Source organism: Winogradskyella marincola, assembly GCF_029624125.1.
In the GTDB taxonomy this organism is placed as follows: Bacteria; Bacteroidota; Bacteroidia; order Flavobacteriales; family Flavobacteriaceae; genus Winogradskyella; species Winogradskyella marincola.
Genome location: NZ_JARSBN010000003.1, coordinates 437,466 through 495,136 on the forward strand (window position 1 = coordinate 437,466; position 57,671 = coordinate 495,136).

Annotated in this window: 49 protein-coding genes and 1 other RNA gene (1 of these 50 only partly in view); 28 read left to right on the forward strand and 22 right to left on the reverse strand. The window is 33.1% G+C overall.

From position 1 onward, the window contains the following. From P7122_RS07605 to P7122_RS07625, 5 genes are all read left to right on the forward strand, one after another. Positions 1-1,174: cell envelope integrity TolA family protein (locus P7122_RS07605; RefSeq protein ID WP_496196796.1), on the forward strand; the 1,174-nt coding region annotated here is incomplete at its 5' end. Between the two features lie 66 nt (positions 1,175-1,240). Further along, positions 1,241-9,463, forward strand: a complete 8,223-nt coding sequence (locus P7122_RS07610; RefSeq protein ID WP_278005183.1) for a T9SS type B sorting domain-containing protein — start codon at positions 1,241-1,243, stop codon at positions 9,461-9,463. Between the two features lie 32 nt (positions 9,464-9,495). Beyond that, positions 9,496-10,485: a PorP/SprF family type IX secretion system membrane protein gene (locus P7122_RS07615; RefSeq protein ID WP_278005184.1), complete on the forward strand. Its 990-nt coding sequence runs from the start codon at positions 9,496-9,498 to the stop codon at positions 10,483-10,485. A gap of 145 nt (positions 10,486-10,630) precedes the next feature. Beyond that, positions 10,631-11,446, forward strand: coding sequence for a DUF1853 family protein (locus P7122_RS07620; protein WP_278005185.1), 816 nt, complete (start codon positions 10,631-10,633; stop codon positions 11,444-11,446). Continuing rightward, positions 11,447-12,007 carry a pseudouridine synthase gene (locus P7122_RS07625; RefSeq protein ID WP_278005186.1) on the forward strand — a complete coding sequence of 187 codons (561 nt, stop codon included), beginning with the start codon at positions 11,447-11,449 and terminating at the stop codon, positions 12,005-12,007. It begins immediately after the preceding gene. Here the strand turns inward: P7122_RS07625 and P7122_RS07630 are convergent. Together P7122_RS07630 and P7122_RS07635 are read right to left on the reverse strand one after the other, a co-directional pair. After that, complete coding sequence (locus tag P7122_RS07630) at positions 11,997-12,737, reverse strand: hypothetical protein (protein ID WP_278005187.1); 741 nt, start codon at positions 12,735-12,737, stop codon at positions 11,997-11,999. The two genes, P7122_RS07625 and P7122_RS07630, sit on opposite strands and share 11 nt — an antisense overlap. A gap of 97 nt (positions 12,738-12,834) precedes the next feature. Beyond that, positions 12,835-14,343 (reverse strand): DEAD/DEAH box helicase, encoded by a 1,509-nt coding sequence (locus P7122_RS07635; protein ID WP_278005188.1) that lies wholly within the window; start codon positions 14,341-14,343, stop codon positions 12,835-12,837. Between the two features lie 146 nt (positions 14,344-14,489). Here P7122_RS07635 and P7122_RS07640 point away from each other — a divergent pair, with 146 nt between their 5' ends. After that, complete coding sequence (locus P7122_RS07640; RefSeq protein WP_278005189.1) at positions 14,490-15,056, forward strand: ExbD/TolR family protein; 567 nt, start codon at positions 14,490-14,492, stop codon at positions 15,054-15,056. Here P7122_RS07640 and P7122_RS07645 read toward each other — a convergent pair. From P7122_RS07645 to P7122_RS07655, 3 genes are all read right to left on the reverse strand, one after another. Beyond that, positions 15,053-15,403, reverse strand: coding sequence for a 3D domain-containing protein (locus P7122_RS07645; protein ID WP_278005243.1), 351 nt, complete (start codon positions 15,401-15,403; stop codon positions 15,053-15,055). The genes P7122_RS07640 and P7122_RS07645 overlap by 4 nt on opposite strands. 460 nt (positions 15,404-15,863) lie before the next feature. Further along, entirely contained in the window at positions 15,864-18,173 is a 2,310-nt protein-coding gene (locus tag P7122_RS07650; RefSeq protein WP_278005190.1) for a T9SS type A sorting domain-containing protein, read from the reverse strand. Between the two features lie 164 nt (positions 18,174-18,337). Beyond that, positions 18,338-20,338, reverse strand: a complete 2,001-nt coding sequence (locus tag P7122_RS07655; RefSeq protein WP_278005191.1) for an alpha-ketoacid dehydrogenase subunit alpha/beta — start codon at positions 20,336-20,338, stop codon at positions 18,338-18,340. Between the two features lie 146 nt (positions 20,339-20,484). On the opposite strand from P7122_RS07655, the gene P7122_RS07660 reads away from it, so the two are divergent. The 5 genes from P7122_RS07660 to P7122_RS07680 all read left to right on the forward strand — a co-directional run bounded on the left by P7122_RS07660 (position 20,485) and on the right by P7122_RS07680 (position 24,542). Continuing rightward, positions 20,485-21,435 carry an isopenicillin N synthase family dioxygenase gene (locus P7122_RS07660; protein ID WP_278005192.1) on the forward strand — a complete coding sequence of 317 codons (951 nt, stop codon included), beginning with the start codon at positions 20,485-20,487 and terminating at the stop codon, positions 21,433-21,435. Then, positions 21,435-21,767, forward strand: coding sequence for a translation initiation factor (locus P7122_RS07665; RefSeq protein WP_278005193.1), 333 nt, complete (start codon positions 21,435-21,437; stop codon positions 21,765-21,767). The genes P7122_RS07660 and P7122_RS07665 overlap by 1 nt, the downstream gene beginning before the upstream one ends. Before the next feature lie 4 nt (positions 21,768-21,771). Next, positions 21,772-22,713, forward strand: coding sequence for a DUF1835 domain-containing protein (locus tag P7122_RS07670; RefSeq protein WP_278005194.1), 942 nt, complete (start codon positions 21,772-21,774; stop codon positions 22,711-22,713). Next, complete coding sequence (locus P7122_RS07675) at positions 22,703-23,575, forward strand: nucleoside phosphorylase (RefSeq protein WP_278005195.1); 873 nt, start codon at positions 22,703-22,705, stop codon at positions 23,573-23,575. The genes P7122_RS07670 and P7122_RS07675 overlap by 11 nt, the downstream gene beginning before the upstream one ends. Before the next feature lie 112 nt (positions 23,576-23,687). Then, positions 23,688-24,542 (forward strand): substrate-binding domain-containing protein, encoded by an 855-nt coding sequence (locus P7122_RS07680; RefSeq protein WP_278005196.1) that lies wholly within the window; start codon positions 23,688-23,690, stop codon positions 24,540-24,542. Positions 24,543-24,882: 340 nt separating this feature from the next. On the opposite strand, the gene P7122_RS07685 is transcribed toward P7122_RS07680, so the two are convergent. Then, a complete protein-coding gene (locus tag P7122_RS07685; protein WP_278005197.1) occupies positions 24,883-25,557 on the reverse strand; it encodes a uracil-DNA glycosylase in 675 nt (224 codons plus the stop codon). Between the two features lie 101 nt (positions 25,558-25,658). Between P7122_RS07685 and P7122_RS07690 the strand changes: the two genes are divergently transcribed. Both P7122_RS07690 and P7122_RS07695 read left to right on the forward strand, forming a co-directional pair. Then, the gene (locus P7122_RS07690) at positions 25,659-27,824 is read left to right on the forward strand and encodes an endonuclease MutS2 (RefSeq protein ID WP_278005198.1); all 2,166 of its coding nucleotides are present in this window, start codon (positions 25,659-25,661) and stop codon (positions 27,822-27,824) included. 59 nt (positions 27,825-27,883) lie between these two features. Next, entirely contained in the window at positions 27,884-28,306 is a 423-nt protein-coding gene (locus P7122_RS07695) for a thiol-disulfide oxidoreductase DCC family protein (RefSeq protein WP_278005199.1), read from the forward strand. Positions 28,307-28,815: 509 nt separating this feature from the next. Here the strand turns inward: P7122_RS07695 and P7122_RS07700 are convergent. The 7 genes from P7122_RS07700 to aroC form a co-directional block, all read right to left on the reverse strand. Further along, positions 28,816-29,976 carry a peptidase MATCAP family protein gene (locus P7122_RS07700; RefSeq protein ID WP_278005200.1) on the reverse strand — a complete coding sequence of 387 codons (1,161 nt, stop codon included), beginning with the start codon at positions 29,974-29,976 and terminating at the stop codon, positions 28,816-28,818. Beyond that, complete coding sequence (locus P7122_RS07705; RefSeq protein ID WP_278005201.1) at positions 29,976-30,806, reverse strand: N-formylglutamate amidohydrolase; 831 nt, start codon at positions 30,804-30,806, stop codon at positions 29,976-29,978. The genes P7122_RS07700 and P7122_RS07705 overlap by 1 nt, the downstream gene beginning before the upstream one ends. Continuing rightward, entirely contained in the window at positions 30,806-31,141 is a 336-nt protein-coding gene (locus tag P7122_RS07710; protein WP_278005202.1) for a hypothetical protein, read from the reverse strand. The genes P7122_RS07705 and P7122_RS07710 overlap by 1 nt, the downstream gene beginning before the upstream one ends. Positions 31,142-31,198: 57 nt before the next feature. Further along, complete coding sequence (locus tag P7122_RS07715; protein WP_278005203.1) at positions 31,199-32,047, reverse strand: sulfurtransferase; 849 nt, start codon at positions 32,045-32,047, stop codon at positions 31,199-31,201. After that, positions 32,004-33,041, reverse strand: a complete 1,038-nt coding sequence (gene gshB / locus P7122_RS07720; protein WP_278005204.1) for a glutathione synthase — start codon at positions 33,039-33,041, stop codon at positions 32,004-32,006. The genes P7122_RS07715 and gshB overlap by 44 nt, the downstream gene beginning before the upstream one ends. 61 nt (positions 33,042-33,102) lie before the next feature. Then, positions 33,103-34,410 carry a dicarboxylate/amino acid:cation symporter gene (locus P7122_RS07725; RefSeq protein ID WP_278005205.1) on the reverse strand — a complete coding sequence of 436 codons (1,308 nt, stop codon included), beginning with the start codon at positions 34,408-34,410 and terminating at the stop codon, positions 33,103-33,105. Positions 34,411-34,452: 42 nt separating this feature from the next. Next, positions 34,453-35,526 (reverse strand): chorismate synthase, encoded by a 1,074-nt coding sequence (gene aroC, locus P7122_RS07730; RefSeq protein ID WP_278005206.1) that lies wholly within the window; start codon positions 35,524-35,526, stop codon positions 34,453-34,455. A 208-nt stretch (positions 35,527-35,734) separates the two neighbouring features. Between aroC and P7122_RS07735 the strand changes: the two genes are divergently transcribed. After that, the gene (locus tag P7122_RS07735) at positions 35,735-36,586 is read left to right on the forward strand and encodes a UDP-2,3-diacylglucosamine diphosphatase (protein WP_278005207.1); all 852 of its coding nucleotides are present in this window, start codon (positions 35,735-35,737) and stop codon (positions 36,584-36,586) included. Here the strand turns inward: P7122_RS07735 and P7122_RS07740 are convergent. Next, complete coding sequence (locus tag P7122_RS07740) at positions 36,578-39,490, reverse strand: FAD-binding and (Fe-S)-binding domain-containing protein (RefSeq protein WP_278005208.1); 2,913 nt, start codon at positions 39,488-39,490, stop codon at positions 36,578-36,580. The two genes, P7122_RS07735 and P7122_RS07740, sit on opposite strands and share 9 nt — an antisense overlap. Positions 39,491-39,637: 147 nt before the next feature. Here P7122_RS07740 and P7122_RS07745 point away from each other — a divergent pair, with 147 nt between their 5' ends. The 6 genes from P7122_RS07745 (at position 39,638) to P7122_RS07770 (ending at position 44,575) form a co-directional block, all read left to right on the forward strand. Next, complete coding sequence (locus tag P7122_RS07745; protein WP_278005209.1) at positions 39,638-40,114, forward strand: hypothetical protein; 477 nt, start codon at positions 39,638-39,640, stop codon at positions 40,112-40,114. A 140-nt stretch (positions 40,115-40,254) separates the two neighbouring features. Then, positions 40,255-41,337: a glycine cleavage system aminomethyltransferase GcvT gene (gene gcvT / locus P7122_RS07750; RefSeq protein WP_278005210.1), complete on the forward strand. Its 1,083-nt coding sequence runs from the start codon at positions 40,255-40,257 to the stop codon at positions 41,335-41,337. Between the two features lie 32 nt (positions 41,338-41,369). Beyond that, complete coding sequence (locus tag P7122_RS07755; protein WP_278005211.1) at positions 41,370-42,200, forward strand: sugar nucleotide-binding protein; 831 nt, start codon at positions 41,370-41,372, stop codon at positions 42,198-42,200. Positions 42,201-42,253: 53 nt separating this feature from the next. Continuing rightward, entirely contained in the window at positions 42,254-42,541 is a 288-nt protein-coding gene (locus P7122_RS07760) for a 4a-hydroxytetrahydrobiopterin dehydratase (protein WP_278005212.1), read from the forward strand. Positions 42,542-42,595: 54 nt separating this feature from the next. Next, on the forward strand, positions 42,596-43,342 hold the full coding sequence (locus P7122_RS07765; protein ID WP_278005213.1) for a YebC/PmpR family DNA-binding transcriptional regulator: 747 nt from the start codon (positions 42,596-42,598) through the stop codon (positions 43,340-43,342). A gap of 123 nt (positions 43,343-43,465) precedes the next feature. Next, on the forward strand, positions 43,466-44,575 hold the full coding sequence (locus P7122_RS07770) for a heparan-alpha-glucosaminide N-acetyltransferase domain-containing protein (RefSeq protein WP_278005214.1): 1,110 nt from the start codon (positions 43,466-43,468) through the stop codon (positions 44,573-44,575). A 67-nt stretch (positions 44,576-44,642) separates the two neighbouring features. On the opposite strand, the gene P7122_RS07775 is transcribed toward P7122_RS07770, so the two are convergent. Further along, on the reverse strand, positions 44,643-45,674 hold the full coding sequence (locus tag P7122_RS07775; RefSeq protein ID WP_278005215.1) for a hypothetical protein: 1,032 nt from the start codon (positions 45,672-45,674) through the stop codon (positions 44,643-44,645). 119 nt (positions 45,675-45,793) lie between these two features. Here P7122_RS07775 and P7122_RS07780 point away from each other — a divergent pair, with 119 nt between their 5' ends. After that, positions 45,794-46,264 (forward strand): nuclear transport factor 2 family protein, encoded by a 471-nt coding sequence (locus P7122_RS07780; RefSeq protein ID WP_278005216.1) that lies wholly within the window; start codon positions 45,794-45,796, stop codon positions 46,262-46,264. A 92-nt stretch (positions 46,265-46,356) separates the two neighbouring features. On the opposite strand, the gene P7122_RS07785 is transcribed toward P7122_RS07780, so the two are convergent. From P7122_RS07785 to P7122_RS07810, 6 genes are read right to left on the reverse strand one after another with little or no spacing between them, the layout of a single operon-like run. Next, positions 46,357-46,905 carry a 1-acyl-sn-glycerol-3-phosphate acyltransferase gene (locus tag P7122_RS07785; RefSeq protein WP_278005217.1) on the reverse strand — a complete coding sequence of 183 codons (549 nt, stop codon included), beginning with the start codon at positions 46,903-46,905 and terminating at the stop codon, positions 46,357-46,359. A 1-nt stretch (position 46,906) separates the two neighbouring features. Then, entirely contained in the window at positions 46,907-47,989 is a 1,083-nt protein-coding gene (locus tag P7122_RS07790) for an iron-containing alcohol dehydrogenase family protein (protein WP_278005218.1), read from the reverse strand. Between the two features lie 44 nt (positions 47,990-48,033). Next, the gene (locus P7122_RS07795) at positions 48,034-48,651 is read right to left on the reverse strand and encodes a CatA-like O-acetyltransferase (protein ID WP_278005219.1); all 618 of its coding nucleotides are present in this window, start codon (positions 48,649-48,651) and stop codon (positions 48,034-48,036) included. Continuing rightward, positions 48,648-49,352, reverse strand: coding sequence for an HAD family hydrolase (locus tag P7122_RS07800; RefSeq protein ID WP_278005220.1), 705 nt, complete (start codon positions 49,350-49,352; stop codon positions 48,648-48,650). The genes P7122_RS07795 and P7122_RS07800 overlap by 4 nt, the downstream gene beginning before the upstream one ends. Then, positions 49,343-50,071: a 3-deoxy-manno-octulosonate cytidylyltransferase gene (gene kdsB / locus P7122_RS07805; RefSeq protein ID WP_278005221.1), complete on the reverse strand. Its 729-nt coding sequence runs from the start codon at positions 50,069-50,071 to the stop codon at positions 49,343-49,345. The genes P7122_RS07800 and kdsB overlap by 10 nt, the downstream gene beginning before the upstream one ends. 40 nt (positions 50,072-50,111) lie before the next feature. Then, entirely contained in the window at positions 50,112-51,554 is a 1,443-nt protein-coding gene (locus P7122_RS07810; RefSeq protein WP_278005222.1) for an ATP-dependent DNA helicase, read from the reverse strand. Positions 51,555-51,704: 150 nt separating this feature from the next. Between P7122_RS07810 and P7122_RS07815 the strand changes: the two genes are divergently transcribed. Genes P7122_RS07815 through P7122_RS07825 form a run of 3 tightly spaced genes read left to right on the forward strand, consistent with a single transcriptional unit; the run spans position 51,705 to position 53,777 of the window. Further along, positions 51,705-52,427: a hypothetical protein gene (locus tag P7122_RS07815; RefSeq protein WP_278005223.1), complete on the forward strand. Its 723-nt coding sequence runs from the start codon at positions 51,705-51,707 to the stop codon at positions 52,425-52,427. A gap of 4 nt (positions 52,428-52,431) precedes the next feature. After that, the gene (locus tag P7122_RS07820) at positions 52,432-53,238 is read left to right on the forward strand and encodes a DUF3822 family protein (protein WP_278005224.1); all 807 of its coding nucleotides are present in this window, start codon (positions 52,432-52,434) and stop codon (positions 53,236-53,238) included. Continuing rightward, a complete protein-coding gene (locus P7122_RS07825) occupies positions 53,238-53,777 on the forward strand; it encodes an RsmD family RNA methyltransferase (protein ID WP_278005225.1) in 540 nt (179 codons plus the stop codon). Before P7122_RS07820 ends, P7122_RS07825 begins: the two co-directional genes overlap by 1 nt. A 36-nt stretch (positions 53,778-53,813) precedes the next feature. Here P7122_RS07825 and rnpB read toward each other — a convergent pair. Further along, positions 53,814-54,130: RNase P RNA component class A (rnpB, locus tag P7122_RS07830), an RNA gene on the reverse strand. A gap of 146 nt (positions 54,131-54,276) precedes the next feature. On the opposite strand from rnpB, the gene P7122_RS07835 reads away from it, so the two are divergent. The 4 genes in view from P7122_RS07835 to P7122_RS07850 are tightly spaced (at most 38 nt apart) and all read left to right on the forward strand, a layout consistent with a single transcriptional unit that may run on beyond the window. Next, positions 54,277-56,001 (forward strand): DNA polymerase III subunit gamma/tau, encoded by a 1,725-nt coding sequence (locus P7122_RS07835; RefSeq protein WP_278005226.1) that lies wholly within the window; start codon positions 54,277-54,279, stop codon positions 55,999-56,001. A gap of 4 nt (positions 56,002-56,005) precedes the next feature. Beyond that, the gene (locus P7122_RS07840; RefSeq protein ID WP_278005227.1) at positions 56,006-56,590 is read left to right on the forward strand and encodes a hypothetical protein; all 585 of its coding nucleotides are present in this window, start codon (positions 56,006-56,008) and stop codon (positions 56,588-56,590) included. A 6-nt stretch (positions 56,591-56,596) separates the two neighbouring features. After that, the gene (locus P7122_RS07845) at positions 56,597-57,178 is read left to right on the forward strand and encodes a MiaE family protein (protein WP_278005228.1); all 582 of its coding nucleotides are present in this window, start codon (positions 56,597-56,599) and stop codon (positions 57,176-57,178) included. Between the two features lie 38 nt (positions 57,179-57,216). After that, positions 57,217-57,671, forward strand: the 5' end (the start) of a protein-coding gene (locus tag P7122_RS07850; RefSeq protein ID WP_278005229.1) for a T9SS type A sorting domain-containing protein. 664 nt of this gene lie beyond the right edge of the window; only the first 455 of its 1,119 coding nucleotides appear in the window; its start codon is at positions 57,217-57,219; its stop codon lies beyond the right edge, outside the window.

Here is a 57,671-nt window from a genome sequence, read left to right on the forward strand (position 1 = left end):
TAGACTATTGGCCGAACAACAAGCTAAAGAAGAGGCAGAAAGAAAAGCGCAACAAGAAGCTGAAGCTAGAGCTAAACAATTGGCTGAGCAAAAAGCTAAAGAAGAAGCTGAAGCTAAAGCCAAGGAGCAACAATTAGCAGAACAAAAGGCTCGTGAAGAAGCAGCTGAAAAAGCTAGACTGTTGGCCGAACAAAAAGCTAAAGAAGAGGCAGAAAGAAAAGCGCAACAAGAAGTTGAAGCTAAACAATTGGCAGAGCAAAAAGCCAAAGAGGAAGCCGATGCTAAAGACGAGTTAATAGAAAATCCTAAAGATGAAATAGGAAAAACTATAGCTTCACTTACTAAAGATGCAGAATCAACTAACGCTCAACAAAATAAACTTTTAGAAGAGTTTGAAAAAATTGTTGACATAAAAGATGAGGATTTAAAAGATTTAAAAGAAGAAAACGATTTAAGTGATCAAGGTATTACTGTACAGCCAAAACCATTTAAAAGTGTCACTGCAGAAAATAACAAACTTAATGCTATAAAGTCTGATTTAGATGAAGTCATTAAATCACAAACAGAGAAAATAGATTCTTTAAATTCACTTTATGAAGAACGCTACAAGACTACAAAACTTGATGAAGTTAACTTGTTCTATAGAAAGAAAATAGAAAATTTAAAACTCAAGCAAGCTGAAGCAAAAACATTAAGATTACAGCTTAACAATAGATTAGAATTAATTAAGGAAGCAACAGAGTTTGAAAAGCGAAGACGAATTAAGCGTGCTGCTTTTGATAATGAACAAGATAGATATGCTCAAGATAGAGCAATGCTTCAAAATATAAAACGAACAACTAAACCAACAGAGACTGCTTACACATCAGATGATTTTGATTTTGGTCAACAACAGAGTGAAAACATTCAAATTTTGAAGAATGTTCGTCATACCGAAAGCGGTTACTATCTTATTATTGCTGTACACAGCGATATAAAAAAGAGAAATGAATTTATAACTAAAGTCATAGCTTCAGGACGTACTAATGTAGATTTCTTCTACGATGTTAACACTAGTAAATATTACATTTACTATAATAAATTTGATAGTATTAGTACAGCCAATAAAGCTATGGAAGATAAAGGAAATAGACCTTATAATGTAAAAATGTCCCTCGTAAAAATAGAAAATTAAATAAGTTAAGCCGTTCTTCTTACAGACTTTGCCCCAAGAATGTAAGAGGAAGTAAAACCTACTATCATGAAAAAACCTACTTTTTCAAGAGCATTAATAGTCGTACTGGCACTTTGCTTTGGCATGGTCAGTTATGCACAAAATTACGTGCCATTCACACCAAGATTTAATGAAGATTTAAAAGGAGACATTGTATTAATTGGGAATAATATTCTGGGTCCAAATAATGACGCATTTAACAATGGTAGTGTCTACAATCACAATGTTAATATGCAATATATAGACATTGATGGAGATGCTTCTACATTTAGCTCATCGAGTGCAGATTTAGAAATTCCAAACCCTAATTGTTACCGAATTATATATGCAGGCTTATATTGGGGAGCCGTAAATCCTGGTAGCGAACCCATAACCGAAGTTAAAATAAAAGGACCAACAGGTGCATATAATGATGTTACTGGTACTGTTATTTTTGAAGCAAACGGCTCATCAATTGATGGTGGAGATAGTTTTTCTTACGCTTGTTTTGCAGATGTTACAAATTTTGTAACCAGTTTTGGGTCTGGTGCCGATTTAGGTACATATACAGTAGCAAACGTATCATCTGGTGTTGGAGAAACTGCAAATTTCAACCCATACAACGGAACAGGTCAATCCGCAGGTTGGTCTCTTTTTATAGTTTATGAAGATCCAACACTTCCTGGAAAATCTATCACTAGTTTTGATGGTTTTAGCGCCATTAGTGTTCCTGGTGGAAATCCTAACTTAGATATTCCTGTTAATGGTTTTAGAACCGTTCCTGCTCCTGCTCCAGTAAGAGCTAATTTTGCTTTTGCTACGTTAGAAGGAGACAGTCCAATATTAGGAGATAGACTACGATTAAATGGTGTTAGTTTATCTACTACAGACCGTCCTGTGTCTAATTTTTTCAATAGTTCTGTAACACGATTGGATGCAACTCCGGTTACAAACCGAGTGCCTAATAGTACAAATACACTTGGTTTTGACACTGGTACAATTGCGATTCCTAATCCTGGAAACTCAGTAATAGCCAATGACGCAACGTCTGGTACAATTCGGTTAGAAACAAGTGGAGATACTTATTTTCCTTATTTCTTTGCTTTTGCTGTAGAAATCATTGAACCAGATATAGTACTTACTAAAATTGTTGAAGATGATGCTGGCAACGATATTGGTGGTCAATTGGTAGATCTTGGCGCTCAATTAAATTATGTCATAGGGTTTCAAAATGTCGGAAATGATAATGCTACTAATTTTCAGATTAGAGACATTTTACCAATCAATATTATTTACAACCATCCTACAGATTTAATTCTTCCTCCTGGTGTCACAGTTGCTAGTTACAATCCTGTAACTAGAGAGCTGGTTTTTGATATAGACAACTCTCTTGTTGAAGAAAATGATCCACAATATGAAATTCGAATTGAAGTACAAGTAGTAAATAGCTGTGGTGATCTGGCTGATGCGTGTTCAAATATTATCAACAACCAGGCTTATGCAACTTATAATGGATTTTATAATCCAACATTTCAGATTACAGATGATCCAAGTTTAAATAGCAATACAGGCTGTTTATTAACACCACAAGCAACTAACTTCTTAGCAGATTTAGATTGTGAATTTGTTGAAGAAATCATTCTTTGTGGTGATACTGTAGAGCTTACTGCTGCCAATGGTTATGATTCTTATGCTTGGTCTACAAGTCCAACAGGAACACCTGTTATTGGTAATACTCAAACTATTACAGTTGATGCAACTGGAACTTATTATTCATTCAATACTGCTGTTGCGCCTTGTCAATCTATAGAGCAAATTTATGAAGTTGAACTTTTTGGTGGTGATATTGAAAACCCAGTAATTCCTTATGCTGATGAAGTTGTAACTTGTCCTAATGATGGTAAATTATTACCTAACATTTTTCTTTGTGGTGCTGATGATTCAAGATTTATAGAAACAAATATATCTGATTCTATTTCTATAATCTGGGAACAATTAGACGAGTCTAGCTGTGCTGCTGTATCAGATCCAGATTGTGCTAACGAAGATGCTGCTTGTACTTGGAATGAAGTCGCTACAGGTGCAGATTTTCTAGCAAATGCTGCTGGTCAGTTTAGACTAACTATTAATTATCCTGGAGGTTGTTTCAACAGATTCTATTTTAATGTTTATCAAAACTTATTAGTACCAACTGTTGTTTCTACTGATATCATTTGTACAACTCAAGGTAGTATTACAGTTAACGATGTGCCTTCTGGATACGAGTTTAGTATCGATGGCACCAACTTTCAATCGAGTAATGTATTTACAGTAACAACACCTGGAACTTATCAAGTTTATGTAAGACAGATTGGTGTACCAACTAATCCTTGTATTTTCTCTGTTCCAGATGTTTTAATTAGAGAACGTGATTTTACAGTAACTTCTACAGTGTTTCAACCGCTTTGTTTTGGTGATAAAGGAAGCATACAACTCGCTGCTAATGATGTAGATCCACAATACACTTTTACATTAAGTGAAAACGGAACTGTGGTAAACACTGTTGGCCCAATAATAGAAAACACTTATGAGTTTGAAAACTTAAATCCAGGAACTTACACAGCAACAGTAGAAACTGAAAATGGATGTTTATACACCGAAGATGTTACTATTGTTGAGCCACCTTTATTAATGGTAACTGCTGCTGTAACAGTACCGTTAACCTGTACTGAAGGTGAAATTACTATTTATCCTGAAGGAGGAACACCCCCTTACTTCTACTTTATTAATGGTTATACAGATTTTCAAACTGTACCAGAAATTGTAGTGACTTCAGGAGGAACGTTTGATATACTTGTAGTTGACTCTAACAACTGTACTGCAACAACCACAATTTCTGTGGATGAAATTCCTGCACCAGAATTTAACGTAACATCAACAGATATTCTATGTGGTGGTACAGGAGATACTGGTACCATTACGATAAATGTTACCAATCCAAATGGAAATGCTATTGAGTATAGTATTGATGGCGGAACTACATTCTCTAACGCATCATTATTTACAGGTTTAGTTGCAGGAAATTACGACGTAGTTTTACAATACACGTCAGGTCCTTCGGTTTGTACAACAGATCCTCAAACTATAACTATAATTGAAAATGCAGCCATTTCTGGAACAGCAGAATTGTCAGCACCTTTTACTTGTAATGGCACTGGTGAGATAACTGTAACAAGCGTATCTGGTGGAAATCCTCCTTATGAATACAGTATAGATGGTGTTAATTTTCAAACCAGTAATGTATTCACAGGCTTAACACAAGGTACATATACCATTACTATTAGCGATACTAATATTTGTACAGCTGTTACAAACACTATTACTATAGATGCTTTAAATCCTCCAACAGACATGGATTTTACTAGTACTCCTGTAACCTGTCCTGCATTAACTAGCGATGTTACAATATCTAATGTTGTTGGCGGAAATGGTACTTTAGAATATCAAATTATAGCTCCAGCCTCTGCTGCAACAGCATATCAAACTTCAAATGTGTTTACTGGTCTTGCACCAGATACGTATACGTTTCAGGTAAGAGATGAAAATGATTGTACCTATAACGAATCTTATACTATAGATCCTATCCCAAGTCCAACTATAAATGTTGTACTTACTGAAACTTTAGACTGTACTGCAACTCCTGATGCTGAATTAACAGGAACCATTACAGGTACTGCTCCTTACACTTATGAAGTTTCTATTAATGGAGCAGCTTATAGTGCTTTAGGAAGTACTCCTTCAACATTTACTTATAATACTGCTACAGCAGGTACATATCAATTCCAAGTGACGGATGCGAATGGTTGTACTGCTGAATCTGGTATTATAACGGTAAACCCAATTTCACCACCTGCTTTTAGTGCAGTTGTTGAAAGTCAACCTATACTTTGTAATGGAGATGCAAATGGTTCTATAGACATTACTATAGATACTACTGTTGGTACTCCGCCATTTACTATAAATGTGAATAATGATACCACAGGAACGGATTACGGTACACAAACATCTGGTTTAACTGCTGGTACATATACCATCACAATAACTGATGCCAATTCATGTTCTACAACTGAAACTATAACTCTTTCTGAGCCAGATGCCATCACTTTCGATTTAAGTAAAGTAGATATTACATGTAATAATCCTGGAGGTTCTTCTTTAGGTTCTATTACCGTTGAAAATGTTGCTGGTGGTACTGCGCCATTTACCTATTTTATTTCTAACAATTTTGGTGATGTTATTCCTGGCAACCCATATAATGCGACTTCAAATGAAGATCATACATTCAATATTATTAACTATGGAAATTATACTGTTAATGTAGTAGATGCTAATGGTTGTAGTTTGTCTCAACAAATAACGATGGCTTCACCTCCATCAGATTTAATTATTAATGTTAATATTTCTGTACCAGATTGTACAACAGGTGGTACTGCTGAAGTTACTGCTGTATCAGCTGTAGGTAGTGGTAGTTATGAGTTCGGAATTTTAGAATTCAATACAATTCCATATACAACAAGTTATTTACCACCAGATACACCAGGTGGAGATACTAGAACGTTTACCAACTTGATTCCAGGTGTGGTTTATACCTTTGTTGTTCATGATTTAGTGACAGATTGTTACTTTGTAAAATCTGCAGATGCAGCTATAGATCCTGCTTCTACCCTAACTTCTACTGTAGCTCCAAACAATGTTACATGTCTTGGTGCAGCTGATGGAAGTGTGACCTTTACAATAGATAATTTTGATAGCACAACAACCTCTGTTGATTACACCATCTATTCAGCTTATGATAATCAATTGGTAGATGGACCAAACACTATTGCGGTAACATTTGGTACTCCTGAAACGGTTACAACTCCAAACCCAGGAACATTATCACCTGGTCAATATTACTTAGTGTTTACAGAAAATGGTTCTGGTTCTTTTAATGGTTGTGAAACTGCTTCACAAATATTCGAAATTCTTGAATCTCCTGTAGCTTTGGATTTAACAGTTTCTGTTGATCAAAACGCTAATTGTAATCCAAACTCTGGTGTTATTAGTGCCATAGGACAAAATGGAACGGCACCATATCAATATCAAATTACAACTACTGCTACTGCTCCACTAGCTACTGATGCTGGTTGGGATGTTTCAAGTGTATTTAATGTCGATGCTGGTACTTACTACATTCATGTTTTAGATGCTTATGGATGTATTGTAACAAGTCCTGCTAGCATTGTTGATATGGATGACTCACCTCAAATATCAGCTTCAGTAACTAATGCTTGTGAGCTACAAGATGGTGATTATGAAATTGTAGTAAACTTAGACACACCAAGTACTGCACCATATAGTTTTAGTATAGATGGAGGTGCTTTTCAAACACAGTCTGCACCTTTCACAATCTCTAATGTATTTGCAGGTACACATACTATAGAAATTCAAGATGCTAATGGTTGTTCTGATTTGGTAACTATTGATGTTGCTGAACCAATCGATGTTGTTGCAGATGTTACTGCAATGCCGTCTTGTAATAATGATGATGGTGAAATTACAGTAACAGGTTCTGGTGGTTCTGGTACTTATGCTTATAGTATTTCTCCTAGTCCTGCTTCAGTAAGTTTATCTGGTAACATCTTTACTGGTGTACCTTCAGGTATTTATACAATTACAATTACGGATACGGTATTGTCTTGTACTTCTGAAACTACAATTTCAGTAAGCGAGCCAACTTCACCGCAATTTACATTAACATCTGATAGTGTGACGTGTTTTGGTGATAATACTGGGACATTCGAGATTAACATCACAAACTTTACAGGTGCTTATACCTATGAAGTATTTGATAGTGTTGGTACATCTGTTACAGGTATTGTAAATGCTAACACAGCTACAAATCCATTGACGGTAACAGGTATGGAAGCTGGTAGTTTTGATGTTGTAATCACTCAAACAGATTTCCCATATTGTTCTAATTCAGGAAGTGTGGTTATAAGTTCTCCGCAAGAGGCTTTGACTTTAAATCTAGTTGAATCTTCAAACGTAACATGTACTGATAGTGAAGGTACAATAACAGCTATTGCAGATGGTGGTTGGGGCAATTACGAATATGAATTAACAGGTGATGCTACAGTTGCTTTTTCTTCAAATAATGTATTCGAAAATTTATCAGCTGGTACATACACAGTAAATGTTAGAGATGCTGAAGGTTGTTTTGCTTCAGAAACAATAATCCTTAGTTTACCTGATCCAATTACAGCAACATTTACGCCAAGTACCACTGTTTTAGATTGTTTTGGCGATCAGAATGCAAGTATAACTGTAGATATGGTTTCTGGTGGACAAGGCAGCAACTATGTATATACTTTAAATACTATTGCACCTGTTGCAAGTTCTTCTGGTCCACAAACGTCTAACGTGTTTAACGATTTAGGAGCAGGAACTTACACAGTAACTATAACTGATGGTTTTGACTGTGAAATGACGTCTCTTGAAATTGAAATAGAAAACCCTACTCCACTTGATGTTAATTTAGTAAGAACAACAACACAAACGTGTTTAACTGAATCTACATTAACGCTTAGTGCCTCTGGTGGCACAGGACCATACGAGTATAGTAGCACTGTTGATTTTACAACAGTTATAGGAAGTTTTGCGTCTTCAACAACGTTCTCAGTTCCTGAAGGTACTTATAACTACTACGTGAGAGATGCTAACGGTTGTATTTCTAACGTATCTAACGATATTACAGTTGATCCATTACCTGAGTTAGTAATAAATCTAGAATCTTCTAATCCTACTATTAATTGTGCTGGTGACAATACTGGATCAATTTTAGCCACAGCTCAAGGTGGATTAGGAGATTATAGTTACACGCTTCAAGATACATCAGGTGCAACTATAAATGCGACTCAAAATACACCTGGATATTTTACAGAATTAGTAGCAGGTGATTATTTGGTCCTGGTAGAAAGTGGAGATTGTGAAGTAACTTCTGCACCAATATCAATTACTGAGCCTACAACAGCATTAGACGCAACTATTGACGTTAATAACATTACATGTGCTGGAAGCAATAATGGCTCTGTAATCGTTTCTGCTACTGGTGGAACAGGTACAATTCAATATGCAATTTCACCACAATTAAATCAGTTTTTTGAAACCAATACTTTTGAAAACCTTTCTGCTGGTGAGTACACTTTAATTGTTCAAGATCAATTGGGTTGTTATTTAACGTTCGATTTTACAATTGTAGATCCAGAGCCAGTAATTATTACAATATTACCAGATGCTTTCTTCCCAGAATTGTGTGCTGGTGATGGTGATGGAGAATTTAGTATTGAAATAGATGGTGGAAATCTACCATACAGTGTAAGTCTTGATAGTTATGAAGGTCCTTATACAACAGGAAGTGCAACACAAACGGTATTCGATTTTACCAATCTTGAAGGAGGTGATCATATCGTTTATGTTAGAGATGCTCAAGGTTGTGAATCTGAATGGAACATCACGTTCCCTGAGCCTATAGTCTTTAATCCTGAAATTACTTTAGAATATACCTGTGAGAATAATGCGCAAAGTAATATGGTAACTGTAATACTTGATGTATCTGATGAAGAATTATCAGAGTTTGATTATTCTTTGGATGGTGGAGACTATCAATTAAGTAATCTGTTTGAAAATGTGCCTGTAGGAACAGGACATTATATAGACGTAAGACATACTAATGGATGTATCCAAAGAACAGAATTGTTTGATATTGAAGGTTATGAGCCTATTGGTTTAACCTTGGCTGAAGGTGAGCTTAATGAAATCATAGCAAGTGCTACTGGTGGAACTGGAGATTACACCTTTACCATGAATGATGAAAACTATGGAAGCACAAACACATATAATATTACTGAAACTGGTGTCTATGTTGTAACGGTTACAGATAGCGCTGGATGTACTGCTGAAGCAGAAATTGAACTAGAATTTGTTGGACCATGTATACCTAATTGGTTTACACCAAATGGTGATGGCGAATATGATACTTGGGCTCCTGGTTGTGTGGACAACTACCCTAACTTAACCTTCGATATTTTTGACCGTTATGGTCGTAAAATAGCAACCTACAGAGTTGGTGAAGTTTGGGATGGCAGATACAATGGTCACGAATTACCTACTGGTGACTACTGGTTTGTTGTACAAACTAACGACCCAAATGTGAATAAAGAATTTGTTGGCCACTTTACGCTATACAGATAAGCCCCTTAATCTAATGAACTAAACCTAATAAGATGAAAAGAATTTTAACATATATAGTTTTCCTTACTATAGCGCAAGGCTTTAGTCAAGAGCTCAACTTACCAGTTTGGACACAATACTTGGCTGATAATGATTTTGTAATTTCACCAACCTATGCTGGTATTGGAGACAATTTAAAAATTAGAGCAAACGGATTAACGCAATGGGTTGGAATTAAAGATGCTCCAGATAATCAATCGATTTATGCAGATTTTAGAATATCTAATCGTTCAGGAATTGGAGTATCTGCATACAATGATAAAAATGGTAACACACGCCAAAAAGGTCTTAAGTTATCTTTTGCGCATCACTTAATTTTAGATTGGAAATCTAAACAGTACTTATCCCTTGGTTTATCATATAACATCAATAATTTTAGAATTGATATTGAAAACTTTAATACTACGTATGAAATTCCAATTTTAGATCCTGCTATTAATGGAGATAGAGCTGTTAGCAATAACAACTTTGATGCTGGTTTGCTTTACCGATGGAAAGATTTCTATCTAAGCTTTAACGCAAACAATATTATCTCAAAAGACATTGAAGATTTTACAGGAGGTATTGAGCCACGTTTATTATTAAACTATCAAGTTTATTCTGGTTATGTATATACACCTAAGCACAATAAATATGTGGAGTTTGAACCATCTGTTTTCTTTCAGTTTTTTGATAGTGATAATCGTTCTGCAACAGACCTTAATTTTAAGTACAGAAAGTTTAACAGAAATGGAGACTACTATTGGATTGGTGCTTCGTATCGTTTCTTAAACGATCAGTTTTTAGATCCTTTAAACCTTGGCCCTATGGCTGGTATACTTCATAACAAGCTATATTTTGCATACTCATACCAATTAACATTCAACGATTTATCTGGTTACAATTCAGGTACACATGTTGTAACGATTGGTCTTAACTTAATGCAAAGTGCCAGTAATTGTCCATGTACAAAAGGTAGTAGTCAGAGTTACTACAGATTATAAAGTTCATTATTTTCTTATATAAAAAGCCACGACTACATATCGTGGCTTTTATTTTTTTAAATCTAAAAATAGAATTCAATCTAAGTCAGTTTTAACGATGGTTTCTATAATTTTGTACCTCTTTTAAAGATATAAATAACATTTTTTGGCTGAAAGTTTAGATTTTAAAGATAGATTTATTGGTTTTCAAAACACAGCTCTTTTATGGAATATTAATTCTGTAAAATCACTGGTTCAGTTTTCTATTTTATCTACTCAACAAGAATTCTGTAACAATACAATTCAAAAGAAATTAAGATTAGGAAAGTGGATTGAAGTATTTACTCTATTTCAGTTACAACAAATGGATACTGTTGAAATTCTGGCAGAAAACCTTCAGATTAAAAACAACAAACAAACTATTGGAGAAATTGATTTACTATTGCTTCAGAATGAATTACCTATTCATTTAGAAATCGCATATAAATTTTACTTGTTTGATGATTCACAAACGTATTTAAATCCTTTAGATTACTGGATTGGTCCAAACCGAAATGATAGTTTATCGCTTAAACTACAAAAATTAAAGGACAAACAATTGCCTTTACTGCACAAACCAGAAACGAAAACGGTATTAAAAACATTGGGTTATGAAAGTCATCAATTTGAACAGTTTGTTAATTTTAAAGCTCAATTATTTTTGCCGTACCATAATCAAAACATAGCTTTCGACACATTAAACAAAGCCTGTATTAAAGGGTTTTATATACATTTTAATGAGATAAAATTATTCAGAAGTTATCAATTTTATATTCCAAATAAACTAGACTGGTTGGTAGAACCAAAACTTGATGTAAATTGGCTAAGCTATAACGAAGCTGTTAATGTCATTGAAAGGTTTATGACAAAAAAACAATCACCTCTTTGCTGGTTAAAGGACAAAAATAATCAGCTTTCAAAATGCTTTATAACTTGGTGGTAAATGGAGAACGCATATTACAAAATATACAAGCCTTATGGTTATTTGAGTCAGTTTGTGAACAACCAAAACAGACGAAAAAACAAAAAACTATTATCTGAAATTTATAACCTTTCTGAGAGTATCATGGCCGTTGGAAGATTGGATGAAAAATCTGAAGGTTTATTATTGCTTACAACAGATGGTAAATTTAGTAATCATATAACCAGCTCTAAAATTGAAAAGGAATACCATGTTATGGTTGATGGGTTAATTACTAATGAGCAGATTGAAATTTTAAAAGGAGGTGTAGAAATTTCTGTAAACGGAAAACCTTACCATACAAAACCTTGTATTGCAGAATTACTAAAAGATACATCGCACATTGTTGAGCGCTTTGTTCGTGATGAAAAACACGGTCCTACATCTTGGTTAAAAATTACTTTGAAAGAAGGCAAGTTTAGACAAGTACGAAAAATGACTGCTAAAATAGGATTTCCTACACTGAGATTGGTACGTGTAAGAATTGGAAATTATTACTTAGAGAATATGAAACCTAAAGACATTAAAACCATTAGTTATTAGAAGCAGTTTCTTCTTTTTCTGATGCTTTTTCTTCTTCTGTTTTAGGTTTTATAACCGTTTTTTCATTGTTGAATACAATGATGGCCTTAACACCTGTTAACAAATTCCATTCTTTAGAAGAAATTTCTTTGCCTTGATCGTCATATACGATAAACTCAGCTGTATTAGGACCTGATTCTCCTTGATTTAAAGCTGTTATTTCAACAGTGTTTTTACCTTGAATTAAGTCTACTTCTACCCTTCTGTAGCTACTGGTTAAAACCAAGTTTTGATTAACAACTAATCCATTTATAGAAATACTTACACGATCTCCATCAGGATATTCGTGGTCTCTGCAAATTATATTTACAAATTTGGTATCTACACGATGTTCTCCTAAGAACTGGTCGGACATGGTTTTAACCACACCTCCTTTTTCCAGATCTTTTGACCATCGCTTTTCATATATTTCAGCAGGACTTTTAAGGCCGTCTTGCTCTGTCATAGAAAACGGCTTGTCAGACTTTTTAATGATAAACTTCTTTTTTTCATCATCCTTACCGCTTGTTTTATCTTCTTCTTTATCAAGCTTTGGCGCTACTTTTATCTTTGTAGGTAAAGAGTCTTTTTTGGTTTTAGCAGGTTCTGCAGGAATACGTATAGTTTTATTCTCCTTATCTGTTACTTGAGAAAATGCAACAGAAAAAGTGAGAAAGCTAAATAAGAGTAATATGTGTCTAAAAATTTTCACTAAAATTTAGATGAGTTACTGGTTATAAACTTGTGGTACAAAAACCATACCTACTTCAAAATAAACGTATAAAAATGTAATTCCTTACAAAAAAACGTTAAAACTTACCATTAAAGCTAATGCGTAATTTACGGTTATACTCTTCAAACAACCAATCTTTATAATTATCTGTACTATTCATTATACAGTAACAATATTGTTTTATACGGTAAGCAATTTCATCTTGAAGTAACTTAACAAGGTCTCTTGCGTCGTACACATCTTCACTATTTTCTATACAAATTTGCGAATGTTGCGCTATAGATCTTTCGATAACCGCAAAAGACTTTTTTCCTGAATTTATTACATCTTTATATTCCGTTTTTACATCAAATTCTAGATTGTCAGAATTTTTAAGCTTTGTTTTTAAAGTGTCTGGCATAACATATACAAAATCTCGCTCTAAGGCTTCATCGTCTATTATGTTTTCAAGATATAAATCTGGATATTTAAAAATGTGTTGCCAATCTACAGGCTGACTCCATGGTCCAAAACGAGAGATATTGTTTCCTAAATCTATAACCTGAAACGTTTTTCTGTCTTTGTATATACGACTACCACGACCAATCATCTGAAAATATAATGTTAACGACCTTGTAGCTCTATTAAGAATTATAGACTCTACAGAAGGCTCATCAAAACCTGTAGTTAGTATACTTACAGAAGACAACACAGCATCTGGTGTGTTCTTAAACCACTTAAGAATATCTTTTCGTTCTTGCTTACTGGCTGTATTATCTAAATGCTGAACGTTATAACCCGCTTTTTTAAACGTATAATATACTTCCTTTGAAGTATAGATACCATTGTTAAAGATTAAGGTTTTTTTGCCTTTTGCCAACTCTTCATAAGCTGTAAGCAATTTGGTTTGCATTAAAGAATTAGTGTATAAAGCCTCAGAAGATTTTACAGTATAATCTCCATTAATACCAATTTTTAATGAGGTTAAACCAACATCGTAATGGTATACATCTGCACTTGCCAAAAATCCATTACTTATTAAAGTAGATATATCATCGCCAACTATAAGTTTATCATAGTTGTCTTTCATAGGCAGCTTAATGTTACTACTTAACGGAGTTGCTGTAACACCAAGAATGAAGCAATGTTCAAAGAATTTAAAGAGTTTCCGAAAAGAGTTATAGTGAGCTTCATCTATAATAACTAATCCTACATTTTTTAGTTGAAAATCGTTATCAGACAAACGGTTATTTAAAGTCTCAACCATGGCTACAAAACACTGATATTCATCTTGGTCAGGTAGTGTTTTAACCTTACTGTTTATGACCTTATTTTTTACATTAAAACCAGAAAGTACATTAGACGTTTGCTTACACAACTCAATTCTGTGGGTAAGAATTACTACTTTTTTTTGGTGTTTTTCTACATAACGTCTAACGATTTCAGAAAAGATAACCGTTTTACCACCACCTGTAGGTAATTGATATAGCAGATTAAAATTATTTGCTTCTTCTGCCATAACATCAAAAATGCGATACAAATCTTTGACTTGATAATCGTATAACCTCTTTTCTGATGTAGTATCCTTAATGATGTTTGTAGACATATAGCAAATTCGCTCAAACGTTAATTTTGCAAAAATAACATATTGTAAGTGTTTTTGTTATGAATTGTTAATAACCTTTAACAAGAATGGTATTGTTCTTGTGATTAAGAAAATATTAACATTTTAAATAAATAAATAAATAAATTATGAAATCATTTCGAAGACATTCTGCGACGGTCAACGCAGGATCTATGGCAGACATTGCCTTTCTGTTACTCATTTTCTTTTTAGTAACAACGACCATTTCTGCAGACAAAGGGATATTACGACAATTGCCAAGCGATTGTCCCAATATTGAAGAGTGTATAAAAGACATCAATGAACGAAATCTGTTAAGAATAGAATTAAACCATAAACAAGAAATCTTTATTGAAGGAGACGTTGTAACCCTCAACGAAGTTAAAAACATCGTTAAAGCTTTTGTTGACAACAATGGTGCATCGGATTGTGATTATTGCACAGGCGAACAACTAGCGGAATCATCTGATCATCCCAGAGAGGCTGTGGTTTCATTAAGCCATGATGCTTTAACAAAGTATGAGTTGTTTATTTCTGTACAAGATGAAATTACAAAGGCTTATTATGACTTAAGAGCAAGATATATTGAAAATGAATTCAATAAAACTCCAAACCAAATTACAGATAATGAGTTTAAAATTGTAAAGGAAGTATATCCTTTTATAGTATCTGAAGTTATGGTTAAAAGAGACTAATGCAATGAGTCTTTAGCTTGAATGCAGTATTCAATGTTTAGCTTTTTTTTGCCCCATTTCTTTGCTTTATGTACATCTTTACCCATGTAAATATCAATGCGCTTTCGCCAACGTCTATTCATTTTATCTTTTACTGTAAAAAGGCTATCAAAGCCTTCAATTTTTACTTGGGTATTATGTACTAAACCAGAATCTATTAAATCTCTAGATACAGCAATATATCTTAATCCAGGTACTAAGCTATCTCCAAAAGCTGTAATATTAGGATGGGAATTGGTTTGGTATGCAAGAGAATTGTAAGCTGTAGCAGTAACCTCAAAAGATTTTGAAGTACACTTTTCTTCTATCGTCTTAGAACAAGATAAAAATACAAGACAACCAATTAGTATAACTGCTTTTTTGCTCACAAAATAAAGATACACATAAAGTTAAAAACTGTTAAACTGTAACCTGTTAATTATTAAGGGTGTAACATTTTTATTTTTTGGTCGTCTATTAAGTGTAATCAATTAAAAAACAAAAATCATGAGAACTTTAAACAACAATCAATTAACAAGTACAACTACAGAATCAAGAAGCTATACTTGGAACAGCAAGAGACGTTATAGATAACAACGCTATCATCATCAATCATTAAAAATCAAACAATTATGAAAACACTGTCTAAAATCGTCAATACATCTAATAGTTTAGATGATGACTTAGAAAACATTAAATTATGAATTGGATTCATCACCCAAAAGCATTGAAATAAAAAAACCAACACTTCAATTGTGTTGGTTTTTTTTATCTTATAAATTGTAGTGATTAATCCTTTACAATTTTTTGAGTTAAACTTCTAGAACCAGAAGTAAGCTTTATAAAGTAAACACCACTTTGATACTGAGACATATTTACAGAATGCGAAGTTGTATTAGCATTAAAAGTTCCTTTAGACATCTGTTGACCTAAAGCATTAAACATTTCATAACGTACATCTTCGTTTATAGTATTAAATATAACATTAAGATTATTATTTACAGGATTAGGATAAAAATCTACGACATTCTCCAAACTATAATCATCTATACTTAAAGCATCTTTAGCTGTAAAAGTAACAGACTCAGAGTTACCAAAGTTACCACCAGATATAATAACATTTCCATTTTCATCTTCTAAGCTATAAGATCCATTTCCCCAACTACAGCATATTCCGTCTCCATAAGCATCAAAAATTGAAAAACTATAACACTCATCTAGAGTTGGTATTGGGATGATTTCTTGGTAAGTAGAATTATTAGCATAATCAGTTGCAGGACCATTAGCAATTATAGTATTATTGCTATCTAATAATTGCCAAGTTGTTTCATTTCCATAGTTATCTGTTGTTACGTTAAGTACCACTTCGGTAGTAGTGTATGACGGAGCTATATCAAAATCTAAAGTAAATACATCGTTAGCTGTGTTTTCATCAGCAACACCATTAGGGTTAGATACAGAAACATTAAATGTATGGGTACCAACGGCTAAATCTGTGTAAGATGGTGCAGCTACAACAACCTGTGAATCGTTAGATAAAGAACCTGTCCAGTTAACAACTGTCTCTGGTCCACCATCCAAAGAATAAGTTATTGTTGCAGAATTAATAGCTAAACTTCCTCTATTAACTAATGCTACCTCTGGTGTAAAATCAGTATAGCAAGCATTATTACCTCCTGAAGCTAAAACTACAGATGCATCGTTATTATAAATTGGGAAATAGTTTATACTAACAGCTCCTGTATTAGTTGGGTCTAACCAGTCACTTAACCTGCTAGACGCAGAACTACCATATCCCCAAGCAACACCAAATCGTCCATAAAAATCAGGTTGACCATTATTGCTCGTACCATTACAAGCTGCTGCACCACCCGAAAGCACACCAATTAAGCGCCCATCTTGATTAAATAAACCAGATCCTGAAGACCCTTGTTCTGTAACACCCAATTCCCACTCAGAAATAAACCACATTTGAGTATTAGCATTTCCATTGAAAGATATTGCTTGTCTAGTAGCACCATCATCATCTCTACAAACTTTTTGTATATCTCCACTTGGATGATGAATACCAAAGTTAAGAGCTGGTACTTGTGTTGTAGATCTATTCCATCCAACCCAAACCACATCTGGGTTGTTATTAAAAAAACTTGCATCAGTAATTTCAACCAACTCCATATCAGACTGAGAACTATTAGCTCTTAATATAGAGCCACTCACCGTTTGGTTAAAAGAGCCATTTGGGCTACTTGTAACTGTAGAACACGAAGGGTTTGGACTTCTCCAGTTAAACCTAAAGGCCCAACCTGCTTCTCCACCACCACAGTGATTAGCTGTCATAAAATAAGGTGTACCATCATTGCTAGTGTTGTTTATAAGAGTTCCAGAACAAAATCCTGTACTTCCTGTAACTAACATAGCAGATGCTCTTTTTATTTTTTCTTTTACATTGTCTAAATCATAAGGATCTGCACCAGGAGGTGTAATGTCGCAGTCTACGTCTTGATTACAAGATCCTGAATCATTAAGTGCTTTTTGATACATCGCTGCTGTTCTGTATCCATGCACAACAGAACCTACAGTTAATTTTGCTTCACCAACAGCATTTGCAGGCTCATAATACTCTATCCAGGCTTTATCACCAGTTACCAACCAGGTTCCTAGCACCTCTTCTGGATTATTATTGTTATGAGTAAAAGGTCTTAATAAATCATCCTTTTCATCATTGTAAACATAAAGTTTTGCGCCTTCAGGTAATTTAAATACATCAAACATAAAATTAATAGATGTCGCATTTTCTGAATAATAAGACATTCTCCAAATTTTATCTCCATTGCTTAAAGTTGTCCATACTCCAACTTCATTAAAATCATGGTCTACATAAATATCATGGCCAAATCTCCAAGGCTTAGACTTATTCTTATCATTAATTATATCTTCCTCATGTAGCTTTTTTAAATCAAACGAAGCTAGTTTATGAGCTTTAACATTGGGTAAGTTGGTCATATTCCAACTTGGTGGCTTTACATCTTCAGGAATAATTTGTGCAAAAGAAATCACTGAAGTCATAAGAAGTGTAACTAGAAGTAGTTTTGTTTTCATGTGAAAAATTTTATTTAGAATATGTAAAAATAAGGTTCTATTTTTATCTAGCGAGCAATATAATTATCAATTAATATCCAATCGACCAAAAGCAATTTTAATCGACAACAAGATATTTCAATGTAAAAAATAATGACAACAGATGTAGCGAACTGGTTATGTAACTAGTAATTTAAAAGTTCTTTTAAAGCACTTTCAAATTTTCCTTTAGCTAAATACTGTTGTTCTAATTGTGGTGCAAACGGAATTGGTGTTTCCATACTCGCTACACGCTTTACAGGCGCATCTAAATACTCAAAGCACTCTTCCATTAGCATTGCAGAAATATCACTCGCAATACCACCAAACATACTATCTTCTTGTAGAATAATAGCTTTTCCTGTCTTTTTTACAGAGTTTAAAATTGCTTCTTTATCTAAGGGTTGAAGTGTTCTTAGATCTAATAAATCAGCGGAAATATTTGAGTTATTTTCTAAAGTCTCTAAAGCCCAATGTACGCCAGATCCATATGTAATAATTGTAACTGCTTCACCTTCTTTTAGTAGTGCCGCTTTACCAAAAGGCAAAGTGTAATAATCTGTTGGTACATCTTGTCTTATACTTCTATATAAAGCTTTATGCTCAAAGAACAAAACTGGGTTTGGATCATTAATAGCATTAGCTAACAGACCTTTAGCATCATAAGGAAATGCAGGATAAACTACCTTAAGTCCTGGAGTCTTGGTAAACCAAGCTTCATTGGTTTGCGAATGAAAAGGACCTGCTGCAACACCTGCACCACAAGGCATTCTAACCACAACATCTGCTTGCTGCTCCCAGCGATAGTGCGATTTTGCTAAATAATTTACTATAGGATTAAAACCTGATGTTACAAAATCAGAAAATTGCATTTCTACAACAGCTTTCATACCTGCTATAGATAAACCCATACCAGCTTCAACTATTGCAGATTCGCATATTGGTGTATTTCTTACTCTATCTTTACCAAATTGTTCTACAAAACCTTCTGTAATTTTAAATACACCTCCGTACTCAGCAATATCTTGACCCATAATTACTAAGTCATCATGCTTTTCCATTGACTGCTTTAAACCTTCAGAAATGGCATCAACTAGACGTAGCTCTTTCACTTCAGGACCAGGCTTACAACCCTTATAATCAAATGATTTGTATATGTCATTTAACTCGTTAGTTTCACTTGGTATAATTTCAGATTCTGCATAAGCAGACTCAAGCGAAGCATCAATATCAGCTTTTATTTCAGCAACATATTTATCATCAATTTCAGCTGATAATATTTTTTTACTAAACAAGTAGCTTCTAAAATTTTCTATTGGGTCTTTAGCTTCCCATTCTTCCATTAATTCTTGTGGTACATATTTAGTACCACTAGCTTCTTCATGGCCACGACGTCTAAATGTTTTAAACTCAATTAATATAGGCCTTGGACGTTTTCTAATACTTTCTGCTAGTTTTTTTACTTTAGAATACGTTTCAATAATATTATTTCCATCTATAATAAAAGACTCAATACCGTAACCTTTGCCTCTATCTGCTAAATGTTTACAGAAATACTGCTCATTTGTAGGAGTAGACAAACCATAACCATTATTTTCTATACAGAAAATTACTGGCAATTGCCATACAGAAGCTACATTTAGCGCTTCATGAAAGTCTCCTTCACTTGTTCCACCTTCACCTGTAAAAACTGCTGTAACTTCTTCTTTGTTTTTTAAAAGATTTGCTAAAGCAATACCATCGGCCACACCTAGTTGTGGTCCTAAATGAGAAATCATACCTACAATATTGTATTCTTGTGTTCCAAAATGAAACGAACGATCTCTACCTTTTGTAAAACCACTAGATTTTCCTTGCCATTGGCAAAATAAGCGATGAAGCGGAATTTCTCTAGTTGTAAAAACACCAAGATTTCTATGCATTGGCAAAATATATTCGCTTGGTTTTAAAGCCATTGTTACACCAACCGAGATTGCCTCTTGCCCAATACCAGAAAACCACTTAGATATTTTGCCTTGTCTAAGCAGTATTAACATTTTTTCCTCTATTAGTCGAGGTCTCAACATGTTATAATAAAGTTTTAATAATACTTTATCACTTAAATTGCGCTTATCGTACTCTATGATGCTTTTGGTTATGGTTGGCATATGTTATAAATTCTAATGCTTCAAATGTAAATAAAATGCATCAAAATTATATAATCTACTTTGTAAATGTATTTACATCATAATTATAATTTACTACTATTTCGTTACTTTTGTATATTGACTTAATTTTTTAAAATAAAATTCCTATGGATAGAATACCTAGCGTAGATTTAAAGGATTTCCTTTCAGAAGACCCAAATAGAAAACAAAAATTTATTGATGAAATTGGTAAAGCATATCAAGACATAGGTTTTGTAGCTTTAAAAGGACATTTTTTAGATGATGAATTAGTAGATAGACTTTATGCTGAAGTAAAAAACTTTTTTGAATTACCGCTTGAGGTTAAAGAAAGTTATGAAATACCTGGTATTGGCGGTCAAAGAGGTTATGTGTCTTTTGGAAAAGAAAGTGCTAAAGGAAAAAAAGAAGGTGACTTAAAAGAGTTTTGGCATTTTGGACAATATGTTGAAGATGATGAAGAGCGTAAAAAAGAATATCCTGCAAATGTTGAAGTAAAAGAGCTTCCAGAATTTAATAAAGTAGGAAAAGAAACCTATCAAATGCTAGAGAAGACAGCTAAATATGTGTTACGCGCACTAGCATTACATCTAGATTTAGAAGAAACTTATTTTGATAATTACATACACAATGGTAATTCTATTTTAAGACCAATTCATTACCCTCCAATTACTCAAGAACCTAAAAATGCTGTAAGAGCTGCTGCTCATGGAGACATTAATCTTATTACACTTTTAATGGGAGCTCAAGGTAGAGGTTTACAAGTGCAAAGACATGATGGCGAATGGTTAGATGCTATAGCAGAACCAGACGAATTAATGATAAATGTTGGAGATATGCTATCCAGACACTCTAATAACAAATTAAAATCTACAATACACCGTGTTGTAAATCCACCTAGAGAACTTTGGGGAACATCGCGCTACTCTATTCCTTTCTTTATGCATCCAATTAGCGAAATGAAACTGGATGTATTAGACAGTTGTGTTGACGAAGACAACCCTAAATTATATGAAGACATCTCAGCTGGCGAATTTTTAAATGAGCGTTTAATTGAACTTGGATTGATTAAAAAATAATGGACCTGCAAGATCAATTAAAAAATCTATTTCCAGATCACGTTCCGGAACCTTCTAATGATGATAATAGTGAAACAAAAAGTAACATTTGGTTACAGGATGATCCTATTATTTGCAAGTACGAAAAACGAAAAGGAAAACCAATAACCATTCTCGAAGGTTATACTGGTGCAACTGAAGACTTTAAAAAGCTTGCAAAAGAGCTAAAAACCAAACTAAGTGTTGGTGGCAGTTTTAAGGATGATAAAATTATTATTCAGGGAGATTATAGAGACAAAATAATGACCCTTCTCAAAGAAAAAGGTTTTAATGTAAAACGCGTTGGAGGCTAATCTTATGACCAAACAAATTCTTCATATTACCAATGGTAGTGTGCTTACCGAATATTTAAGAGATCTAGATTTTAATGACGATATTTTAACTTGGCAAGAAATGCTTTGCGAAGGTCCTACCATTCCAAAGATAGACTCTGATGAGTTTTTTGAAATACGAGGTCAGTTCTTAAAAGAATATTATGATATCGAAGTTGATGAACATGAACTTAAAAAAGAGCTATCTAAGCTAGATAACGTAGATAAATATGATGAAATTCATCTTTGGTTTGAATATGATTTGTTTTGCCATATTAATCTTTTAGGAGTCTTAAATTTATTGCACCAAAGAGAAATAAAAAAGCCTCTATACCTTATTTGTAGTGGACGTGTGGAAGGCGAAAAAAGCCTAAAAGGTCTTGGTGAACTTTCTCGTTCTCAATTATTAGACCATTACAATAAACGTGTAAGGTTAACAAATGAAGATAAAGAATTAGCAATTACTCTGTGGCGAACGTATTGTGGTAAAGATCATAATATCCTAAAACCATACATTGTAAAAGAGTCTAGCTTTAAATACATGAGTAATTGTTTAAAAGCTCATTTAAAACGTTTTCCTCATCAAAAAAGTGGACTTAGTGTATTAGAAGACAATATACTTCGTATTGTTAGAGATAATGAAATAAGATCTAAGCATCATTTGCTAGGCTACAGTCTCAACTACCAAGGCTATTATGGTTTTGGAGACTCACAACATAGTCGTTTAATAGAAAAACTTAGTATCTTTTTTGATGAAGATGATACAAGTCTTAAACTCAACAGAAAAGGGCACGAAGCATTATTAAGACAACACAATTTCGCTACAGAAGTTAATAACGATATTACCTACGGAGGTGTTAATCGATTAGAATTTCAGTTTAGCGTAGACCAAAACAAACTTGTAAAGACCATATTACATGTCAATTAAAGATTCAGAACTTATATTAAATCCAGATGGAAGTGTTTATCATTTGAATTTAAAACCAGAAAACATCTCAGACACCATCATTTTTGTTGGTGACCAAGATCGTGTAGAGAAAATCACAAAACATTTTGACAGTATAGAATTCAGTACTCAAAAGCGAGAATTCAAAACGCAAACAGGTTATTATAAAGACCGTAGAATAACTGTTTTGTCTACTGGTATTGGTCCAGATAATATAGATATTGTTCTTAATGAATTAGATGCATTAGTAAACATCGATCTAAAAACACGAAAGCCAAAAACGCAGCTAACCAGCCTTAACATTATAAGAATCGGTACATCTGGCTCATTACAAGCCGATATACCTGTAGATGCGTTTTTAATAAGCTCTCACGGACTAGATATCAATGGTATGCTTCACTTCTACCAAATAAAAGGTATTAGCAATCCTGAAATTGAAGACGCATTTATAGAACATACTAATTGGGATAAAAATAAAGCAAGACCAATAATTATTAATAACAGTAAATACCTTGAAAAATATTTTGAAAGTGATATTATGTTCAAAGGTATGACAGGTACTGCTGGCGGATTTTACGGACCACAAGGAAGGGTTTTAAGACTGCCATTGCATGATGCTAGTTTAAATTCTAAATTAGATAATTTCAATCACAAAGAATTTAGAATCACAAATTTTGAAATGGAAACCTCCGTTATCTATGGGTTATCAAAATTACTTGGCCATGAAGCTTTATCTTTAAATGCTATAATAGCTAACAGAGCTACCGGAGATTTTAGTAAAGATCCTAAAGGCACAGTAGAAAAATTAATTTTATATGCTTTAGAGCGAATAGTAAATATCTAAAACTGTGTTGCAATGAGACACACATATCGCTGTAGCTTTAGCACCAGAACAGTCAAAGTGTCTAATAAGAAAAGTATAATTAAATGAGACACCCATTTTGATGGGTATTAGTATGAAGAAAGTAAATATAGGAGGAGTTCCAGAACATTTTAATTTAGCTTGGTATTTAACCCTTAAAAATGGCGAATACAAAGCAGAAGGTATTAATCTTCGTTGGCACGATTATTATGGTGGCACAGGTGCTATGTGCAAAGCTTTACGTTCTGGAGACATTGATATTGCTGTAATTTTAACCGAAGGTATAATTAAAGATATTATAGATGGCAATCCATCGAGTATAGTACAAACCTTTGTAGAGACTCCTTTAATTTGGGGAATTCATGTTGCTGAGAACTCTAAATTTAAAACCATAGAAGATATCAAAGGCACCAGAGCTGCTATTAGCCGTTATGGATCTGGCTCTCATTTAATGGCTTATATTAACGCTAAAAACAACAACTGGAATCTCGACACTGATCTTAATTTCGAAGTCATAAAAAACCTAAATGGCGCTGTTGAAGGCCTAACAAATGGTGATGCCGACTATTTTATGTGGGAAAAATTTACCACAAAACCTTTGGTAGACGATGGTACTTTTAGACGTGTTGGTGTCTGCCCTTCTCCTTGGCCATGTTTTGTTATTGCTGTAAGAGACGAGTATATAAAAAATAATGAAGACGATCTAAAAACTATACTAGATATCATTAATACAACCACATCAGACTTTAAGTCTATTCCTAGTATAGATAGAACAATTTCTAACCGTTACGATCAAGAAATTGAAGATGTACAAGAGTGGCTGTCTTTAACCGAATGGTCTCAAGATGTCATGGACAAAAAGACTATAAATAATGTGCAAGAACAACTATTTAATTTAGACATCATTCCTAAAAAAGTAGATTATTCAGAGCTGGTATATAAGATTTAGAGCTCATTTCGAAGTATTTAACTAAAGTCATATTTAAAACTAAAAACCTGCCAAAACACTAGAAAACACAGGTAAAAAGGATAGATACTTATAAAGCATTTTAAAGTTAAATCTTACAGATTTAACTCATAACTTTCAGTATTTCAATTTTTTAGTTACATTTGTTTAACCAAGTCTAAGCTATTAATCCAGAAAAAGACTAATATGATTTTAACAATTACTCTGATTCTATCCTTTTTAGTCGCTGTTAACTTTTTATTATTAATATTCAGTTGCAACAAAACTTCTAAGAAAGTTGAAACAAAAAAACAACGTGTTATACGTGTTCAAAAGCCTACTCCTACTCTAGTTTCCAATCAATTATCGACTGGTCAACTTGCTGCAACAGGGAGTTAGTTTTACTAAAATGTTTATTCCCAAACCAATAACCTCTGTTAGCACTCAATGGAGATGGATGTCCTGTTTCTAATATTGAATGAGAAGACATATCAATTAACTTCTTCTTCTTTTTAGCAAAACCTCCCCAAAGTAAGAATACTACATTTTGTTTTTTCTCACTTATAAGTTTTATAACCGCATCTGTAAATTGCTCCCACCCTTTTTTTTGATGGCTTCCAGCTTGGTGAGCTCTAACCGTTAATGTGGCATTTAGCAAAAGAACTCCTTGGTCTGCCCAATGAACTAGATTACCATTTTTTGGATACGGAATACCTAAATCAGTTTCTATTTCTTTAAAAATGTTAATTAATGAAGGAGGATGCGGAATACCATCGTTAACAGAAAAACACAAACCATTAGCCTGGCCAACACCATGATAAGGATCTTGACCAATTATAACCACTTTAACATCATCAAACGAACAATGATTAAAAGCATTAAATATCTCTGAACCATCAGGAAAACACAGATGATTATTGTATTCTGTTTTCACAAAATCTGTTAAACTTTTAAAATAAGGCTTATTAAATTCTGTTTGCAAATAGGGTTTCCAACTTGGATGAATATCAACATTCATAAATATTAATTTTCTCAAAAATAAGAAATAGCACTTTATATAGTGTTAGGCATATCACAACATTTACCCTAAATTTGCAACTCTAAAAAATTAAATACCTCATGATACGTATTCATGAAAAAACCTTGAAAGATCTCGAATTTTTTACGGTTTTAGAACAAATTTCTGAACACACAATAACAGCTTTGGGCAAAGAAGCTGTACTAAATGTACGACCTATTGAGGTAGAGACTCAACTTATTAGAGAACTAGATTATGTAAATGAATACTTATCATCTTTTGAAAATGATAACCGCATTCCTAACCATGGATTTGAGACAATTTCAAAAGAAATAAAACTTCTTAATATAGAAAACACCTATTTAGAAGTTGCCAGTCTGCAAAAGTTGGTTAGCATGTCTTTGACATCAAACAGCATTGTAAAGTTTTTAGAAAAATTTAAAGAATACTATCCAAAATTAAATCAATACAGTAGTCATATAGAAATTAATACAGCTATCATAGAGCAAGTTGATGCTGTAGTAGATCGTTTTGGAGACATAAAGGACGAAGCTTCGCCTCAATTATCGGAGTTAAGACAAGAAATTACGAAGTTAAAAGGAAAAATAAACAGTAGTTTTTCTTCAGCATTAACAAGATACCATGGTCTAGATTATTTAGACGACATAAGAGAATCTGTAGTAGATAACAGACGTGTACTTGCTGTAAAAGCCATGTACAGACGCAAGGTAAAAGGTGCTATAATGGGAGGAAGCAAAACTGGTAGCATTGTTTACATAGAGCCAGAAACTACATTACAACACACCAGAGAACTTAATAATCTAGAATATGAAGAAAAAGAAGAAGTCATTAAAATTCTTAAAGAATTAACCAATTATATAAGGCTTTTTCTTCCTCTTCTTAATGATTATCAAACGTTTTTAACCAAGGTAGATGTTATTTCTGCAAAGGCCAAATACGCCAGAAGCATGGATGCCATTTTACCAAAAATCACCAACGAACGCACGCTCTTTTTAAAAGATGCATACCATCCGCTTCTTTATTTAACTAACAAAGAAAAAGGTGAAAAAACATTTCCGCAGTCTGTAGAGCTAAGTAGCAACAACCGAATTATCGTTATTTCTGGGCCAAATGCTGGTGGAAAAAGTATAACACTAAAAACAGTTGGGCTTTTACAAGCCATGTTACAAAGCGGAGTACTTATACCTGTGCACGAACGAAGTACTGCTTGCCTTTTTGATCGTGTGGTGAGTGATATTGGCGATAATCAATCCATAGAAAATCATTTAAGCACATATAGTTACCGATTAAAGCAAATGAATTACTTCTTAAAAAAAGTCAATAAAAAAACGCTTTTTTTAATAGATGAATTTGGTACTGGTAGTGATCCGGAACTTGGTGGAGCTTTAGCAGAAACATTCTTAGAAGTATTTTACGAACGTGAAGCCTTTGGTATTATAACAACCCACTACTCTAATTTAAAGTTGTTAGCTAACGAGTTGCCAAACATGCAAAATGCTAATATGCTTTTTAACGAAAAGAGTTTAGAACCAATGTACAAATTGGTAACTGGCCAGGCAGGAAGTTCTTTTACGTTTGAAGTTGCTCAGAAGAACGGCATACCATACAGTTTAATCAACAAATCTAAAAAGAAGATTGAACGTGGTAAAGTGAGATTCGATGCTACAATTGCTAAACTACAAAAAGAGCGAAGCAAGCTAGAACGTACCGAACGTTCACTAAAAGAAAACGAAAAGAAAAAACTTTCTGAAGCTGAAAAATTAGAAGAAACTAATGAGAAGATTCAGAAAAAATTAGAAAGCTTTCAAGAGTTGTACGATAGTAACCAACGCTTAATTTATCTTGGTCAAAAGGTAAATGACTTGGCTGAAAAATTTCAGAACAACAAGAAAAAGCGTGAATTAATGGCTGAGCTATTTCGTTTAGTTCAGATTGAAAATTCTAAACGAAAAAAAGTATCAGCAAAACAAAAACGTGCAGAAAAAGCTAAGAAAAAGCAGATAAAACAAGAAGCTGAGAAAAAGGTTGAAGCTATCCGAAAAAAGAAAAAGGAAGCTAAAAAGAAAGAAGTTGTTGTAGAAAAACCTAAACCTATCCTTAAGGTTGGTGATCGTGTACGCATGCATGATGGCAAAGCTGTAGGAAGTATAGATGATATAGAAAAAGGTAAAGCAACAGTAAACTATGGTTTGTTTATAACTAATGTTAGTGTAGATCTGCTAGAATTGGTAGAAGCTAAAAAATAATAGGCTTAAGACTCTATTATTTAAAATTTAAATACTTTTCTAAATCTTATCTTTGTTACATGGCCAATGATGTCCTTAAAAATAAGCAACTAATCCTTTTTGATGGTGTGTGCAATCTCTGCAACAGCAGTGTATTATATGTGATAAAGCGAGATTATGAGAATAAGTTTTTATTTGCACCATTACAAAGCAACATTGCAAAATCAATAACTACTGAGTATAAAATAGACACCAACAAAGTAGACTCTATTCTTCTTTACAATCCTAAAAAGCAAAAAGTGTATTCTAAATCTACTGCTGCTTTACAAGTTGCCAAACAATTAAATTTTCCTACAAAATTAATGGCTATATTTCTTGTTATACCTGCTTTTGTTAGAAATTGGGTGTATGATTATGTTGCAAAAAATCGTTATAAATGGTATGGTAAAAAGGAAGCTTGTATGATACCTACTCCAGAATTGAAAGCTAAATTCTTAATGTAAAAAAGCCTTCTAAAAATCGATTCTAAAAGGCCTTCTTTAAATTAACAACTTACTTAAAACTAATTTAACTCAAACAAAATTCAATTCGGTTTGAGGGAAATTTCGAATTGGTTAATAGCACAATTTTGTTTCTTCAAATGTATAACAATCGATTGTCTAAGATTAAAAAACTCGACATAAACCCATTATTATTGTTAAAGTATGTTAATGCTCATAAAATAGCATAAGCTACATTTTTACTAATTAATAAAGCCACTTCCCTACTCTAAATAGTAGTATTACTCATTCTTGATTTAAAAAATACTGATTATCAAATAGTTTTGAACATGAGCTTTTTTTTAAAGTTAATTAGTTTTTAAGCTTAGTAATTTTTAAATCTCAAAGCAATAAAATTTTCAGTTTAACCCTAACTTCTGTTAGTTAGGAACGAGTTAAATTCTTAAAAGAAACATGTCTAACTTCTTTAGGTGTCTTAAAATAAAGATAGAAAGTATTTGGCTTTGAGGTTTTTATTTCAAACTCTTCAAAATAAAATCTAAGTTAGGATTGGTATTATCATTAACCACATAAGCATCTGTATAATACTTTGGTCGTATTGCTAAACCTAAATCTATCAATTTATTCATTGTAGGTATATATTCCTGACTAACTTTACCTGTTAAAAGAATACCTAAATCATTTCCGGATTTAGCATATTTGTAAATGTTTCTAATGCCTTTAAGGTATAAATGGTCTTTTGTAAAACCACCTCCTCTGTGTACTCTAAGCGTTATTGCATAAGCCTTATCTCGGTTTAGCTTGTGCTGATTGTGTAGCAAATGAAATGTGTCAGAAAAATTATAGCCTTTATTGAGACTATCTACAGCAATTACTCTAAAAGCCAACTCTTTTAAACGCTCAATTGTTAAGCAACCACTCATAAATTCTGAAAACACAGCTAATCCTTCCTGAGTTTCTACATTATTAGGTAAACCATTAGAAAACACCTTTAAAGGTTGTATTAAACCATTAAATGTAGTTACCATGTGTACTCCAATCTCATGGTTAGACAGAACTTTAAGTTGATTTAGACTGTACTTATGGCTTTTTCTCAACACTAAGGTTTGTGTATTGTTGAGCACCATTGCAGCTGCAGAAAGATTGTTTGAAATCTTTATGTTGTACTTAAAGTCATAACGCTTAGAAAACGTGTCAAAATAATCTTTCGCTTCACTTGCGTTATACATCGGAAGCATTTCTTCGTCAAACTCAGAATCATCAAAACGAAGAATAAATTTTGCGTTTTCTATATCTTTCTCTGTTGGTGTGCCATAGCTTTTAAGACTGTTGTAGTAAAATTTACGACCCTGACCAATAGTCTCTATACATTCTATTAACCCAGAATATTCGTAAATAATATCTTCATACAATTGTCTAATATCATCATCTTCTATTCGCTCTAAACGTTGCGAAAAAAATAAGCGATGTAATTTATAGCCATTAAATCGCATTTTAGGATAATTAAACTCTGGCTCATAATTGTACTTTGCTGAAAAAAACTTTTTCTTTTCAGCAGCAATATTCTGAGGATTTATATAGTTGAGTAATTCAATATTCTTTACCAATCGATTAAGATTGGCATCAATATCAAACAAATCTTGAAATTCTTGTGTCGTTTTTATTTGAGACATTAGGCCTTAAACTTTCTGTAAAATTCGTCTGCGTGCTTAGGTATTAAAACTTTTAATTGTTGTTCAACTGCAGCAACAACTTCAGGATAAATAACCTGTTTATACTCATCGCAGTAAACCTTAGCTATTTCGGTTGCCAAAACTAAAGTATTTTCAAAAGTATTGGTAATGAATTTTAAGAAATATCCATTTCCCTGAAAGGTGTCATTAACCTTTGCTGTTTGTTTTATATCATGAGGCAACTCAATACTTGCCAGCATTTGTCTCCAAGATTCTACCTGCTCTCCAAAACGAGTATTATCTATATTAGAGGTTCCTAAATTCCAAGTTGGCACTTCCCTATCCCAACGCTGCCAATTATAGCTATGCATGTCGTAGACTATGCATACACCAAATTTTTCTTCAATCTTAGAAATTAAAGCTTTTACGACTTGGTAAAAATTAGCATGCTTTTGTAGGCTTTTGGTTTTATCTGTTTTAGGTAAAGGGCTTTTCCAAAGTTGTTTTCCCCAAGCTGTATCAAAAACAGCATTACTGGGATCTCTATTAAGATCATATTCAAACCTAGAATCGCAACCAGAAATTAAGATTGGGTGAGAAATAATCATGTTTTTAGTTTCAGGATCTTCCTCGTACCATCTATCATATTCGGTGTGCAGGCAATTATCCCAAAGCTCTTGTCTAAATTGGTGTCCATCATGCACAGCTCCACATACATAAGGCACGTATTTATCTACCTTTAAAGTGAAAGAATAATCATCAGAAACAGCATGAAAGGTCTCTTCTGCCTCAATTTTAGCTATAATTTCATGTATTGAAAGTCGATCCATTACAAAGTTTTAAAGAGTCGTTCTAATGATTTAAGCATATTACGCTCATTGATATTAAATTCGCCATCTGAAAAGAATAGTATTTTTATATCTTCTAGTAAAATCTCAACATCTTCTCTATCGTAATTATGTTGACGCAGACTGGTCATAATTTTCTGAATACCTTGATAATCGTTGTCTTTATCAAACTCATCATGTATGTCTTGAAACGTATTCATATCTACTTTAGAGATAATGACATTGCGTTCATGATTATCTTCTTTAAAATCTGAATGTGCAGCAAAAAGTAAAATATATGCTACAAGTTCGTCTCTGGTCCAGTCAATTGTTTTCATAATATTATCTGCAATAGCAGGCTTCTTTTTTTAGTTATATTATTTAAGTATTAAACATTACGGTTTCAATGTTCCATATTCCGTCCAAGAACCATCATAGACAACAAGATTTTTATAACCACATTGTGTTGCTGCTAAAGCTAAAATACATGCTGTAATTCCTGAGCCACAGCTAAACACTATTCTTGTTGTTTGCTCTACTAAGTTATCAAAGATTTTTAAAAGTTGGACTTTAGATTTTAAAATATTACCATCAAATAGTTCGGTGTAAGGCAGATTTTTTGAATTTGGAATAGTACCTCGTCTTAAGCCTTCTCTTGGTTCATCTACCAAACATTGAAACCTAAGTGAAGAGCGTGCATCTAAAATTTGAGTTTTATCGTCCTTAGAAAACTGATTAACACCTTTAAAATCTGTCATTAATTCTGGTTGAAAACTAGAGGTAAAATTTCCTTTATCAATAGATTCTTCTTTGTATGTTTCTATTGGAAAATTTTGCTTTTTCCATTCTGGCAAACCTCCATCTAAAACAGCAACGTTATTAAAACCAAAAGTTTTGAATAACCACCAGGCTCTGGCAGAAGAATAAATACCCTTATCGTCATAAACAACAATGAAAGAATCGTTATTTATACCTAAAGTTCTTGCCTCAGTTTCAAATTGTAGAGCACTAGGCAAAGTACTTGGAAAGGTCGCTTCTATATCACTAAACTTCTGTTTTATATCAAAAAAACGAGCGTCGGGAATTCTTTCAGAATCCTCATCTATCTGTTTGTTAATTGTAGCATCTAATAGTACTAGACCAGACAATTGAAGATTAGAATGTAACCATTCTACTGAAACCAAAGCGGATTGCATAATACTACGCTTCATCCACAGTTTTACGTAGTCTAGTACGTCTATCAAAAGCTTGAAGTTTATCGAGCACCTTACTCTCTAAGAAGTCTATCACTTTTTCTTCAACCTTCGTTTTATTTTTATAAACTTTATTGATATATGTGATTCCTCCAGGTGACATTACATTAACCTCAACCAATTTACCACCTATAACATCGATGCCTACAAAATAAAGACCGTCTTTAACCAATTTTGGTCCTATTTGTTTACAAAGTGCTTTCTCTGCTTTAGTAAGTGAGTGTTTTTGTACTGAGCCTCCTGCAGTAACATTAGACCTATGATCGTCTGAACCAGGAACACGTTTCATGGCACCTACAGGTTCTCCATTTAGCATTAAGATTCTTACATCGCCTTGGTCTGCACCTTCTATATAATCTTGTAATATCACATAATTAGAAGTACCATCAGAATTAGATATATAAAAATCTAACAATGAATTAATGTTGCTCATTGCTGACTTTTCAATCAAAATAACACCAGAACCACCAAAACCGTTTAGTGGTTTAATGATCATTTTATCTGCTTTAGATTCTTTTATCTGACGTACTAGATACCTCTTATTTTTAGACACATGTGTGTTAGGAATAATATTACTATGTGCATCACCAAATGCTGCTGTGTATAACTTATTGTTTGCTTCTCTCATGCCTTGCAATGAGTTAACAATAAACACATCATCTTTTACAGAGTCTAAAAAATTAAGCATTATTGGGTCTAAAGGTGGATTTGCTCTAAAGAAAATAGCATCAAAACCTGCCAAAGGCAACATCTCCTCTCTTAATTTCACCTTATTATAAAATGACTTTAGCGTAGAAGGGACTTTATCCATTCTACCTATAACATTGCAAAACGCATTTGTTACACTATCTCTAATAGTAAGATTTGCTGGTGTACACATAGCCACACCATGGCCTCTCTTAGCGCATTCTTTTATTAAAGCTAAAGTGGTATCATTTTCAGGATCTATAGTTTCCCAAGGATACATTATGAAGCAGATATTCATCAATTTTGGATTTAGTTGGTTAATGAACTGCCTAATTTAAGAATTTTATTACAATAGAAAATTATTTTACAGCATCAAAGTTGTCATCCCATTCCTTAGGTTTAGGTTCATGAAGTTTATTTTGAGATTTTGCGACAAGCATAGAAACAGAAGCATCTCCAGTAACATTAATGACTGTTCTGCACATATCTAAAGGTCTATCTACCGCAAATATTAATGCTAATCCTGCTTCTGGTATTCCTGCATAACCTAGTACACCAACTAACATAACCATTCCTGCACCAGGAACAGCAGCAGAACCTATAGATGCCAATGTAGCTGTAGCAATTATGCCTAACTGAGTACCAAACGTTAAATCAATACCAAAAGCCTGTGCTATAAATAATGCAGCAACAGCTTGATATAGACTTGTGCCATCCATATTTATAGTAGCTCCTACAGGTAATACAAAACTTGCAACATCTTCGTCTACACCAAGATGTTCTGTAACTCTTTCCATCGTTACCGGAAGTGTAGCTGCGCTACTACTTGTTGAGAATGCTAACAATTGTGCTGGTGAAATTCCATTTAAAAAGAATTTTGGTGATCGTTTTGTAAATAAACGAACAGCTGACACATAAATTATAACCATGATGAGTAGGCCGCCAATAACAGAAAGCGCATACATTGCCAACGCAGCAAACAAGTCTGCACTCGGTGATTCTACAACTAATGCTGCCAATAAAGCAAATACACCATATGGTGCTGCGAGCATTATAAGATCAACCATTTTTAAAATAACATCATTAACTCCATCAAAAAAGTCCTTAACCGGTTTTCCTTTTTCTTCTGGAATAAGAATCAATGAAATACCAAAAAATACCGCAAAGAAAATAACTTGAAGCATATTGCTATTGCTTCTGGCTGCTTCAAAAATATTATCAGGAACTAAATCTACAAGTGGCTGAAGCGGCCCTTTGTTTTGTTGCTCCATATTTGCTTCTTTTTTTGCAGCTGCATCTGCTGCATAAGCCTCTACAAGTTCGTTTCTGGTTTCTTCTGTTATAGTCTCACCAGGTTTTACCAGGTTAACAACAATCAGTCCTATGGATACAGCAATAACAGTGGTTAACACATAGGTTATTATTGTTCTGCTTCCCATTTTAGAGAGGCTAGAAATGTCTTTTAGATCGGTAATTCCTTTAATTAAAGCAGCCAAAATTAAAGGTATAGCTATCAATTTAAGAGAATTAATAAAAATAGTTCCAAACGGTTTTATCCAATCTTTTACAAATTGTGCTCCCCATTCAAAATTTATCATTAAAAGTGCAAAAAGCACTCCTAAAACCATTCCTATAATAATCTTCCAGTGTAATGCTAGTTTCTTCATATTTTTTTGCCGCTAAAACGGTAATATCTTTTATTTAATCTTTTACTTCCAGTCGTTAGACTCCTGCCTACGCAGAAGTGTGTAATCTGCTAAAACCAAAGCAGCCATAGCCTCTACTATGGGCACAGCTCTTGGCACAACACAAGGATCGTGTCTGCCTTTACCTTGCATTTCTACAGTCTCTCCTTTGCTATTTATAGTCTCTTGTTTTTGCAATGTTGTTGCAACAGGCTTAAAGGCTACTCTAAAGTATATATCCATTCCGTTACTTATTCCGCCTTGTATACCTCCAGAAAGATTAGATTGTGTAGTTCCATCCTCATTAAACTTATCATTATGTTCACTACCAATCATTTTTGCTCCGCAGAAACCACTTCCATATTCAAAACCTTTTACTGCATTTATAGATAACATAGCTTTTCCTAATTCGGCATGCAACTTATCAAAAACAGGCTCACCTAAGCCAACTGGCACATTTTGCAACACACATGTTATGGTTCCACCAATTGTATCTCCTTCTTTTTTTACTTCTTGAACCCTAGCTATCATGCGTTCTGCAGAAGCTTCGTCTGGACAGCGGATAATGTTAGATTCAATTTTACTAAAATCTAAATCCTGATAAGGTTTATCTATAAAAATATCTCCTACAGATGATGTAAAAGCATTAATCTTTATTGAAGATAGCATTTGCTTAGCTATAGCACCAGCCACTACTCTACTTGCTGTTTCACGTGCAGAACTTCTTCCTCCACCTCTGTAATCTCGTACACCATACTTCTTGTCATAGGTGTAGTCTGCATGACTAGGTCTATACACATCTTTGATATGCGAATAATCCTTAGACTTTTGATTAGTATTTTTTATAACAAACCCTATTGGAGTTCCTGTTGTAACACCTTCAAAAACACCAGATAGAAATTCTACTGTATCTGGTTCTTTACGTTGTGTTACTATCTTAGACTGACCTGGCTTACGTCTATCTAATTCGTTTTGAATTGCATCAAAATCTAATTTTAAACCCGAAGGACATCCATCAATAATTCCACCTATAGCTTCACCATGAGATTCGCCAAACGTTGTGAGTTTAAAAAGTTTTCCGAAGGAATTTCCTGCCATTAATTCTTATTTTACGCTAATGTAAATGTATTATTACAGAAACAAAAATCATCATCTATTTTTTGAGTTCCTTTGCTGCTCTTAACACCAAGGTTTTAACACTACTTTTCTCATAACAATTTCATAACAGTTTACTCATAGTTAGTTAATTATCTCATTACAATCAGTTAATAACTATATCTGTAATTTGTACTATTGATTATTAGCCTTGAATTTAAAAAGAAAAGTAGAAATAGCGGTTATATCTGATGTTCATTTAGGAACTTTTGGTTGTCAAGCAAAACAACTTTTAACCTATTTGAACAGTATTGAACCTAAGAAAATAATTCTTAATGGAGATATTATTGATATATGGCAATTCAAAAAACGTTACTTTCCTAAGTCTCACTTAAGTGTTATTAAGAAAATAATGGATTTTGCCGCTAATGGTACTGAAGTTATTTACATCACTGGTAACCATGATGAAATGCTTAGAAAATTTACGGATACTGAGATTGGTAACATTTCTATAGTCAACAAACTTGTTTTAGATTTAGATGGAAAAAAAGCTTGGTTTTTTCATGGTGATGTTTTTGATATTTCTATTCAAAATGCAAAATGGCTAGCCAAACTTGGTGGTTGGGGTTACGACCTCTTGATATTATTAAATAGCGTGGTGAATTGGGGATTAGAGAAGCTTGGGAAAGAGCGATATTCCCTTTCTAAACGCATTAAAAACAGCGTTAAAGGTGCTATAAAATATATAAATGACTTTGAAAAAGTCGCTACTGATCTTGCCATAGAAAAGGGATATGACTATGTGGTTTGCGGCCATATCCATCAGCCTAAAATGTTGATAAAAGAGAACAAACACGGTAAAACAACGTACCTAAATTCTGGTGATTGGGTAGAAAACTTTACAGCTTTAGAATATCAATTTAAACGCTGGAAAGTCTACAACTACAATAACGACAAGCTCTCTCCTTTCTTTGCTGACGAGGAACTAAAGGACATGGATGTAAAAGATCTTATTGCTGCCATTACCATAGTTGAACAGCCTAAAAAGAAAAAATCAAAGTAAAGCTTCTCTAAGAATTGAAACAGGATGCTTTGCAACACGTCCTGTACCATCCTTTATTTGATGCCTGCAACTTGTACCATTTGCTGCAATTATAGTATCATTAGACGCCTTTCTTACGGCAGGAAACAAAGTTTGCTCTCCTATTTGCATACTTACCTCATAATTGTCTTTTTCATAACCAAAACTACCTGCCATTCCACAGCAACCACTAGGTATTATGGTGACTTTGTAATTTTCTGGTAAATTAAGAATATCAAAGCTAGATTTTTGATTAGCTAACGCCTTTTGATAACAATGGCCATGAAATTTAACTGTTTTACTTTCCTTAGTAAATCGACTAGATGTAATGAAACCAGATTCTATTTCCTTTTGAATAAATTCTTCAATAAGAAATGTTTTACTTGCAACAAACTGAGCTGTTTCTTTATCATCAGCTAATTTTAAATACTCATCTTTAAACGTTAAGATGGCAGAAGGTTCAATACCTATCAAACAAAAATCGTCATTAATACAATTTTTAAAGAACGATATATTCTTATCAGCTATAGCCTTAGCCTCTTCTAAAAACCCTTTAGACAAAAAACTTCTTCCACTTTCTAAATGACTTATATCTATAACATTATACCCTAAACCAAAAAGTAATACTTTAAGATCTAAAACTATATCAAATTCTAAAGAATTACTAAACTCATCTACAAACAAGTAAACTTCTTTTATTGGGTTTCGTACAAGAAATGATTTCTTTTTAGCCCATTTAGAAAATGATTTAGAAAACAAAGGCAAACTTCTTTTAGGATGAAGATCTAAAGAAGCATTCATAAAACCTCTTACAAATTTGGTTTTAAATAAAGTATTAGCCAAATCTGGAAAGCGAGATGCCATTTTGTTATACTTAGTTGCATTGGCATAAAACTTATCTTTAAAAGATACTCCGTTTTCTTTTTGATATTGATATAAAAATTCAGCTTTTAAACTAGCCACATCCACACTGCTTGGACATTCACTCGCACATGCTTTACAACTTAAACACAAGCTAAAAACGTCTTTTAATTCTTGATGGTTGAATTTATTCTGCTTTTCAGAAGTCGTTAAATACTCTCGTAATGCATTAGCTCTCGCTCTTGTGGTATCTTTTTCGTTTCGTGTAGCTCTATAACTCGGACACATTACACCTCCAAACTCAGGTAATTTTCTGCAATCACCAGAGCCATTGCATTTTTCAGCCTCTCGGAGAATACCTTGCGAATTCGAAAAATCTAAAAATGTCTCTATTTGCGGTTCGTCTCTATCAGTTTCGTACCGTAGATTTTTATCCATCGGAAAAGCATCTACAATCTTTCCTGGATTAAAAATATTATCAACATCAAAAGCTGATTTTATTCGTTTTAATAATTGATAATTTTCTTCACCAATCATTAAAGGAATAAATTCTCCTCGCACAATACCATCACCATGTTCGCCAGACATTGAGCCTTGATATTTCTTAACTAATTTTGCTACATCTGTGGTTATACTTCTAAACAGTTTTACATCACTAGATTGCTTTAGATTTAAGATTGGTCTTAAATGCAACTCACCAGCACCAGCATGCGCATAATAAATAGCTTTTTGTTTATAACCATTCATTATTTGTGTAAACTCACTAATATAATTTGCTAAATCTGGAAGCGCAACAGCGGTATCTTCAATACATGCAGCTGACTTTTTATCACCAACCATGTTACCCAACAAACCTAAACCTGCTTTTCTAAGCTCGTTGGCTTTATCAATAGCGTTATCCATCAGAATAACATTAGCATAACTTAAGCCTGTTAATTCTATAGTTTTTATTAGTGCTTCTACTTCTTTTTTGGCTTCATTAATAGTATTTGCTCTAATTTCACACATTAATATAGCTTCAGGATCACCTTTAATAAACTGCCTGTTTGTTTGCTGAACTTTATTATGCTTTGTTAAATCCAATATGGTTTTATCAAGCATTTCACAAGTATACAAGTTGTGATTCATAGTAGCTGCAACAGCATCAAGACAACTGTTTATAGTACTAAAATGTGCAGCTACCATTATACTTTCGGTTGGTGGTAGCTCGTCAAGTTGTAAAGTAATTTGAGTTGTAAATGCTAAAGTCCCTTCGCTACCCGAAAGTAGTTTACACATATTAAAAGGTTGCTCCCCTTCAAAAAGTTCGGCATTTATAAGTTCGTCAATAGCATAACCAGTATTTCTACGATGTATTTGTGGCTTTGGAAAGTTATCTTTTATTCGATTTTGAACATCTTCAGGTTTCAATTCTTTATAAACTGCTCTGTAGATATCTCCTTCTAGAGTATTGAGATTGAGTTTATTTTTAAATTCAGACTTAGATACATCAGAAAATTCGACCTCACTTCCATCACTTAAAAGCGTTTTTAAACTCAACACTTTATCGCGTGTTACACCATACTGAATCGATGTTGTACCAGATGAATTGTTACCTACCATACCACCAATCATACAGCGATTAGATGTGGATGTGTTTGGTCCAAAAAACAAACCATAAGGTTCCAGATAATTATTTAGCTGATCTCTTACAACTCCAGGTTGAACTGTAACAGTTTTTTCAATCTTATTGATGCTTATTATTTTGGTAAAGTACTTAGAGACATCTACTACAATACCTTTACCTACAACTTGTCCCGCAAGAGAAGTTCCGGCAGTTCTTGGTATGAGTCCTATTTTATGTGCTTTTGCAAATGCAATAAGCTTTTTTATATCTGCTGTTGTTTTTGGTAAAGCTACTGCTGTTGGTAGCATCCTGTATACAGAGGCATCGGTTGCATAAAGCGTTAACAGTAAATCATCGAAGTATAACTCTCCTTCTAATTCTGATTTTAGCTTTGTAAGATTTTGCTTTAATTTATTCACTCTTTAACCTAAATAAAGTGTTAATTAAAATTATAATGTTGTCTTAAAACCCATGGTTAACACTCAATTTTAACATAATTTAGTCGTTATAATTACTAAAACAACAACTTATTGTTGGAAATATAAAAACTAAAACTTAGAAACTTTATGAAAAAATTGATTTTATTATTTACTGTTTTTGCAACCTTTACTTTTGCTGCTAGCGCACAAGAAATAGCAGACAATGCTATAGGTTTAAGGCTTGGAGATAGTGATGGGTTTGGTGCAGAAGTATCTTACCAACGTGCACTAGGAGATAATAATCGTCTGGAGGCTGATCTGGGCTGGAGAAGTGGAAATAACTATGATGGTTTTAAACTTACTGGATTATACCAGTGGGTATGGCAATTAGATGGTAACTTTAACTGGTACGCAGGTGCTGGTGGTGGACTTGGGTCTTACAGCTTTGACAACAATGATTTTGATGATGAAACATTTGTATTCTTAGCTGGTGATATAGGTATAGAATATAATTTTGATATACCTCTATTATTATCATTAGACTTTAGACCAGAACTTGGTTTTGGAGACTTTAGAGACGACTTAGATTTTGATATTGCATTAGGTATCAGATATCAATTCTAAAAATTGAAAAATTTATATAAAAGCCACCATAATTTAGGTGGCTTTTTTTATGATAATAAGCCATAAAATTTCTTTAATTTAGCGCAACTTTAAAAAAACCAACTACAATCCTATAATTAGGTAATAAAATATATTATTAAATGAAAAATACTGCTTTAACAGAAACTCACGTAGCCTTAGGTGCAAAAATGGTTCCTTTTGCTGGATATAACATGCCTGTACAATACGAAGGTGTAAATGTAGAACACGAAACTGTACGAAAATCTGTTGGTGTTTTTGATGTATCGCATATGGGAGAGTTTTTAATTGAAGGTCCTCATGCACTAGAGCTTATTCAAAAAGTGTCTAGTAATGACGCTTCAAAATTAGAAATTGGAAAAGCACAATACAGCTGTTTGCCAAATGATGATGGTGGTATTGTAGATGACCTTATCATATATAAAATAAAGGACGAGACTTACCTACTTGTTGTTAATGCCAGTAATATTGAAAAAGACTGGAATTGGATCGCTTCAAAAAATGACGTAGGTGCCGAAATGAAAGATTTAAGTGAAAATTATTCACTTTTAGCAATACAAGGCCCAAAAGCTGTAGAAGCTATGCAATCTCTAACTAGCCATGATTTATCTGCTATAAAATTCTACAACTTTGTTGTTGGCGATTTTGCAGGTATAGAGCATGTAATTATCTCTGCTACAGGTTACACTGGTAGTGGTGGATTTGAGATTTACTGCAAAAACTCTGAAGTAAAGCAAATTTGGGACAAAGTTTTTGAAGCTGGTGCCGATTTTGGCATTAAACCAATTGGTCTTGCTGCCAGAGATACATTGCGTCTAGAAATGGGTTATTGCTTATACGGAAATGATATTGACGACACTACATCTCCTATAGAAGCTGGATTAAGCTGGATCTGCAAATTCAATAAAGAGTTTACAAATAGTGAAGCCATACAAGCTGAAAAAGAACGAACTCCAGAGCGCAAATTAGTTGCTTTTAAATTAGACGAAAGAGGTATTCCTCGTCAAGGTTACGATATTGTAGATAACAATGGTAATGTTATTGGTAATGTAACATCTGGTACTATGAGTCCTAGCTTAGGTATTGGTATAGGATTAGGTTATGTTCCAAAAGTATTCTCTAAGGTAGATAGCAAAATAAACATACAGGTACGTAAAAAAGCGATTCCTGCTACTGTTGTAAAATTACCATTTTACAAAGGGTAAAACGTTTTTAGGAATTTAGGTTGAAGGAATTAATGAAGAAGACGTTAAGCAAACACAGAATCCTTATTCTTGGTGCTAGTGGATACATTGGTAATGCACTTTATAAAGAGCTAGGCCCTTACTTTAAAACATTTGGTACCTACAGAACTCCCAAAAAAATATTTGAGAGTAATAAGCAATTCTTTCATTATAATGTAGAGGAAGATGATGTTTACGAAATTTTAGAAGCCACTAAACCTACAATTGTTATATCAGCAATAAGAGGAGATTTTAACGCACAGACTATTGCGCATCAGCACATTGCAGAATTTGCTTTAGAATATGGCACAAAAGTCATCTTTTTATCCTCTGCTAATGTATTTGATGCTTATAGCAAATACCCAAGTTACGAATTAGACAAAACGCTAAGTCATAGCATCTACGGTCATTTTAAAATAAAAATAGAAAACATGCTATTGCGCTTGCCCAAAAAGCAAGTTGCTGTTTTAAGATTGCCAATGGTATTTGGGCAGCAATGTCCAAGAATACAAGAAATGAAACTATTTATTTCTGAAAACGAATCTGTTGAAATTTTTCCAAACCTTATAATGAATGTTACCTTAGATAAAAAAGTAACACAGCAAATTCACTATATCATCAACAGAGAAAAATTTGGTATTTTTCATTTAGGTAGTACAGATTTAGTACATCACGATGAATTTGTAAAACAAATAATAGAAACTATTAGTCCTAAAAAAGTATTACTAAAACAAGTTTATACTACAAACGATGATCGTTACTTAGCCGTACTTCCAAAATTTAATAAATTACCTAAACATCTCGAGATTACAAGTGATAAGGTTTTAGAAGAACTTACAAAATAAGCTTGACAACCACATGGTATTTTATTAAATTCGATTAATAAATAATTCAACCAATGAAATTAGACGAATCTACAATTGAAAAAAAATTACTTCATTTTCCAGAATGGGAATATTACGACAATGCAATACATGTAGAATTAGAGTTTGATAACTTTAAGGATTGCTTTAGCGCTATGAGCAGAATTGCTTTTGAGTGCGAAGCATTAAACCATCATCCTAACTGGAGTAATGTATATAACGTCTTAAAGATATCATTATCTACACATGATGCAGATGGAGTAACACAAAAAGATTTTGATTTAGCAGAAGCAATAGAAGCTATTGTAGAAGCCGAAGATTAGACTTTAAATAATTAACATATTTAATTACTTTTACGCGAATAAATTTTAAACACTATGGGAAGAGCTTTTGAGTTTAGAAAAGCAAGAAAAATGAAACGATGGTCTGCCATGAGTAAGGCCTTTACTCGTATTGGTAAAGACATTGTAATGGCTGTAAAAGAAGGAGGACCAGATCCAGATAGTAACTCTCGTTTAAGAGCTGTAATACAGAATGCCAAATCTGTAAACATGCCTAAAGACAATATAGAGCGTGCTATAAAAAGAGCTTCTGATAAAAACCAAGGAGATTATAAAGAAGTACTGTTTGAAGGTTATGCTCAACACGGTATTGCTGTACTTATAGAAACCGCTACAGACAACAACACACGTACAGTTGCCAATGTACGTAGCTACTTTAACAAATGTGATGGTAGCCTAGGAACATCTGGCTCTGTTGTTTTTATGTTTGATCATACTTGCAACTTTAAAATTAAAGGTGAAGAACTAGATCTAGAAGAACTAGAATTAGAGCTTATAGATTTTGGTGTAGAAGAAATCTTTGAAGATACAGATGAAGATGAAGACGGAAACGAAGTAACAAGCATAATGATATACGCTCCTTTTGAAAGTTTTGGTAATATACAATCGTACTTAGAAGAAAACAATATCGAAATAATTTCATCTGGATTTGAACGTATTCCTCAAGTCACAAAAAAGCTTTCAGCAGAACAAGCAGAAGATGTTGAGAAACTTCTTGAAAAACTAGAAGAAGATGACGATGTGCAAAACGTATATCACACAATGGAAGAATCAGCTGAGTAAATAATATATATACTTACGCCAATAATCTAAGAGGGCTTCTGCCCTCTTTTTTTATGTTTTTATCTCATTTTGAAAAACGATTAAATCACTAAATCCTATCTTTGTTATTCAATCAACCAACAATTGAACAAAAAACGTCTTTATTTTATTGATGTCGTAAGAGCCTTTGCCATCTTAATGATGCTACAAGGTCACTTTATAGATACACTTCTAGATGTATCTTATAGAGATGATAGTAATCTGGCTTTTTCAATTTGGAAATACTTTAGAGGTATAACTGCTCCTACATTCTTTACCATTTCAGGATTAATATTTTCTTACTTACTAATTAAGGCAAAGCGAAGTGGAGATGTTGTCTATAGAATGAAAAAAGGGTTTTACAGAGGTTTGCTTCTTATAGGTATAGGTTATCTTCTGCGAGCACCAATATTTCAATGGTTGTATGGCGATTTTAATTCTCCATATTTTTTACTTGTTGACGTTCTGCAATGTATTGGTCTATCTTTAATATTGGTAGTTGGTATCTATAAATTAACCTTCAAAAAAACACTACTATTTTCAATAACAATGTGCCTTTTAGGATTTTTAATTTTCCTTACAGAACCTCTTTACAGATATTTAGATTTACCTGATGTTCCAAAGGTTTTTGCCAATTGGCTTACAAAAGATTACGGCTCTGTTTTTAATATTATTCCGTGGTTTGGGTATGTTGCCTTTGGTGCATTTATAGCCACCATATTCTATAAATATTTAGAACGACCAAAGTTTAAATTAAGCATAATACTAGGCTTTGTTATTTGTGGCTTCTTTTTAATATTAAAATCTGGTTGGTTTTTAATGCAACTCTATTATATAACAGACATAGAACTACTTAAAGATGTTGCTTATTATAACTATCTCTTTACCAGATTAGGAAATGTATTTGTATTGTTTGCTATATTCTATGCTCTAGAAGACTATATAAAACAGCCTTTATTACTTAAGATTGGGCAAAAGACCTTATCGATTTATGTAATACACTTTATCATTATATATGGAAGTTTTACAGGTGTTGGACTACACCAACTCATAGGCAAAACATTATTGCCATGGCAGGCTATTATTGGTGCTGCTATATTTTTGTCAACAGTGTGTTTTATTTCTTTTTACTATGTGAAAACCAATGCTTTTGTATACCAACACTTAAGACGATTAAGCGATAAAATACGTCATTACAAAGGCAACTTAAAATAAAAAAAGGCTCCCTATTTATAAGGAAGCCTCTCTCTTTTTCATAACAATTTTAAAACTCAAAAAAATATTAATTGTTAGATAAATACACCGACGAAGCCGATGCTAAAGCGCTATTAAAAAATGGTGCTAGGTTACCACCAGAACCAATATTGTTAAAGGCCAAAATTCTTCCGCCTCCATTACCAGCTTCTGCAATATAAACCGTTTGAGAATCTGCATCATAAGCTACATCTACAGGGTTTCCTAATAAAGTAGAACTACCAGCAACACGTGTTTGGCTAGATAATGCTAATGTTGCTCCATTAGAAGTAGCATTTAATTTATTCGTGAAATTTTCTATCACATGAAAACCTCCATCATCTTGTCCATTAGACGCTAACGCAATATCAGTCATTACTAAAACGTCCGAACCTGCATCGTAAGTAATACCATGAGTTCTCACTATACCTTCAATTACTATTCGTTTTGAAGCACTTAATGTCGTTGTTGCTGTGTTTGATAAGAAGTTTGTGAATACTGCTAATTCATTAGTTGCATCTACAACAGCATATAAATCGTTTCCATTAAAAGTAATTCCCCAAAGTTTAAAATCTGTAGTAATTACATTTCTAAGTGAAAAACTGCCGTTAGACATGGTATAAACATACAATCTACCATCTGGCGTATTGGTATCTCCATCTACATCTGCATTATCAGCTACAACAAATAAATTGCCATTGACTGCAACTTCTCTAGGACTCATCATATCGCTAGTTCCTGTTACACCTACATTAATAACTGAACCACTAACAAGGTCATCAATGTCTAAAAAACCTTCTAAATTATTACCAGATCTAGAGGCCTGAAATACAGATTCTGTGTTACTATTATAATAAACTCCGTCTGCAGCAGTAGAAGTGGTAATTAAGGTTTTTGACATAATACTTTGAGACGATGTTACGTCGTAAACTGTAATGTTACCATTAGAATTGTTTGAGGCAAAAAGGCTAATTGTTTCGTCATCTCCACTATCATTGTTATCATCATCGCTACAAGAAGTTGCTAAAAATGACACCATAATAACTAAGGTTGCTATTAGTTTAGAATTTCGATTTTTCATTAGGTTTTGAATTTTCATGATTAAATAAGTTTTTTGTTTGTATTTTACTTACGTAATTATGACATGGTGGGTTTTAAAAAAATAAAAAAATCGCCAAAACCAAAACTAAAACACTAATTATGAGTGATTTAATTTCAAATTTTTATCAAGCTTTTCATCAACTAGATGCAAAAAAAATGGCTTCATACTATCACAAAGATGTTATTTTTGAAGATCCTGCTTTTGGTGTTTTAAAGGGTAAACAAGCGCACGCCATGTGGCACATGCTTTGTGAATCTCAGAAAGGAAAAGATTTTAGAGTTGAAGCTTCAAATATTACTGAAAATTCTGCGCATTGGGAAGCGTTTTATACTTTTAGTAAAACAGGAAGAAAGGTTCATAACAAAATTGATGCTACATTTGAGTTTAAAGATGGATTAATAATTAAGCATACTGACCATTTCAATCTTCATACTTGGGCAAAACAAGCTATTGGATTTAAAGGTTGGCTATTAGGTGGTACCGATTTTTTTAGAAAAAAATTGCAATCCAAAACAAATTACCTTCTCAAAAAATATATGGCAGAAAAAAAAGCTACCAAATTAGATTGATAGCTTTTTGAGGCAATGTTTCTTTTTAGGGACTTAATAGTTTACTTTATGTTTCATTGCATAATATATAAAACAAATGTTATGCCAAATTCTTAACTGTATTCTTTTACTTTACCTTCTACTCCTTGGTAAAAAGCTTTCATAAACTTAAAATCTTCTTCCATATTATCTGTTGGATAAAAAGGCTCTGAAATTTTATTTTGCTTGTTTTTAAAATCTAAAGTGTACATTATAATTGGCACTTTAGCTGTTTTAGCAATGTAATAGAAACCTGTTTTCCAGTCAGAGACTTTTTTCCTTGTTCCTTCTGGCGCTAAGGTAAGTCTAAATTCTTGTTCATTTTCAAAAAATTTAGCAATTGCTTCTACTTTATTTTGCCCAGAGGTTCTGTCTAAAGCTTTACCACCAACGGCTCTAAAGTAATAACCAAAGGGCCAACGAAATAGTTCTTTTTTAGCTACAAAATTAGTTTTTACTCCTGTTATTTTTCTTAATAAAATACTAATATAAAAGTCATGCCAGCTTGTGTGTGGCACAGCAATTATAACTGCTTTTTTTATATGATCTGTAGAGAAATTGGTATTACCAACCACTTTCCAACCTAAAAGTTTAAAATAAATGAATTTGGCTAACCAACGCATTTTACATTTTTTTGTAGAGCTTTAGAAGTACATCTCTGGTAATCTTAGTTTTCCAGTTTTTGCCAATTGCATTTTCCCATAATGGCTCTAAACTAAGTGCAACATCTATCATAGTGTTAAACTGAGCATCAGTGAGATCTGCACAAATACCTTGAGGTAGTTCTATTCCATGTTTTTCTTTCATCTTTTTAAACATGGCTACACCTTCTGGATAATAATCCTCTAAATGATCAAAAACAATACAATTTCCTATACCATGTTTTACACCTAAAAGATAGCCTAAGCCATAACTCATAGCGTGTGCTACACCTACTTGAGAGTATGCTATACTCATACCTCCATGCCAAGAAGCCATCATTAATTTATCTTGAGACTCTTCTTTAGATAAATGATCTTCTAAGAAAATTTCTTGGCAAAGTTCAAAGGCCTTTTCGCCATAACTTTGACTGAAAGCATTTAAATAAGTACCATTTAAAGATTCTACACAGTGTACAAAACAATCCATACCTGTATAAAACCATTGATTAGTAGGTACATCTTTAGTTAACTCAGGATCTAGGATTACCTGATCAAAAGGTGTATGGTCACTGTTTATTCCTAATTTACGTACTGGTCCTGTAAGTATTGTTGTTCTGGAAACCTCTGCTCCTGTACCCGAAATTGTAGGAATACCAACATGATATATCGCAGGGTTTTTAATTAAATCCCATCCTTGATAATCTTTAGACTGTCCCTTATTAGTTAGCATTAAAGACACTGCCTTGGCGACATCCATAACAATACCTCCACCAATACCAATAATACCAGAAGGCAACTCGCTATACTCTAGAATAATATCTTCTACCAATTGATCTATCTGAGAGGTTTTTGGCTCTTCGTTGGTAGGTATGTAAATGATTTTATCATTGTAAGACAACGAAATTCTTGAGGTTAACCAATGATTGCCTTTAAAAACATCATCTACATAAAATATAAATGGCGCATTACGTCCTTTTCGCTTAGGCGCTAAAATTTCATCTAATTGATTGAAACTTCCACGTCCAAAAACAACTCTGGACACCATTGGATAATTTTTATATGTCATTTACTTTTAATCTTTAACAAAAATAATAACAAACTTGTTATTACCTAGGTATTTAAGTTATTTTGAAATTTTTCAACAAATTGCCCAACATGATAACCATCAACTAGTGCATGATTAACATGTATTGACACATTCATTATTAATTGGTTTCCTTCTTTTTTAAATTTTGAAAACGCCAATTCTGGTATTGATTCTATATTGCCAGAAGAAGGTTCTTTATGTCCTGAAAACTGAAACCAAGGTAACGCAGAACAATGTATACAATCCTGACCATTGACTGGTGGATACAACTCATCTGAGTTTTGTATTCTCTGTTTTTCTTTATTGAAAGAACTTATAAATTCTTCTAAATCTTCACTATAGTTTATAAACGAAAAACCATAGGTATTATCTTCTCTCGCTATTGTTGCAGAAGCATGTATAACTTCAAAATCTACAACGTTATCATCAATTATTCTGTATCTAAAATTATCTACAGCATTGATAGCTTTCATACAATCATGTAAGTATTTTACAAAAAAACTTACGTTATTTTCCTTAGAAAACTCAAATGCTCTTGTAACATCAAACGGTACAACAACACCAAAATAAGGATCTTTTAATTGCATAAAATGATTGAACAACCGTTTTCGGTTCCAGGAATCGACATCTATATACTTCATCTTAAAATGCTTAAAATATCTTTTAAACTTTCAACGGTTTTATACTCTAATCCTTCTGTTTCTGTTTTACCCACTTTTTCGTGCTCCCAAGTGGTATGAAAAGGAACATGTATAGCCTCTGCTCCTATATTAATCAATGGTAAAATATCTGACTTTAAGGAATTACCAATCATTAAAAATTCTGAAGGTTTAATATCTAGATGATTTAACAACTTATCGTAGTTAGCTTCTTGTTTTTCGCTCAACACTTCAATATGATGAAAATAATCTAAAAGTCCAGATTTTTCTAGTTTACGCTCTTGGTCTAACAGATCTCCTTTTGTTGCAACTATTAATTTGTAATCTTTAGATAAGGATTTTAAAACATCTTCTACACCATCTAACAACTCAATTGGCTTGTTAATCATGGTTTTACCAATATCTAATATCTTGGTTATAATTTCGTTAGAAACTCTTCCATTAGACAACTCAATAGCCAATTCTATCATAGATAACACAAAACCTTTTACTCCATAACCATAGGTTGATAGGTTTTTCATTTCCATTTTAAAGAGTTCTTGGTCTATTTTGTTTGGTGTCTCGTAATGCGACAACAAACGACCAACCTCTTCTTCTGCCTCTCTAAAATAGGTTTCGTTAACCCAAAGTGTGTCATCAGCATCAAAGCCAATTACTTTTATGTTGCTATAGTTTATTTCCACAATTTTTTGGCTCTTTCTAAATCCTCTGGTGTATCAATTTCTACACCTTGAACTTGGGTTTCTACCATTTTAATTTTCTTACCATATTCTAAATATCGAATGCACTCAATTTTTTCGGTTGCTTCAATAAATTGCATAGGTAAAACGGTAAAATCTAATAAAGCTTGTTTTCTAAAGGCATAAATTCCTTTATGCTTAAAATAACGTGCTCCTGCCTGCCTATCTCTCGGAAACGGAATTGGGCTTCTAGAAAAGTATAAAGCAAAGTTATTTTGATCTACAATGACCTTAACAGTATTTGGGTTGTTGATTTCGTCCCAATCTGTGATTTCTACCATTAGAGATGCTAAATCAATTTCTTTTTGTTGGTCTTCTTTAAAAACCTCTAATACTTTTCTTAAGCTTTCTGCTTCTGTAAAAGGTTCATCACCTTGTACATTAACAACAATATCACAATCTAAATTAGCAACGGCTTCTGCAATTCTATCACTGCCAGACTCGTGTTCTTTTTGGCTCATTATAGCTTTTCCGCCATTATTTACAATTTCATTGTAGATAATATCGCTATCTGTTACAACATACACTTCACTAAAGAGATTTGTTGCTACTGTTGCTTCGTAGGTTCTAAGTATTACTGATTTTCCGGCTAAATTTTGCATTAATTTGCCTGGAAAACGAGATGCACTGTATCGTGCAGGAATCATGGATATAATCTTCATATATCTGCTTTATCGGTATTCAAAAATAAAGTTTTCTCTTTTAATTGACGTCGTTTTCAACAAACATTTCGTCTTTAAATCCTATAAGATAAAGTTTCTCTTTTGCTCGTGTTACTGCAGTGTATAACCAACGTAAGTAATCTTTATCCATGCCGTTTGGTAAGTATGGTTGCTCTACAAAAATAGTGTTCCATTGCCCTCCTTGAGACTTGTGGCAGGTTATAGCGTAAGAAAACTTTACTTGCAAGGCGTTAAAGTATTTATTGTTTTTAACACCTAAAAAACGTTTGTAGTTACTGGTCTCATTTGCATAGTCTTTAGCTACTTCTTGGTACAGTCTGTTAGATTCGTCATAACTTAACGACGCGCTTTCTGCTTCAATTGTATCTAAAAGCAGTACAGTTTCAAAAGGTCGCATTCTAGGATAATCGACCATTTTTACTTTAACTTCAGCAAATTTAAAGCCGTATAATTCTTTAATACTAAAAATTTCTAGCACTTCTATAATGTCGCCATTAGCAATAAAGCCAGCTTCGGTTGTTGGCTTTATCCAATAGTAATTATTCTTTACTACCATGAGGTAGTCGCCTGCCGACAACTCACTTTCGTTAAATAGAATACGCTCTCTTATTTGCTTGTTATAAAGATTTGCTCTTTTGTTACTACGAACTATTATTGCTGTTTCTTCATAACCATTACTACTGTATGCATCATTGATGGCATCCATAATTTCGTAACCATCAACTAACCGAACGATATCTTTATATGGCGTAACATTGAATTTAAAACTTTCGTAAAAACCCGATTCTAAAGTAGATCTGAGCTCTGTGGCATTTTCTAAAATACCAGAGTCTTGCTCTTGCCTTACCACTTCATCTAACTCTATACCAGAAACATCTTTGTTATATGCTAAGCCTAACTTATCTGAATCTAAAGCTGGACTTAAATCTGATTTTACAGGTGGTAATTGCGCTTTATCTCCTATTAATAATAGTTTGCATTGATGACCAGAGTATACATATTGCATAAGATCATCTAGAAGAGATCCGTTTTCAAACAATTTTGAATCAGATGGTGTGTCTGGTATCATTGAAGCCTCATCTACAATAAATATGGTGTTTCTGTGTTTGTTGGGCTGCATCACAAATTTTACACCACCTCCCTTCTCTTTTTTAGGGAAATATATCTTCTTGTGTATTGTAAACGCCTCTTTCTTAGAGTAATTAGAAATAACCTTAGCTGCACGTCCTGTAGGTGCTAGTAATACAGCACTTTTTTTTGCTTGCCATAAGTTATTAACTATTGTACCTATAATACTTGTTTTACCTGTACCTGCATATCCTCTTAACAGATAGGTTTGGTTAGAAGCAGTATCAAAAATAAACTGAGACAATTGCATTAAGACCATGTCTTGTTTAGAAGTTGGAGCAAATGGAAACTTAGACTTTAATAGTGTATAAAATGCAGAAGCATTAGTAATCATATAAAAATAAATTATGAGCAATATACCATTATTATACTGTCATAAAAAAACCTATTTTGAAATTTGAATGATTTTTATTTAGATAGTTTTTCCCAATAAAAAAAAATTGTAGATTTGCGAGAGAGCTAATTAATAAATAAAAACTAAAAAATGATAATTGCAGCTATAATTGGTATTATAATTTTAACCATTCTTATTGTGTGGTTAATTGACAAATTTGTTCCTAAAAAATTAAAACCAGTAATTAACTTAGTGCTTTGGGCACTTATTATTTTTCTTGGGTATATTACCTTTATGTCTGTGTACAAGGAAATACAATTTAACCAATTAAAGGTTGAGCGTTACAAAGTTGTAATTGACAGATTAGTAGACATTAGAGATTCTCAAGTGGCTTACAAAGAAGTAAAAGGCGAATATGCAGGTAGCTTTGATAAGCTTATTGATTTTGTTGAAAACGATAGTATTCCTATTACACAAAGAAGAGATACGTTAGTTCTAGACGAAGAGAGAACACGTGCTTTTGGTAATGTAGAAACTATGAAAACTATTACTTTAATAGATACACTAGATTACTGGAATGTAAAAGACTCTATCTTTAAAGGAAATAGTCGTTACAAAAGCATGGCAGATGTAGGTATTGGTAAACCAGGAGCTAAATTTAAATTAGAAGCTGGAAAACTAGATGAAATCCCTGTGTTTGAAGTTAGCGTAGACAAAGCTATAGTATTAGATGGTCAAGAAAAGTATCTAATAGATAAAGAAAAGCAAGCAGTTTCTATTGCTGGTGTTAAAGGAGAATCAGTAAAAATTGGTTCTATGCAAGAAGTTAACACTAGTGGAAATTGGGGTAAAGACCTTTCTAACAAGGAATAAAGTTTTGAATAAAAATAACATTAAAGAACTGTCCATTCAAGTTAATTTGAATGGGCTTTCTTTTTGTATACTAAACAGAACCTCTAATACAATTGAGTTTCTTAACAGTATTGTATTTCGTCATAAGCTAAACCCTTTTGATGTTCTAAACCGTCTAAAAACAGAGTTAAGTGCTAACGCTGTATTTTCTGATGAGTTTGACAGTATAACTGTAGTGCATCAAAATGAACTATCTACATTAGTACCAAAAACACTCTATGACGAAAACAACAAAGCAGACTATTTAAAATTCAATACAAAAATCTTAAAAACAGATTTCATCACCCACGATGATATTGCTATTAATGATAGTGTTAATGTTTATATACCTTATATAAATATTAATAACTATATATTTGAAACCTTCGGCGAGTTTACCTACAAACATTCTTCTACTGTTTTAGTCGATGCGCTTTTGCAAAAAAAGCACGAGAGTGATACTACAGAAGTATATCTACACGTAAATAGTAATACTATTGAAATTGCTGTATTAGACAAAAAACAGCTTCAATTATTTAATGTATTTGAGTACCACAGCAAAGAAGATTTTATATACTATGTTCTTTTTGTTTTTGAACAACTAAACCTAGATGTTGAAACAACATTGGTATATCTCAGTGGTTTAGTTAATAAAAATGACGAATTATACACTTTACTGTACACCTATATAAGACATGTAGAGTTTGAAAAACTTAACTTTAATTATAGTTTTTCAGATAAGTTAAACTCAGATCAATTACACCATCATTATTTGATATTAAATACTTTTTAATGCGTATTATTTCAGGAATATATAAAGGCCGAAAAATTGTAGCACCATCTAAACTGCCAGTTCGCCCAACTACAGACATGGCCAAAGAAGCCCTCTTTAACATTCTTAACAATCAATATTATTTTGATGATATCTCTGTATTAGATTTGTTTTCTGGCACAGGTAATATAAGCTACGAATTTGCTTCTAGAGGCACAGAGCAAATTACGGCTGTAGACGACCACTTTGGTTGTGTAAAATTTATAAACACTACTGCAGAAGCATTTGAAATGCCAATAACAACTATAAAAAGTGATGTTTTTAAATTTTTAGAAAACAATAACCAGCAATACAGTATAATCTTTGCTGATCCACCATATGATTTTGAGGTAGAACTATTCTCAAAAATCCCTCAATTAATTTTTGAAAACAACTTACTTCAAGAAGAAGGACTTTTAATTATAGAACACTCTAAACATACCGATTTAAGCCACTTAGAGCATTACTCTCATTCTAAAAAATATGGAGGTAATATGTTTAGCTTTTTTGAGTGGAATTAAAAAAACAAAGCTTCATGAAGTGCCATGAAGCTTGTTTTAAAAAGCAAACCTATAAGCCGAATTCTGTATTGAGACATTTATGGTCTCAACCCTTATCATTTATCTACATTTACTGTTACCAGCAAACTTTAGCTGCCTACCCTCCAACATCGAACGTGCAGCCCTCAAACGTTGGTATACATGACATTGCACCACATAGAGTTTACCTGATTTCACTACAGCATTACCTGTACATACTTTCTGTTGCACTTTTCCTAGCTTCTCAACTGGTGGTTGTTAACCACTATGCTTGCACTATGGTGTTCGGACTTTCCTACCCTAATTAAATTAGAATCGATAAGGCGATTTACTAGCCGTCAAAATTACACAAATTGTTAATAACTCCTATTTAAATTTTAATCTTAAAAAATGTCTATTTCTATGTTATTCTTAAATTTGTAATTCAGTCTTAAAATTAATTCATTAGCATCTAAGGTGCTAAAAACTAGTTCAGCTTAAATTGGAGCATTTCGTAGTATCGGCACGTAAATATAGACCTCAAACCTTTAAGGATGTTGTTGGGCAACAAGCCATTACCAATACGTTATTAAATGCTATTGAAAACAATCACTTAGCGCAAGCATTACTATTTACAGGACCTCGTGGTGTTGGTAAAACCACATGTGCTCGTATCTTAGCTAAGATGATAAATAGTGATGGCAATACTAGTGACGATGAAGATTTTGCCTTTAATATTTTTGAGCTAGATGCTGCATCAAACAACTCTGTAGACGATATTAGAAATCTAACAGATCAGGTTAGAATTCCGCCACAAGTTGGTAAATACAAAGTATACATTATTGATGAGGTACATATGCTTTCTCAATCAGCTTTTAATGCTTTTCTAAAAACTTTAGAAGAGCCACCAAAGCATTGTATATTTATATTGGCAACTACAGAAAAGCATAAAATTATTCCAACGATTTTATCACGTTGTCAAATTTTTGATTTTAAGCGCATTACTGTTACCGACGCAAAAGAATATTTAAAATACATTGCAGAAGAGCAAGATGTGCAGGCAGAAGATGATGCTTTACATATTATTGCCCAAAAAGCTGATGGTGCAATGCGAGATGCCTTATCTATCTTTGATAGGGTTGTAAGTTTTTCTGGTAAAAACTTAACAAGACAAGCTGTAACCGAAAACCTTAATGTACTAGACTACGAAACGTATTTTGAAAGTACAGACTTAATCTTAGAAAATAAGATTCCAGATTTGTTAGTGCAGTTTAACACTATACTATCCAAAGGTTTTGATGGACATCATTATATTGCTGGTTTAGCTTCTCACTTTAGAGATTTGATGGTTTGCAAAAACCAAGCCACCATAGATTTACTTGAGGTTGGTGACGAAACCAAACAAAAATATGTAGATCAGTCCAGAAAAACATCCAACACCTTTCTTCTTAGAGGTATTGAGCTCGCCAATGATTGTGACCTAAAATACAAAACAAGTAAAAATCAAAGATTACTTGTTGAGTTAACACTTATGCAATTAGCCTCTATCACTTTTGATGGAGAAAAAAAAAATGACAGACATTTCATAATTCCACCTTCTTATTTTCAAGCAAAAGGCATTACGCCTATTCCTGTTAATAGAAATAAACAAGAGACTCAAACAACTTCTCGGCCATCTAATATTGAGAAAAAGAAAGTCTCTAAAGCTAAAATTACTACAGCTCCACAACCAGTTAGTGTTCCAAAAATATCAATAGATAATGCTAAAAAATCTACTTCTGGATTATCATTAAAGAGCATAAGAAAAAAGAAAGAACACCAAATAAAACAGCTTGATGTTGTTATAGATGAAGAAGACCTTCCTACAGAGCCTGTTTCGCAAGAAGCGCTAACCGATGCTTGGAATGACTATGCATCTGCAATAAGTAAAAAAGGTGAAAAAATATTAGCTTCCATATTACAAATGGACAAACCAAAGCTAAAACACACTGCTATTCATCTTACCTATTCTAATAATACCAATAAGATTGAATTAGAACGTGCTCAATTTCCACTTCTCGCCTATCTTCGTAAGAGATTAAAGAACTATGATCTACATTTAGAAATTATTGTAAATGAAGAAATAGCTAAAAAATATGCTTTTACACCAATAGAAAAATACGAGAAGCTAAAAGAAAAAAATCCTAATATTGAGTTGCTAAAAAAGGCATTTGGACTAGACATATAAGCTTATGAGAAATTTACTTAGCTTTATTATAATTACTGTAATTGCTTTTACAAGTTGTGAAGGCAGAATTACTAAGAACCAAGCTTTATTAAAAGATATTGAAGAATATAAAAAAACGGTATCTGTACAAGTAGATGTATACAACCCAGAAAACTATACAGAACGTCAAGTAGACACTTTGCTCAACAACGGTTTTAGAGTAAAAATAAAAGCGTATACAGACATGGACAACAGTGTTCTTTTTACAAAAATAAAAGACACTATCAACTACCAAACCTACTACAGAAACTTTAAGTTCGATATTTTAATTGAGAAAGACAATAAGGTTATTTACAACAAAAGTTTTGACAAAGAAAAAGCTAATAAAGTATTTAGGTTTAATGCCAACTTAGCCAAAGGTTCGCAATTACACAACTTTAATAAGCTCGCTATTTTAAATGCTATACAACTAGATGACGATCCTAGTTACACCAATATCGTAGCTATTGACGTAATGTATGCAATTCCTGATACAGATAAGGTTTCTTACCACAAGATCCTTATAAACGATAAAGGGAAAGCAAATTTTATTCAAACTGAAAAATATTAAAAAACTATGTTAGGTCTTAAACTTCCAACAGACCCAAGATGGGTAAACATTGTAGAAAAAAATATTGAAGAAATACTAACAGATCATGCTTACTGTGAGCAAAAAGCTGCAAGTACAGCTATTTCACTTATTGTTAGTTTTCCGGAATATACTGAGCTTGTACAAGAAATGATTGATTTGGTTGAAGAAGAAATGAGCCATTTTAAAATGGTACACGACCTTATCTTAGAACGTGGATGGACACTTGGCAGAGATCGTAAGGATGAGTATGTCCTTGCATTATTAAAGTTTTTTCCAAAAGGTGGTAGCAGAACGACGCAATTAGTACATAGATTACTTTATGCTGCGCTAATTGAAGCACGTAGTTGTGAACGCTTTAGATTGCTATCCGAAGAACTTGAAGATAAAAAACTGGCTAAATTCTACAGAAAATTAATGATTAGTGAAGCCAACCACTATACCATGTTTTTAAACTTTGCAAGACAGTATGGAGACAGAAAAGAGGTTGACCAAAAATGGCAACAACTTCTTGAATATGAGGCAGGCATCATGAAAGATTTAGGTAAAAAAGAAACTGTACATGGATGATATTTTATAAATTAGAGCTATAATCAGCTCTAATTTCCATGAAACACATTTACACTTTAATCTTTTTATTTACTTTAATCTCTTTTAAAGCTTCTAGCCAAAATGATTTAATTGGTACTTGGTATTTAGATCATATCATTAAAGAAGGTGTAACCCATCCTAACTACTTTAATAGCTATAATGTTTTTAGTCTTGAATTCACAAACAGTTCAGGGGATTTACCAGGGACTTTGAGTTTTAGTTCTGGACATGGCTGTAATGCTTCTAATGGATCGTATTCAGCAAACACTGATGAAATCATAGTTGATATTTCTGCTACGTTTGCCGATGATTGTTATACCGCACCTTATGCTATTTATGAGGAACTTTATTTTGATGAATTAAATTGTAATAGTGGTTTAGATTGTATACAAACGTATTCAATCACCGGAACAGGAGATAATCAAGTTTTAACCTTAACCAATACAGATGGAAATTCGTTGGTATTTGGCAA

Coding starts and splice junctions, on each gene's coding strand:
- P7122_RS07845 (WP_278005228.1), top strand. CDS start 56,597: ATGTTAGGTCTTAAACTTCCAACAGACCCAAGATGGGTAAACATTGTA.
- P7122_RS07680 (WP_278005196.1), top strand. CDS start 23,688: ATGAAGAAAGTAAATATAGGAGGAGTTCCAGAACATTTTAATTTAGCT.
- P7122_RS07640 (WP_278005189.1), top strand. CDS start 14,490: ATGAAATCATTTCGAAGACATTCTGCGACGGTCAACGCAGGATCTATG.
- P7122_RS07695 (WP_278005199.1), top strand. CDS start 27,884: ATGGCCAATGATGTCCTTAAAAATAAGCAACTAATCCTTTTTGATGGT.
- P7122_RS07615 (WP_278005184.1), top strand. CDS start 9,496: ATGAAAAGAATTTTAACATATATAGTTTTCCTTACTATAGCGCAAGGC.
- P7122_RS07690 (WP_278005198.1), top strand. CDS start 25,659: ATGATACGTATTCATGAAAAAACCTTGAAAGATCTCGAATTTTTTACG.
- P7122_RS07670 (WP_278005194.1), top strand. CDS start 21,772: ATGACCAAACAAATTCTTCATATTACCAATGGTAGTGTGCTTACCGAA.
- gcvT (WP_278005210.1), top strand. CDS start 40,255: ATGAAAAATACTGCTTTAACAGAAACTCACGTAGCCTTAGGTGCAAAA.
- P7122_RS07660 (WP_278005192.1), top strand. CDS start 20,485: ATGGATAGAATACCTAGCGTAGATTTAAAGGATTTCCTTTCAGAAGAC.
- P7122_RS07785 (WP_278005217.1), bottom strand. CDS start 46,905: ATGCGTTGGTTAGCCAAATTCATTTATTTTAAACTTTTAGGTTGGAAA.
- P7122_RS07635 (WP_278005188.1), bottom strand. CDS start 14,343: ATGTCTACAAACATCATTAAGGATACTACATCAGAAAAGAGGTTATAC.
- P7122_RS07840 (WP_278005227.1), top strand. CDS start 56,006: ATGAGAAATTTACTTAGCTTTATTATAATTACTGTAATTGCTTTTACA.
- P7122_RS07705 (WP_278005201.1), bottom strand. CDS start 30,806: ATGGATCGACTTTCAATACATGAAATTATAGCTAAAATTGAGGCAGAA.
- P7122_RS07655 (WP_278005191.1), bottom strand. CDS start 20,338: ATGCCAACCATAACCAAAAGCATCATAGAGTACGATAAGCGCAATTTA.
- kdsB (WP_278005221.1), bottom strand. CDS start 50,071: ATGAAGATTATATCCATGATTCCTGCACGATACAGTGCATCTCGTTTT.
- P7122_RS07685 (WP_278005197.1), bottom strand. CDS start 25,557: ATGAATGTTGATATTCATCCAAGTTGGAAACCCTATTTGCAAACAGAA.
- P7122_RS07700 (WP_278005200.1), bottom strand. CDS start 29,976: ATGTCTCAAATAAAAACGACACAAGAATTTCAAGATTTGTTTGATATT.
- P7122_RS07755 (WP_278005211.1), top strand. CDS start 41,370: ATGAAGAAGACGTTAAGCAAACACAGAATCCTTATTCTTGGTGCTAGT.
- P7122_RS07810 (WP_278005222.1), bottom strand. CDS start 51,554: ATGATTACTAATGCTTCTGCATTTTATACACTATTAAAGTCTAAGTTT.
- P7122_RS07665 (WP_278005193.1), top strand. CDS start 21,435: ATGGACCTGCAAGATCAATTAAAAAATCTATTTCCAGATCACGTTCCG.
- P7122_RS07725 (WP_278005205.1), bottom strand. CDS start 34,410: ATGAAGAAACTAGCATTACACTGGAAGATTATTATAGGAATGGTTTTA.
- P7122_RS07745 (WP_278005209.1), top strand. CDS start 39,638: ATGAAAAAATTGATTTTATTATTTACTGTTTTTGCAACCTTTACTTTT.
- P7122_RS07760 (WP_278005212.1), top strand. CDS start 42,254: ATGAAATTAGACGAATCTACAATTGAAAAAAAATTACTTCATTTTCCA.
- P7122_RS07790 (WP_278005218.1), bottom strand. CDS start 47,989: ATGACATATAAAAATTATCCAATGGTGTCCAGAGTTGTTTTTGGACGT.
- P7122_RS07815 (WP_278005223.1), top strand. CDS start 51,705: ATGATAATTGCAGCTATAATTGGTATTATAATTTTAACCATTCTTATT.
- P7122_RS07675 (WP_278005195.1), top strand. CDS start 22,703: ATGTCAATTAAAGATTCAGAACTTATATTAAATCCAGATGGAAGTGTT.
- P7122_RS07650 (WP_278005190.1), bottom strand. CDS start 18,173: ATGAAAACAAAACTACTTCTAGTTACACTTCTTATGACTTCAGTGATT.
- aroC (WP_278005206.1), bottom strand. CDS start 35,526: ATGGCAGGAAATTCCTTCGGAAAACTTTTTAAACTCACAACGTTTGGC.
- P7122_RS07610 (WP_278005183.1), top strand. CDS start 1,241: ATGAAAAAACCTACTTTTTCAAGAGCATTAATAGTCGTACTGGCACTT.
- P7122_RS07710 (WP_278005202.1), bottom strand. CDS start 31,141: ATGAAAACAATTGACTGGACCAGAGACGAACTTGTAGCATATATTTTA.
- P7122_RS07825 (WP_278005225.1), top strand. CDS start 53,238: ATGCGTATTATTTCAGGAATATATAAAGGCCGAAAAATTGTAGCACCA.
- gshB (WP_278005204.1), bottom strand. CDS start 33,041: ATGAATATCTGCTTCATAATGTATCCTTGGGAAACTATAGATCCTGAA.
- P7122_RS07625 (WP_278005186.1), top strand. CDS start 11,447: ATGGAGAACGCATATTACAAAATATACAAGCCTTATGGTTATTTGAGT.
- P7122_RS07765 (WP_278005213.1), top strand. CDS start 42,596: ATGGGAAGAGCTTTTGAGTTTAGAAAAGCAAGAAAAATGAAACGATGG.
- P7122_RS07795 (WP_278005219.1), bottom strand. CDS start 48,651: ATGAAGTATATAGATGTCGATTCCTGGAACCGAAAACGGTTGTTCAAT.
- P7122_RS07775 (WP_278005215.1), bottom strand. CDS start 45,674: ATGAAAAATCGAAATTCTAAACTAATAGCAACCTTAGTTATTATGGTG.
- P7122_RS07780 (WP_278005216.1), top strand. CDS start 45,794: ATGAGTGATTTAATTTCAAATTTTTATCAAGCTTTTCATCAACTAGAT.